Here is a 56,846-nt window from a genome sequence, read left to right as displayed (position 1 = left end):
CCTTGCGAAACTTTCACGTCACGCCGGCCGATCCTGGTGTGGACCGGCAGCTCAGACACGGCCCCGACTTTCGAAACGGCCGGTCCCGAACGACGCTCCCGCTTTCGACGACAGTTGCCCTGACTGCATCGAAGGGAGCAGCATGAACACCCACTTCAGACGCCTTCTGCTGGTCGGCGGGGCGTGCTCCGCCCTCGTCGCCGCCGGCGTGGTCGCGCTGACCACCGGCACCGCCAGCGCCGAGGCCGACCGGACCGTCACCGCGAACACCACCGGCACGCACAACGGCTACTTCTTCTCCTACTGGAAGGACACCGGCAACGTCACCATGACGCTGGGCGCCGGCGGCTCGTACAGCGTCCAGTGGAGCAACATGAACAACACCGTGGTCGGCAAGGGCTGGAAACCCGGCTCCAGCCACACGGTGAACTATTCCGGCACGTTCAACGTGAACGGCAACGGCTACCTCGCGCTGTACGGGTGGACCACCAACCCGCTCATCGAGTACTACGTGGTGGAGAACTTCGGCAGCTACAACCCGAGCACCGGCGCGCAGCGGCTCGGCTCGGTGACCACCGACGGCAGCACGTACGACATCTACCGCACGCAGCGCGTGAACCAGCCCTCCATCATCGGCACCGCGACGTTCTACCAGTACTGGAGCGTCCGGCAGCAGAAGCGGACCGGCGGCACCATCACCACCGCCAACCACTTCAACGCCTGGGCGGGCCTCGGGCTGAACCTCGGCACGCACGACTACCAGATCCTCGCCACCGAGGGCTACCAGAGCAGCGGCAGCTCCAGCATCACGGTCAGCGAGGGCCCCGGTCCCGGCCCGACCACCTCGTCGCCGCGGCCTTCGCAGGGCGCGTCGAGCCCGCCGCCGGGTGGCGGCACCGCTTCGTGCCAGGTGACGAACGCCGTCAACGCCTGGAACACCGGCCTGACGGACACCATCACCATCACCAACACCGGCACGACCCCCATCAACGGCTGGTCGCTGCGGTTCAACCTCGCGGCCGGGCAGACGATCACCTCCGGCTGGAGCGCCACGTTCTCGCCGAGCAGCGGCCAGGTCACCGCGACCAACGTCAGCTACAACGGCTCCCTCGCGCCGGGCGCCTCGACGACGATCGGCTTCCAGGCCAACCACACCGGCAACGCCGGCGCGCCGAGCGGGTTCACCCTCAACGGCGCCGCCTGCCGCTGACCGTCCGGGCCGCGCCGGGTTCCCGTCCCGGCGCGGCCCTCGTCAGCGCACCGCGGTCATCTTTTCGGACCCGGGATTGCCGCCGAGAGTCCCAGTCTCGGCGGCGGTCACGGCAGTAGGCTCATCCATCGAGCAGGTCGCGGCCTCCTTCGCCGGATGACCATTTCGACTCTGGAGAGATGAGCCTTGACTGACATCGAGACGGTCACCCTCGAGGCCGAGCCTCGACCAGGCCCAGGCCCGCGCGCTCGTCTACGGCCTTTCGAACGAACGCGTCGGGCAGGGCCAGATCGCGGCGATCGCCGCCGACCTCGCACGATCGTCGACCCCGGTGGATCTCGGCAAGAGCATCGCGACCGGCCAGCAGGACTGGTCGCACTGGGCCGAGACGCTGGCGCGCTCGCTGCCCGCCGGTGCCGCCCAGGAGCTCGTGCGTGGTGTGCAGACCGGCCGGCTCGAAAACGTGCGGGCGGGCCTGGGCGTGAAACAGCAGGCAGCCGTCGAGTACGGCGTCGGGGCGCTGGTCGGCGGGGTCACCCGCTTCGTGTTCGGGCGTGAGGTCGTCGACGCCGCGCACGAGGCGTTCCCCGCGGCGCCCGACCGGTTTCCGCCGCACCTCGCGGTCGAGATCAAGCAGAAGCCGGAGAAGGACGACGAGCCGAACCGGGCACTCGTCGCCCTGCAGGACGCGGCCCGCTCGACCGGGACCTGGGTGGGCAACTCCGCGCAGACGGTCAAGACCGGTGTCGGGGCCGCGGTCGGCACCGTCACCCGTCCGTTCCGGAGCGTGGACGTCGACGGCTCCCCGGTCGAGCCCCAGGCGCTGACCGCGGTGAAGGGTGTCGGCGGTGCGATCTCCGGCGCCGCGACCACCGTCGCCGGGAAGGTCGCGGCACCGTTCAAGCGGAAGAAGGACGAAGCGGACCCACCGGCGATCTCAGACGGGTCGCAGCTCGACGAGGAGCTCTGACAGCGCCGCGGCGTCGCACGCGCCCATCGGGATGTGCCGGGTGCGCTGCAGGTGGTCCGACCAGGCGTCGTCGACCCAGATCTCGGTGACGTGCACCTCGCCGGTCGCGGTGTACGTCAGCGCCGGCAGCCCCGGCTCCAGCTCGACGACGAGGGTCAGCCCGCCCGGCAGCGTGTGCGCCAGCTGGGTGTGCACCCGGCTCGACGGGTGGTAGCCGTTGCCCTGCCAGCCGCCGGACTGCTCCAGCGCCGCGAGCCGGTCCGCCGGCACGGGTCCGAAGCCCGGCAGGCCGGTCGCGGCGCGCTCCTGCGGGGTCAGCAGGACCACCGGGCGGTGCAGCTGCGCGAATGGTGGCAGGATCTCGTAGTCGGTGCCGATCTGCGCCCACCTCGCCAGGTCGTCGCCCAGGTCCGCGGGGTGCACGATGCCGAGCTGCGCGCCGTCGTCCACGAGGGCGGTGGCGTCGTCGATGTCGGCGAAGCTGCCGTCCTCCGCGATCCGCAACGCCCGCAGCAGGCGGCCCTGTCCGTCGTACTCGCCCCACAGCAGCCGCCGCGCCGGTGGTCCCAGGATCGGGTGCGGCAGCACCACCGTCGGCAGGTCCCGGGCCGGGCGCAGCCGCCGGGTGAGCATGTCCTTGTGCAGCCGCGCGATCTGCGCCGAAGCGGTCGCCCGCAGGTCCTTCTTCAGTTGCAGGAAGTGTTGGTACGCATCGGGATTCGTGTCCCTGGCACCCGGCTTCGGTGGCCGCGCCGACCGTCGCCCGCCGGCGTCGACGACGTGCGGGGTGAGGTGCGCGTCGACGGCGATCGTGAACGCGCGCGGCCCGTAGTCCAGGGTGCGGCCCGTGTCGAGGCCGTGCGTGACCGTCAGCCGGTCCGCCAGCTGCGTCACCGACAGCCCGCGCAGCGCGGCGGCCTGGGTGAGGTAGGCCAGGGCCCGCTCGTTCGTCGGACCGCCGGACATGCCCGCCTCGATCGCCAGCAGATGGCGCAGCGCAACGTCCGTGCCCACGGTCGCCAGCACCGCGAACCCGTCGACGGCGCGAGCGTAGCGGCTGCGGGCGGGCCATGACCGTACCAGCGGCGCCAGCATGTCCATGGTGGCGTCGTCGCCGACGTGGGCCTGCGCCGGCAGCACCCAGGCGCCGGCGACCGGCATCCCGTCGGCCAGCCACTGCCGCAGCAACGTCCGGCCGAGTTCCGCGGGGTTGTCACAGTCCGCGATGAGCTTCTCCATTTCCGGATCCGCCTCATGTACGAACGGCTGCGCGGCCGACGACGACGCCACGAAGAAGGGCACTTCGCTGCGGTGCGGAGCGGGATCGCCGGGCGGGGGCTCCGGTGGCGCCGCCAGCCGGGCCTCGGCCAGCGGCTGCGTCAGGCCTCTGCGTTTCCGCGGTGCCGGCCCTGCCGCGGTCTTGACGACGGGCACCTCGTGGCCGGTCGTCATCAGGAACCGCAGCGCGTCCTCCGCCTGCTGCCGCGCCCTGCCCGGGCGGCCTTCGGCGACCGGGACCAGCGCCCGCGCGGCGGCCTCGGCGTGCCGGTGCAGCCACAGCCGTGCCCACTGCCGCGCCGACCCGAGATGCCGCAGCCACCCCGCGACCAGCGCCGCCGGCTCCGGCCCCCGGAACGGCAGCATCAGCCAGCCCAGCCGGTCGGCGTGCTCACGAGCGTCGTGCAGCGCGAGCGGCAACGCGTCCAGCTCGAACCGCGCGACCGCGACCCGGTCCAGGTCCAGCTGCTGCCTGGCCCTGACGAGCAGCAGCGACGCGTTGAGCAGCGCCCGCGCCGACGCCTCGGGCCCCTTGACGAGCAGCCACGACAGCTGCGCCGGGGTGAGGTCGGCGAGCGTGTCCGCGCTGGTCGCCGCCGTGACCCAGGCGGGCTGCTCACGCCCGTGCTCCAGCGCCGCCGCCCGCGACCACCACAGCTCCCGCTCCCCGTCCTCCCAGGCCATGACGGTCGGGTCTGCTGTCACCTCAGCCTCCATGGTCGCGAACCGTAGCGGAGCGGCCGGGTGCGGGAAAATGTCGTACCCCGGCGGTAGGTTGCAACCAAGTGCCGGAGCGGGCTCGTCGCCGCCGCCGGTCGCCGAGTGCATCGCGGCGCGGCACCCATCGTCGTTTGCGAGCCTCGCGACGACCTACGAGGACATGGGGCGGTCCGGGGACGCGGCGGCGGTCCGTGCCGGCGGCACGGTCGCGTCCTGCAACGGTGGCTACTGGCGGCGGACTATCTCGGCGATCCAGGTGGGCGCGAACGGTGACGTGCAGTTCGGCGGGGTCGGGTAGTCCTTGAGGACCTCGAGGCGTTCGCCGATGTCGACGGCGCGGGCGCGCAGCGCTGGGTGTGAGATGCCGATCTGGGCGAGACAGTGGTTCATCGCCCACTGCAGGCGGTCCGGGGCGTCCTTCATCCGCTCCTCGATGCGGTCGAGGAGCGCGTCGAGGTCGAGGCCGTCGGGGTGCTTCGCGACGCGGTCGACGGTGAGGGCCCAGCCGGCGCTCGCGACGACGGGGTCGGTGTCGGCGAACCAGGCCACCCGCAGTGCCTCGCAGTGCGGGCTCTTCTTCACCACGTAGCTGACGAGCCAGTCGTGCACCTTGGGGACGCGTGCCTCGCGGAGCATGCCGTCCAGGGTGTCCCGCTCGTACATCTTGGGGCGGCAGATCAGCAGGGCCAGCAGCCGCGCGGCGGTGTCGCCGGTCGCCCACAGCCGCACCGCGAGGTCGTGCTGCGTCTTCAGCTGCTTCGCCAGGGCGCGGAGCTTGCCGAGGTTGACACCGTGGTCGTCGCCGTGGCGCTCATTCACGGCGCGGGCCTTCGGGTCCTCGAGTGCGGCCAGCGAGGCCAGCACCTCGGTCACCGTCGTCTCAGCCACCCGGGCAGTCTACCGGCCGGCCGCCGGCTTGACCCGGCTCAGCCACGCGGCGGCCTCGTCGGCCGGGAGCGGGGCGTCGACCCGTAGCAGCGGGGTCATCAGCGGGTACGCGCGGCCGGTGTCCCAGCTGCGGGAGTACGGCTCGGGCTCCAGCACGACCACCCGGACGCCGTCGAGGTGCGGGATGTCGGCGGGGGTGCCCTCGTTCCAGATCCATGCGCCGTCGGCGTCGACCAGGTTCCAGTTGCCGCGCAGGCCGCCGGCGGGCTGCAGGTCGTCGCCGGTGCCGGCGGCGGCCACCTCGGCCGCGGTCGGCGCCCGGCCCGGGAGCAGGCCGCGGGCCGGGTCGCCGATCAGGGCGGCGGCGAGCAGGGTGTGCAGCTGGAAGTTGTCGCCGATGCCGCCGATGGTGACGCGGTATCCACGGCCGGTGCCGGCGAAGCTACGGTCCAGGACCAGCAGCGGCTCGTCGTCGAGGACGCTCAGCAGCCCGGAGAGCCAGTGCGGCGTGTCGTGCGTCTCGCGGACCGGTTCGATCGCCGCGGCCAGCCGGTCCCGCTGCGGCAGCGCGGCCCGCACGTCGGCGCGCTGGCACAGGTACAGCACCGGCTGGACCCAGGCGTCGGCGCAGAACCATGCCTGCAGGAGCAGCTCGGCCGCCCGCCCGTCGAGGTCCTGGGCGGCGCCGGCGAAGCGTTCCGGGGCGGGCCGATCTGGTCGTGTGCGTCGGGTCGCGGTGGCTCGCCGAACGACGCCCGGTGCAGCTCGGCGAAGCGGGCGGCGGACTCCATCGCGTCCGCGGCCCGGTCGACGAGCGTCGGCACGACCACGGACGGGTCGGTGCCGTAGCCGGCCATGCCGCCGACCAGCTGCGCGAGATCGCCCGCGATGCCGAAGGACACCTGCAGGGCGGGCTCCAGGCGGACGAGCGCGGCCTGGACCTCGTCCGGTGCGGCTCCCGGCACCTCCTGCCCGATGGCCTGGACGCCGCCGGCGAACCCTTCCGCGTCGCGGGTCTGCATCGCCGTGAGCAGCGTGTCGACCTGGTGGGCGAGCGGCGACCGGGGTGCGTTCATGGCCGCGATCATAAACGGCACAGCGGCGGCCACCGGGGCGGGGACTTCAGGAGGTGCCGGGTGGCTCGGCGATCCGGGCCAGCCATTCGCCGAGGAGTGAGCGCTCGGCGGGGGTGAATCCCGGCAGGTCCGGCAGGGCGGCGCGCAGCGTGACGGCGGCGGCGGACGGCCCCGTCCCGATCGCGGGCCGGTCGGTGAGGATGACCGCGCAGACGGAGTCCCAGGCGGTGCCGGCGAGCGCTTCGTCGCGCTCGTGCTCCGGTTGCTCGATCAGGGTGTGTACGACGCCGTTGCCGGCCGACCGGATGAGTTCCGTGGCGCGGCGCTCGGTGACGCGGAGGCGCCCGGCGGCGGCGACCCGGCGCACACGCTCCCGCAGGACGCGCTCACCGGCCTCGACGGCGGCGCGGCCGCCCGCGGTGCGGCGGGCGGTGTGCATGAGGCGAAACAGTTCCGGGTTGGCCAGGCCGAAGCCGACGTGCAGCTCCCAGCCGGCGTGCAGGGCGTCGACCGGGTCGGCGGCGGGATCGAGCCGCTTCTGCCCGGTGTAGGTGGCGAGCCCGTGCGCGACGACGGCGTCGAGCAGCCCGTCCTTGTCGCCGAACAGCCGGTAGATCGCGGGTGCCTGCAGCCCGGCGGCGAGCGCCACGGACCTGGTGGTGACCGCGTCGGGCCCGCCGTCGGCGAGGAGCCGGGCGGCGACCTCCACGAGCTGCGTCCGGGTGCGGTCACGGGCGTCCTCCATGTTATCGACGATATCAGAAGGTGGATACCAGTGATGCTATCCTTGATATCGTCGTTTCAGTATCACCGATATCGGGAGCCCTCATGATCGTCATCACCGGCGCGACCGGCGCACTCAACGGCGCCACCGTCGAGCACCTGCTCAAGCTCGTCCCGGCGGACCAGATCGGCGTCAGCGTCCGCGACACCGGCAAGGCACAGCACTTCGCCGACCGCGGCGTGCGGGTGCGGCGCGGGGCGTACGACGACCCGGCCGCCCTGCTCGACTCCTTCGAAGGCGCCGACCAGGTCCTGCTCGTCTCCTCCAACGACCCGCACGGCGACTCGGTCGCCCTGCACCGCACCGCGGTCGAGGCCGCCGTCGCCGCGGGCGCCACGCGCATCCTGTACACCAGCCATCAGGGAGCGGGGCTCGACAACCCGTTCCAGCCGGCCCGGCATCACGCGGCCACCGAGGCGGTCCTCGCCGACCGCGGGGTCGCGTGGACGTCCCTGCGCAACGGCTTCTACGCGCACAGCCTCGGGTGGCTGCTCGGACCGTGGCGCGAGACCGGGGTCATCGCCGCCCCGGCCGACGGCCCCGTCTCATGGACCGAACGCGCCGACGCCGCCGAGGCGGCCGCGGTCATCCTCGCCGGGCGTTCCTTCGACGGCCCGGTCACGCTCACGGCCGGCGCCGCGGTCACGTTCGACGACATCGCCGCGGCCGCGTCGGAGCTGACCGGCCGCGATGTCTCGCGGGTCGTCGTGGACGACGAGGACTTCGTCGCCGCGCGCGTCGCCGACGGCGCCCCGGAGTTCATGGCCCGGTTCACGCTCTCGATCTTCCAGGCCGCCCGCGAAGGCCGCTTCACGGGCGTCGACCCGACCCTCGAAACCCTCCTCGGCCGGGCACCGCGGACCGTCGCGGACCTTCTGGCCCAAGAACCGCCGCGGGAAGCATGAATGCTGCGGGTGTCGGCGTGCCGCGGACCTCGCGGCACGCCGGATGGGCACCGACGCGACAACGGTCATCCGGCCCGACACCGAACGAACTCGGCAACGGCACGGCCTTCATTCCGCTCACCGCCCTGCGCGCCAGCCTCCGGGAGGGCCCTCCGTGACGAGAGCGCCTCGCACAGAATCTCGGGCGCCCCGTGCAACCGACCTGCACGGGGCGCCATTGTTGCCCTTCAATCAGCTCCCCAGCGGGGAGACGGGCGCTCTGCTGAATCGAACCGCCACTGGGCGAAGCGATTCACCGGACTCGTTGGGCGATCCGCAGCTCAGTCAGGTAGCGCTTGACAATTTGACCCCCGTAGTCCACGTCAATCAGCCGCGCGATGGAGTTCAGCAGTGCGCTCCGCTGCACGTCCGGCAAGGCACGGTGTCCGGAGTAGGTCAACAGCAGATCCAGGTAGTCAGCTGTCGAGTACGGCAGCTCCCACTCGTATCGGTAGAACTTCCCAGGCCCGAATCGCCCCGACGAGGTGAGCTCCCGATCGTCTTCGACGATGTCACGAGCAGTCTCAAGACGCAGACCCGGTGGGGTCGACGGATCGAAGCGCTCGTAGCACTTCTGGATCTCAACGAAAAATTCCTCGGTCCAGGTACCGCCAGCGATGTGGCGGGTTCCCACGGTGGCCAGCAGACCACCGAGACGCAAAGCGTCAGCAGACTTCGACACCCGCACCGCGGGGTCGATCCAGTGAAACGCGGTAGCGGAGAACACCACGTCGAACGGTTCATTGGGCAAGGGCCACTCCTCGAACGCCGCCGTAATGACCTCCACCGCGTCGAACGCGGCAAGATTTCGCCGAGCCACAGCTGCCATGTCCGTGCCCAACTCGACAGCCACAATGCGGTAGCCCCGCTGGGCCAACGGCACGGTCGCCTGCCCAGTGCCACAGCCAATCTCCAGCACTCTCGCCCCGGGCGCTACCCCGGCCGCAGCGAGATCATCAAACATCTGCACTGGGTATCGAGGGCGGGCACGGTCATAGCGTGCAGCGTCCTCGTTGAAGGTCTCTCGCAACCTCACGTAGTCATTGCTATCGCTCACCAACAGAGAGTAGGAGCGCAACTCCTACGGCAGGCACCCAATTCTCGATGCCAGGCACGGCAGGGTGCACCTGCCGATCGTTACCGGAAAAGGCATCAATGGACCTGATCGACCCGGATGACCCCCGTGCAGGGTCGGCCGAGAGGTGTTCGTGAACCCGACGAACACGGCGCCGGCGACCAGGTAAGGATGAACACTCCGGCGTGATGTCCGCCGGACCGTCGATAGTGAGGGCGGTCCATCGGACGGTACGGTGTGGCCATGAGCGACGCGGTGGTGGCCGACGGTGTTGTCGTGCAGGTGGTGGAGGTCGGCGGCGGGCGGGAGATCTCGTGGGGTGACGGGACCGTGGAGCGGCTGCGGGACCGGATCTCCGACGTGCAGTCGGCCGTCGTGGCCGGGGTGCGGGCCGTCGCCGCGAACGTCACGCCCGACCTGTCCGGGTGGGAGGTCGCGGAGCTGCAGGCGAAGTTCGGCGTCACGCTCAACGCCGAGGCCGGCGTGGTCGTCTCCCGCGCGACGACCGGCGCCACGTTCGAGGTGACCGTCACCCTGCGCCGCAAGCCCGCCGCCGACGGAGCCGCGGACCAGGCCGGTGAGACCGGCCAGAGCTGATGATCGACGGGCGCATCGTCGCCGGGAAGACCGATCTGGGCAGCGGGTTCGTCCTGACGGACCGGATCGTCGCCACGGCGGCGCACGTGGTGCGGAAGTGGCGGCCCGAGGACCTCGCGTTCGTCACGGCGGCGGGGGTACGACTCGCGGTCGAACACATCGAACGTGACATCACGATCGATGTGGCCACGCTGCGCGTCGCGGAGTCCCTGGCGGTCGTGCCTCCGTTGAGGCATGCGCTCCTGCACGACGAGTGGCGGGTGACGGCGCAGCCGAGGGATCACGACGCGCAGCTGACCGGCAAGGTCACCGCGGTCACCCACTCGATCGTCAACCAGGGCGGCATCGACATGATGGTGCTGCAGCTGCACGTGGCGGAGGTGCTGCGGGACTACCGGGGATACTCGGGCAGCGCGGTGACCGTCGAAGGGGCGGTCATCGGTGTGCTGGTCGAGCAGGTCCGCGAGCGGGTCGACGCGGGCGCCGGGGCCGCCAACGTGCTCTACGCGGTGCCGGTCGCCCGTGTCGTCGGCCGGTTCAAGCTCGGCGCCGCGGTCAAGCGCTCGGACCGGGCGCTGCCCGTGCGGCAGCTGCTCGACACCGCCTACTTCGACCTGGACCTGCTCAAGACGGCCATCCTCGACGCGATGACCGCGTGTGACCGGCAGCGGGTCATCGTCTTCGGCGTCGACGCCGACGAGCAGGCCGTGGTGGAGAACCTCTGCGCGTGGCTGCGGCAGTACGTCGGCGACATCGACCGGCAGTACTGGCTGGACATGAGCGCCGTGCTGAACTCCGTCGACACGGCGGCGCAGGCGGTGACCCGCTACACCGCCGTGCTGCGGTCGCGGAACGTCATCTGCCCGGTGTCGGTGCGGGGCACCTCCGCCGGCGCGGTCGCCGAGCTGGTCCAGCGGGTCCGGGAGGCGTACGGACGGCCGGACCACTGGTTCATGCTGTTCCTGCTCGGCGTGCCCGACGGCGGATACCCCGACGCGGTGACAGCCCTGCCCCGGCCGCAGTTCGCGCACCGCGACGTGCAGCAGTGGGCGACGCACGTCATCTCGTCCAAGCACTGGCCGCGGCACCTCGCGGAAGCGTGGACGTCGGACATCGTCGGACGCATCGGCGACGACCTCAACGTGCGGTTCACGTACGAGGAGCTCACCACCTGCATCACCCGCGTACGGCACGAGCCGGACGAGTTGCTCAGCGATCTCGAAGACCTGGGGGCCTGATGCGCACACGCCATCACGTCGACACATCCGTCCGGTTCGACCGGCTCGCGGAGCTGCCGGAGCGGCGCGAGATCGAAGCGGCCGGGCCGCCCGGGCCGCAGGCGCGGTCCGAGACGCGGGAGCGGGAGCCGTACCGCGCGTCCGCCGAGCTCGAGGAGGCGGTCAACGTCGCGATCGCGCTCGGCCGGCCGCTGCTGCTGCAGGGCGACCCCGGCGCGGGCAAGACGCGTCTGGCGTACGCCGTCTCGTACGCCCTCGGACTGCCGCTCGAAGAGGCGTACATCAAGTCGACCAGCCGCGGCCAGGATCTCCTCTACGTGTACGACGCCGTCCGCCGCCTCTACGACACGCAGGCCGGCCGCGGCGGGTCCCCGTTGGACGAGGCCGCCTATGTCCGGCTGGGGCCGCTCGGCCGGGCGATCGTCCGCGCCGGGCACGGCCGCCGGTCGATGGTGCTCATCGACGAGATCGACAAGGCCGACATCGACTTCCCCAACGACCTGCTGCGGGAGATCGACCAGCTCGCGTTCGACGTGCCCGAGGCGGGCGGCGGGCGGCACGCCGTGCCGGCGGACCGGCCCGACCTGCGGCCCGTCATCGTGGTCACGAACAACGAGGAGAAGGCGCTGCCGGCCGCGTTCCTGCGCCGGTGCGTGTTCCACCACGTCCGATTCCCCGACGCCGTCGACGAGCTCGACGCGATCCTCGCCCTGCACGGCATCGGCGACGTCGACCTCCGCGCCTCGGCGATCGGGACGCTGCTGCGGCTGCGGTCCATGGACCTGGCGAAGAAGCCGGGCCTCAGCGAGCTGCTGGACTGGGTCAGCTACCTGCAGGCCGTCGGCGTGATACCCGGCCGTGACGGGTCGGCCGGCCGGCTGCCCTACGCGGGGGTGCTCATCAAGCAGCACGCCGACGCGCTGCGGCTGGAGCGCTGAGCGTGCCGCCGTTCGTCCACGCCCTCATCGACCAGCTCCGGCGGCGGGGCCTGCCGCTCGGCGTCGACGACTGCGACGCGCTGCGCCGGGCCCTGGCGGCCGGGTTCGGCTGGACGTCGGCCGCGGCCCTCACCGAGCTGTGCGTGATGCTGTGGGCGAAGACGGCTTCGGAGGCTGCCATGGTACGAGCGGCGTTCGCCCGGGTGGAAGCTCCACAATGGACTCTTGCCGCACCGGTCGCCGATGCGCCGGCGGTCCCGGTGCCGGCTCCCCCTCCGTCCGTTGCGGACGGTCCAGCACCGGTCGCCGACCCTGTTCCCGCTGTCGTGGAGCCGGCCCCGCCGCCCGTCGCCGCCCCCGGTGACGACCTGCCGGCCGCGCCGCCCGGCACCGGACGCGTCGACACCAGGTTGGTGCTGACCCCGCAGTACCCGCTGACCGAACGCGAAATCGTCCAGGTGTGGCGCGGGTTGCGCCGCCCGACGCGGCACGGGCCACCCGTCGAGCTCGACGTCGACGAGACACTGCACCGCTCCGCGCGGCTCGGCGTGCCGGTGCCCCCGGTGCTGGTCCCGGCCCGCCGCAACACGACCCGGCTGCTGCTGCTCGTCGACCGGCAGGGTTCGATGACGCCGTTCCACCGGTACGTCTCGCATGTCGTGCAGGCGATCCAGCGCGCCGGCCGGCTCAGCGCGCTCACGGTCGTCTACTTCCACAACACCGCGGGCAGCGCTGATGCCGCGCTGCTCGACGCGATCCCCGACCCGTTCGACCCGTCCATCGACGCGGTCCTGCCCGCCCTGCCACCGTTGCGGGACGGCACCCTGTATCAGGACCCCGCGTTGACGGTGCCGGTGTCGCTGCGTTCGGTGCTCTCCCTGGTGACCGCGACGACGGGCGCGGCCGTCATCAGCGACGCCGGCGCGGCCCGTGGCACGCTCAGCCCGGCCCGGCTGCTGGACACCGTCGCCCTCGGCAAGGCCCTGCACGCCGCGGCGGGCGCCGTCTCCTGGCTCAACCCGCTGCCCGCGTCCCGCTGGCCGCGCAGCACCGCCGAGCAGGTCGCCCGGCACCTGCCGATGTTCCCGCTGACCCGCGCCGGCATGTACCAGGCCGTCGACGTCCTGCGCGGCCGCCCGTTCCCCGTGGCCAGGCCGCTGTGACCACGTCCGGCGCGTGGGTGCGCGCCTCCCCCGTCGCGGCCCGCCTGGCCGCCGCGCGGTCCCGGCTGCCCGCCGGTGCGCTGGAGCTGGCCTGCCACGCGGCCGTCCCCGTCGCGGTCGACGCGGGCCTGCTGCACCTGCTGCGCATCAACTTCTTCCTCGACCCGCCGACCGTCCTGCCGTTCGACGCCGAGGCGGCGCTGCTGCTGTCACCTCTGTTCCGCGAGGTCGGCGAGGACCTGTACGAGATCGACCCCACCCTGCGCGACGCGCTCCTCGCCTCCCTCGTCGCCCGGTTCGGCGCCGAACGACCGGCCCGCGTGGCGGTGCTGCTGGAGCAGTACACCGATCAGCACCCGACCTGGCACACCCAGCCCGAGCTCGAACACGCCCAGCGCCTCACCGCCCTCAACCTCGTCGACCCCGCCCGCGCCGCGGACTGGCTCGCCGCGAACCGCACCGCCGCCGGCGGCCCGGCGCTGACCCGCGAGTGGTTCGTCGCCATGTCAGGCCGCCTGCGCCCGCGCGCCTCCCTGCAGGAGCGGACCCGGCTCGCGATCGCCGACCAGGGGCCCGAGGCGCTGGCCGAACTCGCCGAGCTGGCCCTGCTCCCGGGCGCCGACGTGCGCGCCATCGCCCTGTACCTCGAGTCGGTCACGCACACCGACCCGTCCCGGCGCGACCTGGCGGCCGGCATCCTCGACACCATCACCCGGCTCGTCCCGCCGCCACCACGGCAGCGCGTCCGCGAACTGGCCCTGGACGGCTACCGGGCCACGCCGTTCCCGGCACTGCACGGCATCGACCCGGCCACGTTCACCCCCGCCTGGGACTCCGCGGAGCCGCTGCCCGTGCCGATCGGCTCCGACCCGGACGGCCGGCCGGTCACGCTCTCCCTGCTGGCGCCCGGCCAGCACGCGATGATCGTCGGCGCGACCGGCTCCGGCAAGTCCGAACTGCTGCGGACCCTGATCCTCGGGCTCGCGGTCACCAACAGCCCGCAGCACCTCAACATCCTGCCCGTCGACTTCCGCGGCGGCGCCACGTTCGCCGGCCTCGAGTCACTGCCGCATCTCGCCGGCCTGGTCGTCGACAACGGCGACGTGATGTCGCTGGTCGAGCGGCTCAAGCAGGTCCTGCTCGGCGAGGTCGACCGCCGGCAGCAGAAGACCACCGTCACCCGCCCGCGCCTGCTCATCGTCATCGACGAGTTCCACTCCTTCCTCACGATCGATCCGTCGTTCGTCGACGTCCTCGTCACCGTCGGCCGTCTCGGCCCCTCCCTCGGCATCCACCTGATCCTGTCCACCCAGCGGTTCGAACCCGGCCGCTCGCGCGGACTCGAGCCGCTGCTGTCACACCGGATCGTCCTGCGCACGCTCTCCCAGGCCGAGTCACACGACGCCATCGGCGGCCCGCAGGCGTTCCATCTGCCCGGGGGCCCGGGCCACGGCTATCTGCGGATCGAAACCGGTGCCCTGCTCCGGTTCCGCGCGGCGTACGTGTCCGGCCCCTACCCGCCACCGGCGCCGTCGTGGGCAGACATTCTCGACCCGTACGGCGCTCCACGATCCGCGACGCTGCTGGACCATCTCGTCGGCAGGATGGCCGGGCACGGCGGGCCGGTCCACCAGGTGTGGCTGCCGCCGCTGCCGGCGGAACTCGCGCTCGGTGACCTTCCCGCCGGTGATGTCACGATCGGCGAGGTCGACGCTCCCCGCGACCACCAGCGGCGGGTGCTCAACGTCGACCTGACCGGCAACTCCGGCCACGTCGTGATCGTCGGCGGACCCCGCACCGGCAAGACGACCGCGCTGCTGACCATCGTCACCTCCCTCGCCCGCACGGCGCGCCCGACCAGCGTGTACTGCCTCGGCGGCGACCTCGGCTCGCTCATCGACCTGCCGCCCGTCATCGACGTCTGGGACCCCGCGACCGACACCGACGCGATCACCGAACTCCTCTCCTTCCTCCAGCGCGCCCCCTCCGGCGACGCCGTGCTGGTCATCGACGGCTGGGCGGACGCACTGCGCAGGTACCCGGCGCTCGACGACCTCGTCTTCGCCGGCAAGGCGGTCATCGTCGCGACCGACGAACGGTGGAGCCGGTTCAGCGGTGAACACCTCGCGGCGTTCGGCACGACGATCGAGCTCTGCCTCGCCGACCGGGCCCCCTCCCGGATCTCGGTGCCCGCCGGCCGCCTGCTGCGTTTCGAAGGGCCCGGCCGTGCCCTGGTCACCGACGGCCTGCAGCTGCAGATCGCCCTGCCCATCCGCTCCACCGGCGACACCCACGACGCCTACATGCGGGACTTCGCCGTCATCCGGTCACCCGGCCGGGTCCGCCTCGGCACGTTCGAGCCCGACGGCGCCGAGTTCGCCATCGACTTCACCACCGAGCCGCACCTTCTCGTCAAAGGCGGGTCCCCCGCGGATCGGCAGACGGTCCGGCAGATGATCGAACGGTCGGTCACCGGCCGGATCGTCGGACCCGACCAGGTCGAGGAGATCGTCGAGGAGCTACGGCGGTCCCAGGGGGCCCGCGACGACGAACTGTGGATGATCGGCGACGGCGACCTCGAGCCGCTGACGCCGATGATCGAGTTCCTGCGGAACGCTCGCGAGCATCGCCTGCACGTCATCGCGCTTGCCCCTTCGCCGGAGGCCTACCCCCTGGTGTCGCACCTGTTGCTGCTGACCGCACCGTTCATCCGACTGTTCGATGAGCCCGGCGAGTCCGCGGACGGTGAGCTGATCGTGGAGGGACCGGTCGTACGGCGGTTCCACCTCGATCGGCCGCCGCCGTCCCCGCCGGCCGAGCCGGTCCGGGCGTGGGCCGCGCCGGGGCTGGTCGCGCCGATCGGCAGCGATCCGGACGGCCGGTCGGTGCTGCTCGACCTGCGCGATCCCAGCCAGGGCGGCACGGGTCCGCACGGGATCATCGTCGGCGCGGCCGGGTCCGGCAAGTCGGAGCTGATCCGCGCGGTGATCCTCGGGCTCGCCGCCGCCAACAGCCCCGCCGAGCTGAACGTCCTGCCGGTCTCCTACTTCGGCCGGGACACGTTCGCGGGGCTGGAGGACCTGCCGCACCTCGCCGGTCTGGCAGTGAAGCTCTCCGCGGAGCCGTCGCTGGTGGACCGCCTCGTCGACGTCCTGGCCGGCGAGATCAGCCGCAGGCAGAGCTCCACGGAACCCCTGCCGAAGCTCGTCATCGTCATCGACGAATTCACCGAACTGCTCGATGCGCAACCGTCGGTCATCGACACGATCCTGCAGGTGTGCCGGGTCGGCCGTACGCTCGGCATCCACCTGCTGCTGTCCACCCAGCGCTTGGAGGAGCGCCGGCTGGTGGGCCTGGACACGTACCTGACCTACCGGATCGCCCTGCGCACCTTCACGGCCGACGAGTCCCGCGTCGTGCTCGGCGGCCCGGAAGCGTTCGAGCTGCCCCACGCCCACGGCCACGGCTACCTGAGGAGCAAGGTCGACGAAAGCCTGCGCCGCTTCCGAAACTCCCAGGTGTTGGGCACCCTCGCCGTCCCGGCGGCCGGCCATGGCGGCCCTGTGCACCAGATCTGGTTGCCGCCGCTGCCGCCGGTGGTCGCGCTCGGCGACCTGCCGGCCGACGGGGTGACGATCGGGCTGGCCGACACCGCCCGCGAGCACCGGCAGGCGCCCTTCACGATCGACCTTTCGGGCGGGTCGGTGCACGTCGCGATCGTCGGCGAACGCGGCAGCGGCACGACGACCGTCCTCCAGACCGTTGTCGCCGCCATCGCCCGCCAGGACCTGCCGTGTCACGTGTACTGCCTCGGCGGCGGGCTCAACACCATCGCCGACCTGCCGTTCGTCGGTGGGGTCTTCCACCGCCACGACGGGGCCGCCATCGCCCGCCTGGTGTCGTTCCTGGACCGCCGCCCACGCGGTGCGGAGCCGCCGGTGGTGGTGATCGTCGACAACTGGCCGAGGGTCGTGCGCGACCACCCTGTCGTCCGGGATCTGATCACCGACGGCCTGGCCACCGTCGTGGCCACCGGCACGTCCTGGTCCGCGTTCGGTGCGGACCTCTCCGGCTTCCGGCCGCTCGTCGAACTGTCGCTCGAAGACCCGGCGACCTCCCGGTTCTCCGCCGTCGACGCGCGCCGGATCCGGGGCGGGCGCCCAGGTCGCGGCCATGTCGAGCACGGGGACCGGGTGCAGCTCGCGGCGCCGGTCCGGCACGTCGGCGGCAACCATCACGCCTACGTCGCCGAGCTTGCCGGCGCGTGGACCGGACAACCGGCACCGCGGGTCGAACCCGACCTGCGGCTGCGGATCGGCGTGCACGAGGACGACGGCTCCGACTGCGTCCTCGACTTCGCACGCCACCCACACCTGCTGATCCAGGGCACCGGCAACGTCGTCGACCGGCTGCTGTCGACCTTGGCCGACTGGGCGGACGGCCGCGTCTTCGACGCCCTCGACAGCCCCCAGGTCGCCGGTCTGATCGAGGGCAGGCTGCCCCGGCCGAACATCCCGGCGCGGCACCTCGTGACCCGGACCTCGTGGACCGGGCCGGAGCTGTGGAGCATCACCGGGGACCGGTCCGCCCTGGACAGCCTGGCGGAGTTCCTGCCGGACGGACGGGAGCTCGGCCTCCATCTTGTCGTGGCCAGCGACGAGACGGCCGGCGAACCGTCCGGCGCGGTGTGGCAGCTGATCGACCTCGATACCCCGACGATCGCCGTGCCGGACCCGGCCTCAGCGGACGAGCACGCCACAACGATCGAACGGGACGGGCGGATCCGGCCGGTCCTGCTCAGCCTTTAACGCTCGTGGACCAGCACGCCGTCGATGAAGACCAGGTCGGCGGTGGTCTCGTAGAGCCTGGTGTCCGGTTCGAAGGGGTCGCGGTCGAGGACGACCAGGTCGGCGGCCTTACCGACCGTGATCGAGCCCGTCTGGTCGTCGGTGCCGCTCACGTATGCGGAGCCGATCGTGTAGGCCGTCAGGGTCTGCTCCAGGGACAGCGCCTCGTGGGGGAGCATCGGGACCTGGGAGGTCGGCCAGTCGGCCTCGGCGGAGACCGGGGGCTCGGTGCGGTTGACAGCGACGTGGATCGCCCACCACGGGTCCGGGGTCGTGACGGGCCAGTCGCTGCCGGCGGCGAGGCGGCCGCCCGCGCGGGCGATCGAGCCGAACGGGTACTGCCGGGCCGCCCGCTCCGGGCCGAAGAACGGCACGCACAGGGTGTCGTTCTGCTCGTGATGGGTGGCCCACAGGGCCTGGATGTTGGCGGTCACGTTCAGCGCGGCGAACCGCGGTACGTCAGCCGGATCGACGACCTGGAGGTGCGCGAGGTGGTGGCGGGCCCCGGACGGCCTGGTGAGGCCGGCGACGGCGTCGAGGCACTCCCGGACGGCGCGGTCGCCGATGGCGTGGAAGTGGACGCCGAAGCCGGCGGCGTCCAGCAGGGCGACGTACCGTGCGAGGTGGGCGGGGTCGACGTTGGAGTGCCCGCAGTGCACCCCTTGGCCGATGTACGGGTCGATCATGGCGGCCGTGAAGTTCTCCGCCACGCCGTCCTGCATGATCTTCACGGCGGTGGCGCGGAAGCGGCCGTGCGAGGCGCGTGAGCGGCGGTCCTCGAAGAAGCCGATCTGTGACGCGTCGCCGGCGCGGTCCCACCACAGGGCGCCGGTGACGCGGGCGCGCAGGGTGCCGGCGGCGTCCGCGGACACGTAGGTGTCGAACTGGTCGCGGGCGCCGGCGTAGGCGCCGACGATCGCGTCCTGCCAGCCGGTGATCCCGAGGCTGAACAGGTAGCGCTGCGCCTCGGCGAGGGCACGGTCGTAGTCGGCGGCGGTGTCGGCCGGCAGCAGGCCGGTGATCAGGTCCATGGCACCCTCGTGCAGGACCCCGGTCGGCTCCCCCGCCGGGTCCCGCTCGATTCTCCCGTCGGCCGGGTCCGGCGTGTCACGGTCGATGCCCGCGATGAGCAGCGCGCGGCTGTTCACCCACGCCGAGTGATGGTCGCGGTTGGGCAGGAAGACCGGCCGGGAGGGGGCGACGGTGTCGAGGTCCTCGCGGTGCGGCAGGCCGCCGGGGAACGCCGCCATCGACCAGCCGCCGCCGGTGATCCAGCCGTCGCCGGGGTAGGCGGCGACGGCGGCGAGGTAGTCGGCCTTCGTGTGCCACGGGGTGAGGTCGCAGCGGAGGCGTTCGAGGGCGCCGGAGACGGGGTGGATGTGCGCGTCCTGCAGGCCGGGGACGAGCGCGCGGCCGTCGAGGTCGACGACGTCGAACGCACTGCCGGACAATTCGGACAGCACGGCCGGTCGGGAGCCGACGGCGACGATCTGCCCGTCGCGGACGGCCACGGCCTCGACGGGCTCGGGAGAACCGGGGGCGAAGACCCGCCCGTTGGCGAACAGCAGCGCACTCATGAACGGCAGCATGCAGGGCAACGGTGGGGGTACGCAAAGGGTCCACCCCGTTGACCGGCATGCCCGTCGATGTGATGGTGCCATCACCACATCGACGGTCGGCGAAGTGTTCGCGGTATCCCCGCGTGCGCCCGCTGCGTACCCCCCAACCGGAAGGGACCACCCACCCATGCGCACAAGACGGGTCATCGCGATCGGCGCGGCCATCCTCGCCGTCGCCGCGAGCGTCGTCGCCGGTCCGGCACCGGCCCAGGCGATCCAGGTCACCGGGCTGACGGCGACCATCGCCCTGAACAACTGCTCGGGCGCCCTGGTCCGGTACCCCTCGTCGGTCGACAGCGACCGGGCGATGCTGCTCACCAACGGCCACTGCTACGAGGGCGGCTTCATCAACAACGGCGTGGTCCTGCAGAACCGGGCCAGCACCCGGACCGGCACGCTGCTGAGCAACACCGGCACCTCGCTCGGCACCGTGCGCGCCGACCAGCTGATCTACGGCACCATGACGAACACGGACGTCGCCCTGTACCGGCTGACCCAGACGTTCGCGCAGATCAAGACGAGCTACAACACCACCGCCCTGACCATCGGCGCCACCCGGCCCGCCGACGGCACCGCGATGACGATCCCGTCCAGCTACTGGAAGCAGGTCTGGACCTGCACCATCAACGGCTTCGTGCCGACGCTGCGCGAGGACCAGTGGACGTGGCACGACTCGATCCGTTACAACACCGGCTGCCAGACCACCCACGGCACGTCCGGCTCGCCGATCGTCCGCTCGTCGGACAACACGATCATCGGCATCAACAACACCGGCAACGACGACGGTGCCAGCTGCACGCTCAACAACCCGTGCGAGGTCGACGCGAACGGCAACGTCAGCGTCCACCAGGGCCAGAGCTACGGTGAGCAGACCTACTGGTTCACCACCTGCCTCGACTCCTCGCGGGTCATCGACCTGTCGGTCGCCGGCTGCCTGCTCACCAAGCCGCCGGGCAGCGGCAACACGGTCACCGTCACCAACCCGGGCGCGCAGACCGCGACCGTCGGCACGGCCAAGTCGCTGCAGATCTCGGCGTCGTCGTCCGGCTCGGGCCAGACCCTGACCTACTCGGCGACGGGCCTGCCCGCCGGTCTCAGCATCAACGCCAGCACCGGCCTCATCTCCGGCACCCCGACCACCGCGCAGACCACCACCTCCACGGTGACGGTCAAGGACACCACCAACGCGACCGGGACGGCGACGTTCAGCTGGACCGTCAGCGGTGGCGGCGGCGGTACGTGCAGCGGCCAGAAGCTGCTCAACCCCGGCTTCGAGTCCGGGGCGACCTCGTGGACCGGCACGACCGGCGCCATCGGCCAGTGGTCCAGCCAGGGGCAGCCCGCCCGCACCGGCACGTACTCGGCCTGGCTGCTCGGCTACGGCTCCACCAAGACCGAGTCGCTCTCCCAGGCGGTCACCATCCCGGCCGGCTGCTCGGCGACCCTGACCTTCTACGTCCACATCGACACCGCCGAGACGACGACCACGACGGCATACGACAAGCTGACCGTCACCGCCGGCTCGACCACGCTGGGCACCCTGTCCAACCTGAACAAGGCGGCGGGCTACCAGGCGAAGACCTACAGCCTGAACGCCTTCGCCGGGCAGACCGTCACCCTGAAGTTCAACGGCACGGAGGACTCGTCGCTGCAGACGTCCTTCGTCCTGGACGACCTGGCCGTCACGGTCAGCTGATCCTGCGGTGCGAACCGGGTTCCCGACGAACCCGGTTCGCACCCCGGCCGCCCCTCATGCGCGGCGCTCACACGCCGATGGTGCGGCCATGACAGTCACGTCCACGGGCCGGCCCGGCGGCGAGGTAACGCCGCTGCGGGTGACCGCCCCCCTCGCGATCACCGCGGGGCTGGTCGTGCTGGCAGCCATCTGGTTCGGCATCGGCCTCGTCGTCAGGACACCCGGCCTGCTGGGCTGGACCACGCTGCTCATCAGCGTCCCGGTCGCCGCGGTCAGCTCGTGGCGGGCCGGCGCGCCGCACCCTGGATCCGCGCCGCGGACATTCTGGCGGTACGTCAGCGTCGGCCTGCTGCTCGTCGGCGCCGGCGCCATGAGCAACGCCCGCGACAACCTCGCCGGCGACGACCGCAACCAGCACGTCAGCGGCGTGACCTCGGCCATCTACCTCAGCGGCCTGCTGGTCATGATGATCGGCCTGCTGCGCATCCCCGGCATCCGCCGCACCGGCGGCGCCTGGACCCGCTTCGGCCTGGACATCGCCACCGTCATCGTCACCACCCTCACGTTCGCCTGGCACCTGGTGTACCCGCGCTGGGAGACCTGGTTCGCGGGCAGCGCCGGCGACACCTGGTCCGCGCTCACCGTCGTCGGCGGCGGCTTCATCTGCGTCTTCGCCTTCATCAAGGTCGCGTTCACCGGCACCGGCCCGATCGACCGGCGCGCCCTGCACCTGCTCGCCCTCACCGGCGCCGTCGGCGCGGGCGGCGGGTCCCTCGCGCCGCTGCTGGCGTCCAAGCCACACCTCAACACCGCCCACCTGATCCTGCCGGCGACCTGCCTGGTGCTGTGCCTCGCCGCCGACCGCCAGCTGCGCGCCGCCGGCGCCCCACCCGCCCCGGACCGCCCGCCGGGCCGCCGGCTGAGCGTCATGCCGTACGCGGCGGTCGTCGCCACCGGCGCGCTGCTGCTGCTGTCCACGATCCAGGGCTCCCCGGACGTCGTCATCGTCGCCATCGGCGCGATCATCGTCACCGTCCTCGTCGCCGCCCGGCAGATCATCGCCCTGCGCGACAACGCCGCCCTCCTGCAGCAGCTCGACGCGCGCCTGCAGGACAACGCCCGGCTCGTCGAGCAGCTCGACTCCCGGTTGCGGGACCTCCACACGTACCAGCGGAAACTCGCCCATCAGGCAGGCCATGACGCACTGACGGGCCTGGCCAACCGGACCGTCTTCGGCGAGGCCACCACCTCCGCGCTCGGCGGCGTCCCGGCCGGCCTCAGCGTCGCCGTCATCGACCTGGACAACTTCAAGGGCATCAACGACCAGCTCGGCCACGCCGTCGGCGACGCACTGCTGCAGGCCGTCGCCGAGATCCTCACCACGCACACCCCGGCCGGCAGCACCGTCGCCCGCCTCGGCGGCGACGAGTACGCGCTGCTGCTGCACGGCACCGACCAGGCCGCGGTCCTCAACACGATCACCGGTTCGCTGCGCCGCCCCCTGCACGCCGCCGGGCACGACCTCATCGTGGAGGCCAGCATCGGCCTCGCCGCCGCCCGCCCCGCCGACACCGCCGCCGACCTGCTGCGCCGCGCCGACGTCGCCATGTACGAGTCGAAGAACCAGGGCAAGGGCCGCTGGAGCGTCTACACGGACGAGATGGACCAGCGAGGCGCCGAGCAGGCCCGCATCGCCGCCGACCTGCGCACCGCGCTCGACACCGGCCAGCTGCACCTGGTGTACCAGCCGATCGTCGACATCACCGACGGCTCCCTCTACGGCGTGGAGGCCCTGGTCCGCTGGAACCACCCGGCACGCGGCCCGATCCCGCCCATCGACTTCATCCCCGCCGCCGAACGGACCGGCCTCATCGTGCCGCTCGGCGCGTGGATCCTCGCCGAGGCGTGCACACAGGCCGCCAGGTGGCAGTCCCGGCTCGGCGCGGCGGCCCCCGCCATCGTCAGCGTCAACGTCTCGGCGCGGCAGCTGCGCGAGGCGAGCTTCGCCGCGGACGTCGCCGCCGTCCTGCAGCGCACCGGCCTGCCGCCCCAGCACCTGACGATCGAGGTCACGGAGACCGCGGTGTTCGACGGCGGCACCGCCGTGGACGCGCTGCACGCGCTGAAGGACCTCGGGGTCACCGTCGCGCTGGACGACTTCGGGACCGGGCACTCGTCCCTCGGGCTGCTCCGCACCTGCCCCGTCGACCTGCTGAAGGTCGACAAGTCCTTCGTCGACACCGTCACGCACGGCGGCGAACACGCGGTCATCGCCGCCGCCCTCATCGACATCAGCAACGGCCTGCACCTCCGCGCCGTCGCCGAGGGCGTGGAGACCGCCGAGCAGGCCGCGGAGCTGCGCCGCCTCGGCTACCGGTACGCCCAGGGCTACCACTACGCCCGCCCGCTGCTCCCCGCCGACCTGGAACTGCACCACCTCCCCCACGCCGACGAACTCGTGGAGGCCTGATGCCGCGCCAATCCTCCACCACCGGCCTCGTCCGGCAGGGCCGCCCCGCGCGCCTGCAACAGCGCCGGGCCCGTTCGCTCCGCGCTGACACCGCGCTTCCGCGTAGCGGATGCCTTTTGTACTGGCGTGGCGGTAGCCACGTCGCCTAGGCCGTCCTAGGATGCTAGGATTCGAGTGTCGCTTTGATCCGCACGGTAAGTTCGTCGTGGATGTGCCGCGCGGAGGAGCCGAGGAGTAGCCCGTGTCGCAGGTGTTCACTCGGGGGCAGAAGAGCCCGCTCTCGGCGCTGACCACGGCGGACGACCTCTACGTCGGGGTCTTCCTGGACGGACCCGGGCTGACCTGGGACATCTCGTGTTTCGGGTTGGACGCGGCGAACAAGATGTCCGACGACGCGTATTTCGTCTTCTTCAACCAGCCGAGCTCGCCCGAGGGCTCGATCCAGAAGGCCGGGGCGCAGGGCGGCGACACCGAGGGGTTCCGGGCACAGCTCGGGCGGGTGCCGGAGAAGATCGCGAAGCTGTCGTTCTGCGCGTCGATCGACGGGGGCGGGACCGCGCGGCAGCTCAGGTCGGGGCACGTCCGGATCGTCGCGGCCGGCAAAGAGGTCATGCGCTACAGCTTCACCGGCGCGGACTTCGGCACGGAGCGGGCGATCATCATCGGCGACGTGTACCGCAAGGGCGTCTGGCGGGTCGGCGCTGTCGGGCAGGGGTTCGCCGGCGGGCTGGCCGACCTGATCCGCTCGTATGGCGGCACCGTCGACGAGGAGCCCGCGCCGGCTCCGGTGGTGGCCGCGCCGCCCGCATCGGCGCCGCAGCCGCAGCGACAGCCGGGCTTCGCGCCGCCGCCCGGGCCGCCCGCTCCCCCGCCGCCGCGGCCCGGGTTCACGCCGCCTCCGCCGCAGCAGCACCAGCCGCACGCCGTGCCACAGCAGCAGCACGCCGGGCATTTCCAGCCGCCGCCCGGGCCGCCGCCGGGGATGCCGCAGCCTGAGCGGGTCCGGCCCGGGGTGATGACCAGCCTGGACAAGTATCGGGAGGCGGCGACCACCGGCCGGTGGACCAAGCAGAACGGCAAGCTGGTGAAGGCGACCCTCGGCCCCGAGTTCCACGCGCGGCGCGGGTCGATGGTCGCCTACCAGGGCAACGTCGAGTTCATCTACAAGGGCTCCGGCGGCCTGCGCGCGATGTTCGAGGGCGCCGTCACCGGTCAGGGCCTGAAGCTGATGACCTGCAAGGGCCAGGGCGAGGTCTTCCTCGCTGAGAACGCCACCGACCTGCACATCGTCGAGCTGCAGGGTCAGTCGCTGTGCATCAACGCCGACAACGTCCTCGCGTTCGACGCCACCCTGCAGACCGAGATCCAGCGCATCGAGAGCGCCGGCATCCCCGGCGGCGGCTTCTTCCACCTCGTCGTGTCCGGCCAGGGCTCGATCGTCGTGATGACCCGCGGCACCCCGGTCACGCTGATGTGCCAAGGCCCGACGTTCGCCGACATGAAGGCCGTCGTCGCCTGGACGTCCGGCATGCGCGTCTCGGTGAACACGCAGGTCAGGATCTCGCGCCAGATGTACGCAGGCGACAGCGGCGAGGGTCTCGCCCTGCAGTTCATGGGCCTGCAGGGCCACTTCGTGGTGGTCCAGCCCTACGAGGTCTGAACCACCGCGAGGACCACCTCCGGCGACCCGCCACCCGGCCGGTCGGGTGTCAGGCCGCGGTAGCCGACCACTCGGGCGGCGGCAGTCCGACCAGTCGTCTGCCTTCGGCGTACATGCGCGGGTCCGGCTTGCGGCAGCCGAGGACCTCCGAGATCTCGAGCCCGGCGAACGTCGCGTCCAGCCCCGCCCAGTTTGTCCGACACCACCGACATCCGCACACCCCACGCCCGCAATTGCTCGAGGACCGCCCGGACGTCCGGGTAGACCTCGATGACGGGCCCTGCGGCGGACGCCTCCAGTTCGTCGAGGAGTTCCTGCGACGCCTCGACCCGCAGCACCGACAGCATCGCCCGGTGATAGTCGGCCCGGTTCGCGGTCACCGGCGAGTCGTCCAGGAACCGCTGCCCGGCAGCGATCGCGTCCGCGAAGCGCTCCTCCCGAAGCTGCGGATGGTGACGTACGACGATGCCCTCGAAAATCGGATCGCGGGTTCCACGACCACCGACCGGCCATGTCAGGACGGCCCCCGGCGTCGAACGGCGATCCCCGAATGCGCATCGCCCGGACCTATCGCGGCGCGACTCTGCGGCAGGACATGCTGGCCGATCGGACGTACTGCCAGGCAAACGCCGTCAATATGCTCGGCCGACCGGCCGGGGATGGGGACGACATGGCAGACGACGACCTTCGCTACGAACCGCCCGCCAGCGGCCTTGAGTGGCTGCACCGGCTGCGGCCCGCGACTTGCCTCGTCATGGGCGAGGTTCCGGAGGATGAACGTGACGCTGTCATGCGGATCGCATCCGACGTTCGGACAGCCGCCATGTCCGGTATGGTGCGCCGCTTCCTGCATCAGGGCACCTACGCGTTCGATGAGCGTGGGGTGTGGCATGTCGTGCTGGCTGCGGACGGCCAGGAGCCGCGACCGGCCGACCGCGGGCAGTCGTGGCGCCTCGAGGACGGCGACCATCTCGGCCTCGCGCAGGTCGTCCACGGTGACAGCTGGGGAGGCGCTACACCGTACGCGGGGAAGCCCGGATTCGCCCCCGGCGCGGTGGTTCGCCCGAAGGGCACCAACTCCTTCGGGCGGATCAGCAGGGTCATCGCGGTGGCCGGTGGTTATGAGTTCGAGGTCGACATTCAGGGCACCCCCAGCTCCTACAGCGAAGACGCGCTCGTGCCCGCGGCCGGCGACCCTCGCGATCCGGCGTTCTGGCTGCAGCAGGTCCCCGTCAACGCCGGGGACATCTCGCTTACGCTGACATGGACCAAGCTGCACCACCCGCTGACCGACGTCCTGTACTCGTTCGCGTCCAGCAAGACGGTATTCCGCCCGTACCAGTTCAAACCGGTGCTGAAGATGCTGACCGGGTCTTCGGGTCGGATTCTCATCGCGGACGAGGTCGGCCTTGGCAAGACCATCGAGGCTGGTCTGATCTGGAGCGAGCTGGAGCAGCGTTCGAAACTCGACCGGGTCCTGGTGGTCACGCCGGCGGCGCTCGTGCTCAAGTGGAAGACCGAGATGGAGCGGCGCTTCGACCGCACGCTGCCGATTCTGAAGCCGCGCGAACTGGCCGACCTGCTGGAGCCGATGCGAAACGGCACCGAGCCAGAGATCCGCGGCATCATGTCGATCGAGTCGCTACGGACCTCCAAGGTGCTCGAGGACATCCAGGAACTCCATCCTCGGTTCGACCTCGTCATCGTCGACGAGGCGCACTACCTGCGCAATCGGGAGAGCAAGACACACGCGCTCGGCGAGCTGCTCGCCGACAACGCCGACTACCTCGTGTTCCTGTCGGCCACACCGCTGAATCTCGGCAATGACGACCTGTTCAACCTGATGAGCCTCCTGGACGCCGACCACTTCGGTGACCGGGCCGTCTTCGACGCGCAACTCCGCCCCAACGAGGTGCTGAACCGGATCGCACGGTCCCTGCTGCAGGACGGCCGCAACACGCCGCGGAAGCTTGCCGCCGAGCTGGACCGGCTCGGTGGTCTGGAGTTCGGCGCCTCCATCACCGACCGGCCGGACTTCGCCATCCTTCGGAGACTGTTCGACGTCGAGCGTCCGTTGCGGCCCGACGAGATCGCCCGTGCACGGCGGCTCCTTTCTGACCTCAACGTCCTCGGCGGTGTGCTGACCAGGACGCGGAAGGCGGAGGTGCCGGATGCCAAGGCGGTCCGGGAGCCGCGCAACATCGACGTCGAGTGGACCCAGGCTGAGCACGACTACTACATGGCCGTCTACGCGTGGTGTATGGCGCGGGCGCTCAAGTCCGGCAGCCCTCCAGGGTTCGTGATGCAGATGCCGCTGCGGCAGGCGGCGAGCTGCATCCCCGCGTCGCGGCTGCTCATCCAGCAACGGGACCCGCTACTGTTCCAGCAGGAGTACGACGACTTCGGCGACTTCGGCGAGGACAGCACGAGCGAGCCGCCCGCCGAGATGCCGGGCGCGGCGATTCTGAGCCGGCCAATACCCGTCGATACGAAGTACGAGCGACTACAGGAGGAACTGCTGCGCATCCGGCAGACCGGACTGAGCCAGATGATGATCTTCTCATTCTTCCGCCGTACGCTCGCATATCTCGCCGAGCGGCTCAGCAGACACTTCACAGTCCGCGTGATGGATGGTGGCGTGCCGCTGCCTGAGCGGGAACAGATCATGCGGGATTTTCGTGACCATCGGTTTGAGATCCTGCTGGTGAGCGAGGTCGGCTCCGAAGGTCTGGACTTCGAGTTCTGCAACGTGCTGGTCAACTACGACCTGCCGTGGAACCCGATGCGGGTGGAGCAACGCATCGGCCGCCTCGACCGGTTCGGACAGCACCACGAGAAGATCTTCATCTATAACATGTGCGTGCCGGGCACCATCGAGACCGACATCTTCCAGCGGCTCTACGACCGCATCGGCGTCTTCGAAAACTCGATCGGGGAACTCGAACCGATCCTGCGTGACCAGATCGGCGACATCTCGAAACGGGTGCTCGACCCGAAGCTGGACGCGGCAGGGCGGCAGCACGAGATGGATCGGATCGTAGTGGCCGTCGAACAACGCCGGCACGATACGGACGACCTGAGGAACTCGCAGGCCTATCTCTCTGGCCTGGATGACCTGCTCGTCGAGGGTATGACCGCCGACGGCCCGGGCGGTGGCCGGTTCGTCGGACCGGCGGAGATCTGCCGGGTCATCGACGAGCTCCTCCAGCGTGTCGGGGGCCATCGGGGGCCTGTGGACGCCGACGGCATCTTCCGCATCGTCGGGTCGCCAAAGCTCGCGACACAGCTGCGCAAGACCAGGTCGACGGATGACGGCAGCCGGCACAGCCGATCCAAGCTCGCCGCGCTCATGCAGGACGGCACTCCGCTGGAATGCACGTTCAAGCCTGAGGTGGCAAGCAGGCGCAACCTCGAGCTGCTGTCGGCGCGGCATCCGCTGGTACGAGTCGCGGTCGAGGTCCTGAACGCGGAGACCCTTGCCCTGCCCCGGTTCGGTTCCGTGTGCCTGCAGGGCCTGCCGGTCGGTAGTCGGTACCTCATCAGCCTCGACCTGGCGGTGACAACGGGGCTGCGGCCGCTCTGCGAACTCTGGGCCACCGCAGTGGACGTCGGGACCGGGCTCGTATCCGCTGGTGTCGGCGACACGCTGCTCCAGGCACTGGCCGAGGGCGAACTCCGTGACGGGCCAACCGCAGCGCCCGGCGACATGCAGCACCTGCTCGGGCTGGCGAAAAGGGAACTTTCCGCGAGGCGAAGCACGACCGAACGGCTCCGCGCACAGGAGAACGCTGCCCTGGTGGAGGGCCGCATCAGGGCCCGTGAAGGCTCCCTAGACCTACAGATCCGCAAGACAGCCGAGTTGCTCGCCCGGCTGCGGCAGGACGGGCGCGGCAAGAGCGTCGTCCGCATGAGCGAGGGCAGATTGCGGCGACTCAGCGCCGACCGGAGGGCGGCGCGCGACGACCTGATCGGCAGGAAGGAGCTCAGCCTTTCACTGACCTCCGTCGCAGTGGTCATCGCGACAGCGGCGGAGCCCAGTCCTTGTTGAGGTACCACGCGGTCGGCGCGGCAGCCGTCGCACCCTCGACACCGCGCAGCACAAGCTGGGCGTGGTCGCGGCCGCGGATGACCGGCCATCGCTCGACCCGCATCTGCCGGTCCCAGCCGGTCGCGTCGCGGATGTGGACGCGACCGTCGCAGTACAGCTTGAAGGCCATCGAGCTGGAGCCGAACTTGAGCGCGAACCCGTCCATTTCCTGACGGCCGTTCGCTCCGCCGTCGATGTACATAAGGCTCAGGTACTCGCCGCTGGTGGACCGGATGCGTAGGACCCCGGTGCCCTGCGACGGTCCGGGGAACTGCCGGCCGTGCCGGGCATAGCCGAGGTCGAACATGCCGTTGAGTACCTGCTGAGGCGTGTACAGCGGTGTGTACGCCTCATACAGGACCTCCTGCCGGAGCCGACCGTGCTCCTCCCACTCGACAACGAAGTCGAACCCGGGACGATGCAGGTTGAGTCTGTCGTAACTGCCGGTGTCGGCGAGCCCGGCGACGATCGCCTCGTCGGCGGCGACGCCCGCGTTGTCGAACACCTGCGCGCGAGGGAACGCCTGGCCGATCTGCTGTTCCACATACGGGATGCGGCTCATCCCGCCGGCAAGGAGGACGTAGTCGATGTCCTGCGCCAGGTCGATCGGGTCCACCGCGCGCAGTTGTTCGGGTGACCGACCGCCGCGTTCGGTAAGCCGGGCGGCCCGGATCGCCGCCCACACCAGCGTCAGAGCACGGTTCAACTGCGGCCGGAACGCCTCCTCCAGCTGCTCCTTGCGGTACGTCAGGGACGGCAGGTCCCCCATCGTGCGGCGCGGCAGCAGGACCCGGTACTCCGGCACCTGCGACAGGTGCTCCTTGGCCGAGCGGGCGGCCCTCAGCAGTTCGGCGTCCACGTACTCCTCGGCTGCGCGGTCCCACACGTCGATGCCGCTGTCGGCGTACAACGCGATGAGGTCGTCGGCGATGGCGCGGTCCAGTGTGTCGCCGGCCTGGTCGACGCCGAGCGCCGAAAGGACCGAGATCTCGGGTGTATCACCGCCGATGACGTCCAGCACCGCGATGTCGAGGGTGCCGCCTCCCATGTCGAACACCAGCAGCCGCCCTTTCGGACGCTCGCTGTACCGCAGGTACCGGTGCGTCACCCACGCCACTCCGGCCGCGATCGGCTCGTCGATGAGCGTCGAGCTGTCCACCGGCAGACCAGCCTTCGTGGCGAGGGACAACATCCGGCTGCGCTGCTGGCCGTCCCACATCGCTGGGCAGCCCAGCCGCAGGTCGTGGCCTTCGGTGATCGGCCGTCCGGCGGCCTCGGCGCGGCGGACGATCTCGACGAGGACCGCGGTCATGACATCGTCCGCGGCGACCTGCTGCCGACCAGTGTCGCCGGCGACGACGACGGTGTCCTCGAAGCGGGTGATCGCCCGTTTCACCGAGCGAATGACGCGGTCGCTCGGCAGCTCGTCCGCGTCCTCACCGACGAGCAGCTCGCCGTCGTCGTACCCGGCGATCGACGGAAACCACTGCGTCCCGACACCGAGCGGGACGATGGTCGCAGGCAGCCTGCCTCTGCGCTCGGCGACGAGCGACGTCGACGTGCCGAAGTCAATGCCAACGGCATGACTGTGGCGACCGGCCATCTGCCCTCCTATTGCTTGACGACCAAAGCTTTGCCTATGACCAATACGTCATCGAGGGTTCGCCAGCGATAGCCCGGACGGAGGACCGTCACCTGGCTGCCCGGTGCGGGACGCCCGGCGATCGGCTTGTGGGCCGCCGGGTCGAACGCCGCATCGGCACCTGCCGCGCCGATCGGCTCGAGACCGTGCGCCGCCACCATCGCCCGAACCCGGTCGATCAGGACGTCCGGGCCGGTGCTGTCCGCCGCGAGTTCCTCGACCTCCGCAGCGAGCTCGGCGAGCGAACGCACGACGTCGATGCGGATCTGCCGTTCCTGCGCCGAGCGCAGCCCGACAGCCTCGTCATGGTCTCGCCGGAGCATCTCCTCGAGGCGCTCAGACCTGTCGAGCAGCCCAGCGGCTTCCTGCGATGCGGCTTCCGCGCGCGCCGTGGCGGCAGCCGACGCCTTCTGCGCTTCGGCAGCGTCCCGGCGCAGCGCGTCGGCGCGTTCGGTGTCGGACAGCTCGGCAACCCATCCGGCGACGGTTGGGTCTTCGCGGCCGATACGCCGGAACACCCCGGCGACCGCGCCGGCGGGCAGCTGCCGCGCGAACTCAGCCGGCAGCCCGAGCAAGTGGCTGAGCGCGCGGCGCGAGGCGGCCTTTACGAGCGCTGCGTTGACCAGCGGCCGGATCACCCGTTCCCCCACCGACTCCAGGCTGGTCACGCCACCCAGTCCGCCCTCGGCGCAATCGACGACATCTGTCAGCGACGCACCCCGCCACCAGGCAGTGTCAGCGACCTGGTCGGGCCACAGCCGGGCAACCGCCACGATCACTGCCGCTCGTCCGCTGCCCGGACGCAAAGGCATTGCAGATACCGCATCCACGACGACGTCCAATGGCACAGTCGCGGTTTCCGCAGGCCTCGTGAGAGCGAGCAGCTCGGCCAGTACACGGACCGCCGCGTCGATGTCGGCAGGCCCGGCGTCGGCCGCTCGGATGACCCGCGCGAGCGACGCGATGCTCGCCGGCGTCAGCACCGCGGCCTCGGCCAGACGACGCAGCAACCACCCGGCCGCAACTCGCTCCTCGGCATCCGCTGCGTGGAGCTCGTCGGCTGCCGCGTGCAGCATCGTTTCAGCGACCTCAGCGGATCCGAGCCGACCAGCGTCGGGGAGGTCCCGCGGGACGGGAAGGAGCAGAGCGGCTGCCCTGGCGTGCTGGCCGTCGGGCAGGTCAATGAGCAGGTTGCTGAGTTCGCTGTCGGAGCGTCGTCCGAGACCAACCGCTGTGCGAAGTGGAGCTTGCGCCGCCTGCCGGATCAGGTCGGCCAACTGCGGCATATCGTCGACGCCCGGCGACTTCGGATCGCCCTCTTCCGGTTCCGGTGCGTCGGCCTCGATCGGCGGCTGGTCGTTGGCTGGCGTCCCCGATTCCGGTTCGGGCTGCACGATCGGCGCCGGCTCTGGCTCCACCTCCGGCGTCGCTGACGTTCCTGGCGATAGCTGTCCGACGGGAGGAGCCGGCGGTTCCCAGATGTACTGCTTTTTGCGGTTTATCCTGATGTCAGAGCGTTTCGCAATTCTCTTAGTTGCTTCCTTCCATGCACTGGTCGCGTTCTCGAGATTGATGCCGTACACGTGGAGCAGGTCCTGATGGCCGCGTGAATCCAGCACCTGGCCGTCTTCGATGGATCGGATAATCGCTCCGGCGAGGTCGGCGCGAATCCGCTCACCAACGGCGACGGGGTCGAGCAGCCACTCGTACCGCAAGGAGTGACGAGCCGCCAGCTTGTACTGATTGTCCAGGACGACGTCCTGTTCGGAACCGTCGTCCTCCCACCGAACGCGTAGAGGGCTACGCCCGCCGACCAGCACGACACCGATCCGGGGCCGCTCTTGGCCCACCTGCGGCAGGCAGATCACCACGTCAGTCCGTCTCACGGGTGCGACTGTAGTTGTTCTCGGCCCACGCTTCCGAAACCGGCCGGCGGCGCGTGGATCGGGAACCTTCCGCCGCGCCACCCTTCGCGACTACGACCGGCCGCTGCCCATTCTCCTCCACTGCGTCCGCCAGGACCGCCTCGTCGACGACGAGCGGTCATCGTAAAGTGTCGATGTCGATGACGAAGCGGTAGCGGACGTCGGACCTGAGGACCCGCTCGTACGCCTCGTTGACGGCGTCCGCGGGGATGAGCTCGACCTCGGGGGCGATGCCGCGCCCGGCGCAGAAGTCGAGCATCTCCTGGGTTTCGGCGATGCCGCCGATGCCGGAGCCGGCGAACGAGCGCCGGTTGCCGAACAGGGCGAACACCGGCACCGGCAGCGGCTCCGGTGGGGCGCCGACGCTGACCAGCGTGCCGTCGAGGCGGAGCAGGCGCAGATACGCGCCCATGTCGATCGGCGCGCTGACGGTGTTGATGATCAGGTCGAACGTGTTCGCGAGCGCCTCGAACGTCGACGGGTCGCTGGTCGCGTGGTAGTCCTCGGCGCCGAACGCGTGGCCGTCGTCCTTCTTGTTCAGCGTCTGCGACAGTACGGTCACCGAAGCGCCGCACGCGGCGGCGATCTTGACCGCCATGTGGCCCAGGCCGCCGAGGCCGACGACAGCGACCCTCGTGCCGGGCCCGGCGTTCCAATGGGCGAGCGGCGAGTAGGTGGTGATGCCCGCGCACAGCAGGGGCGCGGCCGCCTCGTGCGGGATGCTCCCGGGCACCCGGAGCACGAAGTCCTCGTCGACGACGATGTGGGTGGAGTAGCCGCCCTGGGTGACGGTGCCGTCCCGGTCGACGCCCGCGTACGTCTGGGTGTTGCCGCGCAGGCAGTACTGCTCCTGCCCGGCGCGGCAGTTCTCGCACTCGCGGCACGAGTTGACCATGCAGCCGACGCCGACCCGGTCGCCGGTCGCGTGACGGGTGACCTCGCCCCCGACCTCGGCGACCGTGCCGACGATCTCGTGGCCGACCGTCAGCGGATACGGCATGTCGCGCCACTCCCCGCGGACGGTGTGGATGTCGGAGTGGCAGACACCCGCGTAGCGGATCTCGATGAGCACATCGCGCGGGCCGAGGTCCCGCCGCTCGATCGTGCCGCGGACGAGCGGGGCGGTCGGCGAGGTGGCGACGATGGCGTTGACGGTAAGAATGACGTCCTCCAGTGCGGTTCCTGCTGCTCTTGTACTGCCAGTGGACCGCGGCCGCGACCGGCCCACGGTTGGAAACGGTTCCAGCCAACCCCTGGATCGTCGCCGCTGGCAGTGGCTGGCGTTCCAGGTACTGCCAGAACCCCTCAGACCGGGTAGGACGGACGTAGCAGCGCACCGGTACACCTTGGAGAATGAGACCATGACGGACCAGACGATCTCCCGCCCTGCCTCGCGTGTGGCCGTCGACGTGCGGGACGAGGGCTGATGCTGTCCACGCGGCTGGGCCGGACCGGCCTGAAGGTCAGCCGGATCGCGCTCGGCTGCATGAGCTACGGCACCGCCGCCGCGGGCATGCACCAGTGGACCCTCGACGAGGACGCCGCGGCGCCGTTGTTCCGGCAGGCGGTCGAGCTCGGCGTCACGTTCTGGGACACCGCGAACGTCTACCAGGGTGGCACGTCTGAGGAGTTCGTCGGCCGGGCGATCACCCGCTTCGCCCGGCGGTCGGAGATCGTGCTCGCCACGAAGGTCAGCGGGCCGACGGCCGACGGTCCCGCCGGACTGTCCCGCAAGGCGATCCTCGCGCAGGTGGACGCGTCGCTGCGCCGCCTCGGCACCGACCACATCGACGTCTACTACGTGCACCGCTTCGACCCCGGGACTCCCGTCGAGGAGACCATGCAGACCTTGGACGGCCTCGTCCGCGCCGGGAAGGTGCTGTACCTGGGTGCGTCCTCGATGTGGGCGTGGCAGTTCGCGAAGCTGCAGCACGCCGCCGCCCTGAACGGCTGGACGACGTTCTCGGCGATGCAGGACCAGTACAACGTGCTCAAACGCGAAGAAGAGCGCGACATGATCCCCATGTGCCTGGACCAGGGGGTGGGTCTCACGCCCTACTCGCCCCTGGCGAAGGGCCGCGCCGCCCGGCCGTGGGGTGAGCGCACCGCGCGGTCGTCGTCGGACCAGGTCGCCGTGGCGTTCGACCGGGACGTCGACCGGCCGGTCGTGGCCGCCGTCGAGCGGGTCGCCGCGGCGCGCGGGGTGCCGATGGCGCAGGTCGCGCTGGCGTGGGTGCTGTCGAAGCCGGTGGTCGCGTGCCCGATCGTCGGCGCCACGAAGCCGCACCACCTCGCGGACGCCGTCGCCGCCCTGGACCTGGAGCTCACCGCCGAGGAGCTGACCGCCCTCGAGGAGCACTACCAGCCCCAGGACAACTACTGGTGGTGACGTCCGTCCTGGGCCCGGGCGGGACTCACTCCTCGTCCGGGCCGTCGATGTGCCAGCCCGGAGCGTCGCAGACCCGGGTGCCGGCGGTGTAGACGCCCGCCACGACGTCCGTGACGAACCGGGCGCCACCGGCCTGCGTGCCCGTGACCTGCACGGTGACGTAGGTGCCGTCCATGCTCGTGTCGTAGAAGATGTCGTCGACGTCGTCGACGGATTCGACCGACACACCCCGGAGGTGCTCGCGATGGTCGTCGACCGTGTAGGTGCCGGCGGCCAGGATCTCCGGGCAGAGCAGCTTGTACGCGGCGTCGATGTCGCCGTCGCGGAGGTGCTCGTAGTAGCGGCGCACCACAGCGGTCGCCCCGCGGCGCTCGCCGAGGAGATAACCGTCCACGTAGGCGAAGCAGAGACCGGCACACGCGACCGGACCGAGCGCGACGGCCCACAGCATGACGGCTCGCCACTTCATGATCGTCGATCGTACGGGCCACGCCGCGAGACCGCGGTCCCCTCGCGGGACCGGTAGGCTGCGGCGATGGGGCGCCGGGAGGATCCGTTCGAGCTGCGTGTGGTGACCGCCACGGACGTGATCGACGCGACGCTGGACTTCGACGAATATCCGCACCGGTATCTGTTCGTGCAGGCCGACACCGGCCTCGGCGTGCTCCCACGGGCGATGGCGCGGCTGCTCGTCGCGGTCGAGATACTCGAGGGCGAGTCGTGGGAGCTGGTCAACGTCCTGAACCGGAGCGGCTTCTACGCCGTCATGCGCAGTCCCCGGCGCGCGAATGGCTGACGGGCCCGGCGACGAGGGCTTCGTCCTGCGGGGGCGTTGCGTCCAGCGCGTCTAGCTCGGCGCGGAGCTGTCGACCGTCCGGACCTGGAGCCAGATTCCCGAGGCGCGCAGGCGTTGGACGAGGTCCAGGCCGACGCGCTGGTCGCGGGCGGCGAGCACGAGGACGAACTCCACGCCGTCGCCACGGCCGCCGGGCCACACGACCGTCAGCGGGGTGCGGGTGAAGGTCACGCCGGCGGCCTGGAGCGACTGCTCGACCGTGTCCACGCCGGGGGCGAGGGTCGTCAGGTGATACGCCACCACTCCCTGGAATACCTGCACGGCCTCATTCTGACCGGGCGGCGGGCCGTCGCACAGTGGCGGCGGAGATGGTGGCGTCCACGACGGACCAGGCCTGGCCGGGGGTGATCGCGCCGAGCATGAGGGGGCCCTGGAGGCCGCTGATCACGGCGTACAGGCCGATCGCCGACTCCTCGGTGAAGGCTCGCCTGAAGAAGGTGTGCGCGCCGGTGTACGCGGAGCGCATGACCTCGGCGGCCTGGGGTTCGGTGGCGCTGTAGGCGAGCAGCGCGAGGGTCGCCGCGGACGTGAGGCGGCGCTCGTCGTCCAGGGGCAGCATCTCGTCGATGACGACGCGCAGGCCGACGGACTCGTCGGTGGGGTCGGGCTGCTGGGCCATCCGGGCGGCGACCCGTCCGGTGAAGCGGATGTTGATGTACTGCAGCACGAACCGCAGCAGTTCCGCGCGGGTCGCGAAGCAGCGCTGGACGGCGCCCGCGGAGACGCCGGCCTCGGCGGCGACGACGCGCACGGTGGCGGCCTCGATCCCGCGGGTGCCGATGATCCGCACCACCGTGTCGGCGATGTGCCGCCGGCGGGCGTCCTGGTCGACTATCTTCGGCATGCTTTTATGATACAGTCGTATCGGAAACGGGGAGGTGCCACATGACGGTCAAGATAGCCCGCAACGGCGACGTGGAGCTCGCCTACGAGACGTTCGGCGAGGAGGGCGGCGAGCCGCTGCTGCTGATCATGGGACTCGGGCACCAGATGCTGCTCTGGCCCGACGGGCTCTGCGAGGCCCTCGCCGCCGCCGGCTTCCACGTCGCGCGCTTCGACAACCGCGACTCCGGCCTGTCGACGCACTTCGGCGGGCCCGACGACACCGCCGGCCGGCAGAAGTGGTGGCAGGCACTGCTCGGCGGTGGCAGACCGCCGTACTCCGCGGTGGCGTTCACCGACGACGCCCTGGCGGTCATGGACGCGCTCGGCTGGAGCTCGGCACACGTCGCCGGCGCCTCCATGGGCAGCGCGATCTGCCAGATGCTGGCCGTGTGGCATCCGCGGCGGGTCCGCAGCGTCACCGCCATGATGACGATGCCGGCCTCGGCCAGTCTCACCGCACTGCGCCACATCAGGCTCGGCCCGGCGTTCAAGATGGGCGGCCGGCGGTACACCGACGACCGCGAAGGACAGGTCCAGCGTCTGGTCGACGTGTTCCGCCTCGTGGCCTCACCCGAGGGCAGCTTCGACGAGCCGTGGGCCCGGGAGGTCGCCGAACGCTGCTACGACCGGCGGCCGTTCGACCCGGCGGCGGAGCGGCGCCAGCTCGCGGCGGGCCGGGCGACCAGGCAGACGCTCGACGTCAGCCGGATCGCCGTGCCCACCCTGATCGTGTACGGCGAATGCGACCCGATGGTGCGGCCGAGCGGACCCAGGGCACTGCATCGCAAGGTCCGTGGGTCGCGCCTGGTCACCTACCCGCGCATGGGGCACAACCTGCCGCCGCACATGTGGGGGTCACTGGTCGAGCAGATGTCCGCGCAGGTGCGGCTGAGCACCTGACCGACCGGCTCGATCGTGCTCGTCGCCGCCCATGATTAGGCTGTGGCGATGCGAGCGACCACGGTGCTGGACGCGCCGTCGAATCTCGGGCTGCGGCCGTCGCTCGCGGCGTCCGGGTGCGTCGACCCGGACCTCGACCCCGACGGCCGCATCGGCACTCCGGCCGGCTACGCCGACCTGCTCGCGGCGCTGCACGCGCCGGGGCAGCGGTGACACACCGGGACCAACCCGCGGATCCCGCACTGAGGAAGGTTTCCCGCATGACGGAGCACCTGGCCACGATCCGCCGCCTGGCGGCCGACGTCGACACGACCGCGCTGTGCGACGCCACCCCCGGCATCCGCGTCATGTCCGCCGCGCTGCGGTGCCGGTCGGCGAACCCGGTCGTGTGCGGGCCCGCGCGCACCGTCCGCTGCCGCGACGACTTCCTCGCCGTCATCCAGGCCCTCGAGCAGGCGGCGGCGGGTGACGTACTGGTCGTCGACGGCGCCGGCCGCGAGACCGCCCTCGCCGGCGAGCTGTTCGCCCGTGTCGCGCTGAACAAGGGCCTGGCCGGCATCATCGTCGACGGCGGCTACCGCGACATGCGCTTCGTGTCCACGTGCGAGCTGCCGGTCTACAGCCGTCACGTCACGCCGAGAGCCGGGACCACGATCCGTCCGGGCGTGCCCGGCGAAACGGTCAGCTGCGGCGGTGTCGTGGTCCACCAGGGCGACATCGTCATCGCCGACCACGACGGGATCGTGGTCCTCGACCCGGCCGACGCCGTCGCCCGCCTCACCGCCGCCGCCGAGGTGATGGCGACCGAGGCCCGTGTCGCGGAGCGCCTCGCCACCGGCGCGACCCTCGCGGACGTGCTCAACCTGGACGAGCACCCGGCGCCGCTGCGATTCACCGTCTGACGGGCACCGCAGGTCTCGCGGCGCGACAGCCCGGCCCGCGACCGCCCGGCCCGCGACCGCCCGGGCTGCGGTCAGACCGGACTGCGGTCAGACCGGACTGCGGTCAGACCGGACTGCGGTCAGACCGGACTGCGGTCAGGCCGGGCAAGACAGATAATGCACACATGACGGGCAGCGTGGACGGCATCATCGGCTGGCGATGGCTCGACGTGCGGCTGCGCCGGCGGGCCCACCGTCAGGTCCGTGCGGAAGCCGCGCCGAGCCGCCCGCGCCGGGCCGCCACCGTGGCCGTCGCCGTCGCCGTGCAGGTCGCGGCCGTCGCGACCCTGGTGTGCGGCGCCTGGCTGTGCACGGTGCGGTTCCCCAGCGTGGCGCTGCTGCCGGGCGCCGTGCTGCTCCTCTTCGGCGTGCTGGCCCTGCCCCGGCCGTCCGCCCTGCCCCGCGACGCCGTCACCGTGCGGCGCGCCGACGCACCCGCGCTGTACGCGCTCGCCGACCGGGTCGCCGCCGCGCTGGGCGTGCCGCCGCCGCACGTCGTGGTGGTGGACGACCAGTTCGCCGCCGAGTCGGGCCTCGCCGGGTTCCTGCGCCGCCGGTATCTGCGCATCGGCGCCCCGCTGTGGGCGGTGCTCGACCCCGCGCAGCGCACCGCGCTGGTGGCCGTGGAGCTGGCCCGGTTCGGTGGCGGCGACCCGAGCCGCGCCGCGCTCACCGGCACCGTCGAGCGCACCCTCGCGACCGTGGTCGCCATGCTCGAACCCGGCGCGGACAAACACCTGCGCACCGGGCGCAACGACGACGTCGTCAAGATGATCCAGGCGAACCCCGGCCAGCAGGTCGGCAAGGCCCAGTCGTCCATGAACCTCGTCGAGGGCCTCGTCCGCCCGTTCATCGCACTCCTGCAGGGCGTCTTCGGGCTGGTGCACCTCGGCTACCTGACGCTGCTGCAGCCCGACGCGTTCCGGGCGGTCCTCGCGGCGGACGACCGGGCCGCCGCCGTGGCCGGCACGCCGCAGGTCCGGGCGGTCCTCGCCACGCGGCTGCTCGCCGAGTCGATGGTGACGGTCCTGCGCCGCGACGCCCGCGCCGGTGACCGCTCGGGTGCCGTCCGGCGCGACGAACCCGAGGCGGTCGTCGCCGCCTGGCCCGCCCTCGCCGCCGCTGTACTGGCGAAGAACGCACCCTCGCTGCCCGAGCGGTGCGACGCCGACGTGGCCCGCACCGCGTCACCGTTCGCGGTCACGCCACCACTCGGCCGGCGCATCGAGACGCTCACCGAGGCGCCCGTGGTCCTGCCGTCCGACCCCGCCGAGTCCGCGGCGACCGATGTCGAGCTGCGGCCGATGTACCGCCGGCTGGTGCGCGACCTCAGAAACGGTTGAGCCCACCCGGCGGTCGTGCACCGTACCGGACCAGTGCGTCGATGCCCCACCCGCCGAGGAACGACAGCCACGCGAGCGGGATGCCGAGCAGCGCGTCGTACCACAGCATCCAGCCACCGGCGCCCGCACCCGTCACGAACGCCTCCCGGTAGCCGGGGATCGGCAGGACGACGTCGATCAGCACGTACGCGATCCCGACGACGATCGACATGGCCGGGGTCCGGATCAGCCACGCGTACAGCCACGCCGGCCCGGCGGACAGCCCCACCATCAGCACGAAGAACAGGTACGCGTCCCCGCGCAGGACGCTCACCCCGGCCGCCGGCACCGCGATCCCCAGCGTCGCGGCCAGCGCCACCGCACATCGCACCCAGGCCCAGCGACTCATCGCCGAACCGTACCCGGCACCCGCAACCACCCCGATCCACCCGCGACAACCCGGTGCATCGCTGGGGTCAGGGGAACAGGGATCCACCGGGTAGTCGGGATTCCCACCCGGCATACCGGGCGGTCACGGCCCACGCGAAGCGGTCCCGGTCCGCCTCGAACTCGGCGTACCGCTGCTCGATGCACGCCTCGCGCACGCCGGCGTCCTCGAAGTCCTCGCTCCTGCGCAGATCGACGTGATGCACATCAGCATGGACGGGCAACGGCGTCCCGAGCAGTTCGTCCAGCACCGCGAGCCATCCGTCCACGGCGGCGACCTTACGGGACGAACCGCAGCGCCGAGGTTGCGCCGGTGGTGTCGAGCGTGAGGCCGGCCGTGTCGGTGCGGCGCCGCATGACGCGCTGCTCATGGAGCTGCTGGCGGCGACACCCGGGTGACCGGCCGGCCGACGCGATCCCGGGCGCGCCGGACGCGGTCGATGCGGGCCTCGGCGGTGGCCTGGTCGATGATGCCGAGCCGCATGCGGCGGCGCAGCTTGTCCGTCACGATGTCGGCGAGCGGGGCGTCGCGCCACTTGCGCCAGCGGGACGTCACCCACAGCGACTTCTTCGTCAGGAGCTTCACCTCGACCCGGTCCGCGGCGTCGGACACGTCGCGGCCGGTGGCGGCGGCGAGCACCTGGCGCTCGCGGTGCCGGTCGGCGCGGTTCGGGGCGCGCTTGTTGCGGCGGATGCTCTTGCGGGAGCTCTTGTCGTGCTCGCCGTAGTCGTTGCGGCGGTCCTTGGCGTAGCTCAGCGCCTTCTTCTCCTGCGGGCTCCTGCGCGCCACCCGGACCACCTCCTCAGCGCTCCGGTCAGGGTAGGCCTGCACCCGTCCGGCCGGCCACGGCATTTCCCCGACGGTGCGCCGGCGGGCGGTGCTCATCCCCCGAGCGGGCGCGCCGGGCCGACCTCCGCCTCGCGGACCTGACGGCCGGTCGGGGCGCCCCGCTGCCGGGGGCCGTCGACCGGGCCGGCACCACCCTGCGCCGCACAGCCTGGCGCGATCGTTCAATACAGCGGCCCCGCGGCCGCCTACCGTTCCTGGCATGGATGAGTTCGCGAGCGGGGTGCTGGTCGCCGCGGTGCTGCGGGCGCTCGCCGACGACGGCATCACCGTCGACGCGCCGGCGCCGGGCGGCGCGCTGGTCCCGCTTGCCGTGAAACGCCGGCTGCTCGGCGACGTCGCCGCCGCGCACGGGCTGCTGCCGCTGCTGCGGGTCGGCCTGATCCTGCCGCGGCTGCCGCCGGACCCGGCGATCTCGGCGCTCGCCGCCGCCGACGGCCCGCCTGACCTGTTCGCCCGCTGGGCGCGCCTCGAGCGGTTCGTGCACTCCCGGCACCGGGTCGTCGTCGACGCGGCCGGCGCCGGCACCCTCGCCGCGTCGCACGTCGGGCCGCCTTCCGAGCCGCCGACGCCCGCCGAGGACGCGTTGGTGGTGGGTGTACTGACGGCGCTGCTGACAGCGATCGGGGTCCGCGGCCTGTCCGTGACACTCGGCGGGCGGGTCGTGTTCGCCGACGGGACGTTCGTCGCGCCGCCGGCGGCCACCGACCGGTGGCACTTCACCTGGACCTCCGTCGCCTCCGGGGTCACGGAGGCGACGGAGGCGACGGAGGCCTCGGGGGGCTCGGAGGCGACGGAGGCCGCTGCCGACCCGGCAGGGCAGGCGCGGAGCGTGCTGGCCGGGGACCTCGCCCGCCGGTGGACGCTGCGGGACCTCGCCGCCGAACTCGCCCTGTCGCCGCGCGGCGCGCAACGGCGGCTGCGGCCCGAGGGCGGCTTCACCGCGCTGCTCGCGGCCGCCCGCGCCGACGCCGCCGCGGGCCTGCTCATCGACAGCCGGCACGCGCTCGGCGTCGTCGGCTTCGCCAGCGGCTACGCCGACCAGCCGCACTTCACCCGCGAGTTCCGCCGGCGCACCGCGATGACCCCCGCCGCCTACCGGTCGGCGTTCGCCCGTTCAGTACAGGAGACGCAGCGATGAACGTGTCAGACCGGACGATCCTGATCACCGGAGCGACCCGCGGCATCGGCCGGGAGCTGACCCGGCAGGCGGTCGCGCTCGGCGCCCGGGTGGTGGCCGTCGGCCGCGACCGGGACGCCCTCGCCGCCATGCGGAGCGACCGGGTCGCCGTGTGGCCGGCCGACCTCGCCGACCCCGATGCCGTCGCCGCGCTCGCCGACCAGGTCACCGAGCAGCACCCCGACCTGTCGGTGCTCGTCAACAACGCGGCGGTGCAGACGCTGACCGACTTCCTCGCCGAGGACCCGCGGGACCTACGGCCCGTCCTGCGCCGGGAGGTCGCCGTCAACCTCGACGCGGTCGTCGCCCTCTCCACCGGGCTGCTGCCGCACCTGCGCCGCCGGCCGTCCGCCGCGATCGTCAACATCACCACCGGCCTCGCCCTGGCGCCGAAGCGCTCCGCCCCGGTGTACTGCGCCACCAAGGCCGCGGTCCGTGCCTTCACCCGCGCGCTGCGGTACCAGTGCCAGGACGACGCCCCGCACGTCCACGTCGTCGACGCCGTCATGGCCCTCGTCGACACCGACATGACCCGGGGCCGCGGCGACCGGAAGATGACCGCCGCCGAGGCCGCCACCGCGATCGTCGACGGCCTGCGCCGCGGCTCCGACGACATCCTCATCGGCCGGTCCAGGCTCCTCCCGCCGATCATGCGCCTGTCACCGGCCCTCGGCTACCGCATCCTGCGCAACACCTGACCTGGCGGGACCGGGCGTTACCCGCTCGCGACCCGGTCATGCGTGGCGGCATCGGTGCAAAATGCTGAACTCGCAGCTCAGCGGGGGTTCCTCGGCAATACGATCGACGAAGCCTCCAGCAGCGTGTCGATGTGATGCGCGTGGCCGAATCCGCAGGTCCAGTCCGACTCCGGCGCCACGCACGGTGCCGGGGCCTCGTCGTGCGCAGCGCACTCGCAGAGCGGAGCGGACAGATGCCATTCTTCACCACGAACCGGTCCTCGGAGACCAACCAGAACGTGCAGCGGACGTTCGTCGACGTCCTGTACGACCACACCGGCTACCTCGAGGCGAACGGCGGGCGGCTCGGCCCGGCCGGGTCGCTGTCCGGCAGGTCCGTCGCGGTCGTCGGCGCCGGGATGGCCGGCCTCGCGGCGGCGTACCTGCTGGACCAGCAGGGTGCGAAGGTCACGATCTACGAGGCGTCCGAGCGGGCCGGTGGGCGGGTGCGGTCGCTCCACCCGGTGCCCGGGGACCCGGCGATCTTCGAGATGGGCGCGATGCGTGTCCCGCCGTCGGAGCAGCTGTTCAACCACTACGCCGCGCAGTTCGGGATCAAACCGTACGGGCAGTTCCCCGACCCCGGGAAAGTGAACACCGGCATCATCTTCCAGAACAAGACCTACGACTGGGCGGCCGGGCTCAAGGCGCCGGCCATCTTCGACAACGTCAGCGCCGGCTGGGACGCGCTCGCCGGGTACTGGATGCAGCACGTCGGGAACAATCTGGCCGACCCGGCCCGTTTCCCGGTCGCGCAGGACAACTGGCAGAGCCTGATCTACCCGTCGACCCCGGCCGGGCCGGAGCAGGGCTACAGCCAGATCTCGTTCTACCAAGGGCTCGTGCAGGCGTTCGTCGAGAACCCCGGCCGGTGGAACACGAAACAGTGGACCGCGCAGGACTTCGCGTTGTTCGGCGCGCTCGGCCTCGGCTCCGGCGGTTTCGGCCCGCTGTACCAGGTGAACTTCGCGGAGATCGCGCGGCTCGTCGTGAACGGGCTCGAGACGGATCAGCAGTTCTATCCGTCGGGTCTCGGCGGTATCGCCGACGGTTTCGTGCAGCGGCTGCGGAATTCGCAGATCCAGTTCCGCACCAAGGTGACCGGCGTCGCGCAGACCGGTGACCGGCCGACGGTCACGTTCCAGCCACCGTCGACGACCGGGCCGGAGCAGGCGCGGTTCGACGCGGTCGTCGTGGCGACCACCACCCGCGCGATGGAGGTGGACATGGGGATCAGCAGCTCCCCCGAGTGGCTGCTGCCCAGCGCCACCGGCACCGCGCTGCGCGAGATCCACCTGATGAACTCCTCGAAGCTGTTCGTGCTCACGAAGAAGAAGTTCTGGAAGGGCACCGACCTGCCGCAGAACATCCAGACGGACGGCCTTTGCCGCGGCCTGTACTGCCTGGACTACCCCGACAGCGACTACGGGGTCGTGCTGATCAGCTACTCCTGGGGCGACGACTCCACGAAGTACATCGCGCTGCGGAACGCGCGGCAGCGGCTCGACACCCTGCTCGACTCGCTCACCCCTGGGTCGCCGCAGTTCGTGCGGGCCCTGCGGGAGCAGATCGTCCCGGAGAAGACCACGATGATCGACTGGCAGATGGAACAGCAGTACTACGGCGCGTTCAAGCTCAACTATCCGGGCCAGGACACGGAGAACGCGAACCTCTACCACCAGTTCCTGGACCGGTCCCCGGCCGGTATCTACCTCGCCGGCGACAGCGTCGGCTGGTGCGGCGGCTGGATCGAGGGCGCCCTGCAGACCGGGGTCAACGCGGCGGCCGCCGTCGCGCAGCGGGTCGCCGGGCAGGGCGGCCTGTTCCCGAACAATCCGATGACGCAGGCGAGCGACCGGTACAGCTACGGCCCCTGACGTGAAGGACCACACCATGAGCGCCGACGACAGCCTCTTCGTCACGTCGCTGGGCGACCTGACCCAGGTCACGGTCGTCGACGCGGGCCACATGGTGCCGATGAAACCGGCCGACGGTCAGCCGGGACATGATCGAGACGTGGGTGTTCGGGGAGCGGTTCGCCACGGTCGACCCGGTTGTGTCCGTCACGTAGGGTTTCACACTCACGAGGAGCGTTCATGGACACCATCAGCATCGTGGGAGCCGGGCTCGGCGGACTGACCCTGGCCCGGGTCCTGCACGTCCACGGTATCCCCGCCACCATCTACGAGCTGGACGAATCGCCGTCCGCCCGCACCCAGGGCGGCATGCTCGACATCCACGAATCCAACGGTCAGGTCGCGCTGCGCGAAGCCGGCCTCTTCGAGCGGTTCCAGGCGATCATCCACGCCGGCGGCGAGGCCACCCGCATCCTCGACCGGCACAACACCGTCCGCCGGGAGGACGCCGACGACGGCGACGGCGGCCGTCCGGAGGTCGACCGGGGCCGGTTGCGGCAGCTCCTGCTCGACTCGCTGCCCGACGGCGCCATCCGCTGGGGAAGCAAGGTCACCGGGGTCCGCGCGCTCGGCGACGGGCGGCACGAGCTGACCTTCGCCGACGGTCAGGCCGAGGTCGCTGATGTACTGGTCGGCGCCGACGGTGCCTGGTCACGGATCCGCCCGCTGCTGTCCGACGCCACACCCGCGTATTCCGGGGTGTCGTTCGTCGAGGTCGACCTGCACGACGCCGACACCCGCCACCCGGGGCCCGCCGCGGTCGTCGGCGCCGGGATGCTCTTCGCGCTCGGCCCCGGCAAGGGGTTCCTCGCCCACCGCGAGCCCGACGGCAGCCTGCACATCTACTGCGCGCTCAGAGTCCCTTCCGACTGGGTATCCACTGTGGACCTCGCCGACCCGGGCAAGGCGAAGGCCGTCCTGCTCGAGCGGTTCGCCGACTGGGCGCCCGAGCTGCGGGCCCTCATCACCGAGGCGGACGGGCCGCTGGTCCCCCGCGCCATCAACGCCCTGCCGGTCGAGCACCGCTGGGACCGCGTCCCCGGCGTGACCCTGCTCGGCGACGCCGCGCACCTCATGTCCCCGTTCGCCGGCGAGGGCGCCAACCTGGCCATGCTCGACGGCGCCTCGCTGGGCCGGGCGATCGCCACGCACCCCGGCGACGTGGAGGCCGCCCTGACGGCGTACGAGCGGGAACTCTTCCCGCGCAGCGCCGAGGGCGCCCGGGACGCCGCCGACAACCTGGCGCTCTGCTTCGACGACACCGCGCCGCAGAGCCTGCTCGACCGGTTCGCGGCGTACGCCGGCTGACCCTCCCGGCCCCACCGCCGGGCGTGCCCGGACAGGCACCGATTACAGAATTTCCGTCACGCGTCCTCTCCGTCCCGGTGTGCCGATGCAACGTGCGGTGGCACCGCATCCGGCCGGTCGTCGACCCGGTCGTGATCCGTGCGGTCCTCCGCTCGTCATGATGGGCAGAAGGGGGTGCCCGAGCGCTGGAACTGGTATTCCGCGCCGTTGTCCGGGTCGCCGACGGTGTAGAGGAGCACCAGGCGGTCGTGGCGCAGGACCGAGATCAGGTTGTTGGTGTACGCGGCGGGTCTGCCGTTGAGCGTGCGGAAGCCGAGGTGCACCTCGGTCGGCGGGCCGTGCCGGTCGGACAACGCGACGGCGAGCCGCCAGGTGCCCGCGCCGCTGCTGCGGGTGTCGGTGTCGACCGCCGGGCGCATGACCGCGCCGAGCAGGTTGCCGGCGGTGAAGGTGCGGTCGGCGCCGAAGGCGAACTCGCCGCCCTCGGCGCTGCACCAGGTGCCGACGATCTGCGCCTCGGTGAGCTGCCGCCGGTTGCCTTGCAGGTGCCCGTATCCGGCGCACAGACCGACGGACACCACCACCGTGGCGACCAGCCACCACCAACGGTGCGGCGACGGGGCATCCCCGGTCACGGCATCACCCGAGTGTCCACCGGTCCACTGTAGACCCGCGGGCGACGGGTCAGGGGCACGCCGGCTACGGGCTCGGCCGCAGGTGGAGTTCGTGGGCGATGGCGGTCAACGCGGGGACGACGTCGCTGTCGGCGGGCTGGACCTGGACGCACACGTGGTCGGCGCCGGCGTCGAGGTGCGCGCGGACGGCCGCGGCCAGGACCGCGGCGTCGCCGTGCGCGACGATCCGGTCGACGAGGTGGTCGCTGCCCTCGCCGGCGGTGTCCTCGGCGGTGAAGCCGGCGCGGTGCATGGTGCTGGTGTAGTTCACCAGGCTCAGGTAGCGGGTGAGGAAGGCCCGGGCGCTGCGTCGCGCCGCTTCCGGGTCGGCGTCCAGCACGACGGTCTGCTCGGGTGCGACCAGCGCGTCCGGGCCGAGCGCGGTCCTCGCCTCCCGGGTCTGCGCCGCGACGGTGAGGTACGGGTGGGTGCCGGCACTGCGCCCGGCGGCCAGGGCGAGCATGCGGGGCCCGAGCGCCGACAGCACCCGGTGCTCGGCGGGCACGCCCCGCCCGTCGAGGACGTCGAGGTAGCGTGCCATCGCCTCGACCGGGCGCGTGCGGCCCGCGTTGGCCTCGCGGTGCCCGGACCCGATGCCGAGCAGCAGCCGCCCGGGGTGTCCGGCCTGGATGCGGTGATACGACTCGGCGAGCTCGGCCGGGTCGGACGACCAGATGTTCACGATGCCGGTGGCCACGGTGATCCGGTTGGTGCCGTCGAGCAGGGCCTCGGCGGGCCGCAGGTCGGAGCCCGGGGAGCCGCCGAGCCAGACGGCGCCGTATCCGAGATCCTCGATCGTCCTGGCCATCGCAGGATCGACGGCGGTGACACCACGCCACACGCCGACGGTGCCGAGTCGTTGGCTCCAGCTCATGTTCTTCCTCCTACGGTGTGGACAGGCACGTTCACGGACGGGCGGAGAGGACCAGCGGCACCTGGTCGGTGACGGCGGTCAGGAAGGCGGTCAGGGCGGGCGACGGCGGGGTGTCGCGGGTGACGGCGACGAGACGACGTTGCAATGTCGCCTCGGCGAGGTCGCGGACCGCGATCGCCGGGTCGGCGGACGGCAGTGTGAGCGACGGCAGCAGGGCGACGGCGCCGGCGGCGCGGACGAGTTCGAGCTGCACGTCGGCGTCGCTGGAGCGGTGGCGCAGGTCCGGCTCGTATCCGCCGAGGACACGGCACGTGCCGACGACCATCGCATGGTGGCCGGTGCCCTCCGCGGAGGCGGCCCACACGTCGGACCGCAGCATCGCGATCGCGACGGGGCCGCCCGGGCGCGCGAGGGGGTGCGCGGCCGGGAGCACCACCTGCAGCGGCTCCTCCAGCAGGACGGTGAAGCGCATCCCGGCCGGGCGGGGGCGCGGGTGGCCGTCGTACTCGTCGCCGATGACCAGGTCCACCGTGCCGAGCCGCAGGAAGGGCAGGGCCTGCTCGAGCTCGAGCTCGGAGATCTCCGGGCGGACCCGCGGATGCTCGGCCTGCATGCGGGCCACGGCGGGCACCAGCAGGCGCCGGGCCGCGGACTGCAGGGCGCCTGCGCGGACGGTGCCACGGATGTCGCCGCCGAGCGCGGCCAGGTCGGCCTCCGCCGCTTCGGCGGCCGTCAGCAGGACCCGCGCGTGCTGGGCCAGGAGCCGTCCGGCGTCGTTGAGCCGTACGCCGCGGCCGGCCTTCTCCAGCAGCGGCGTGCCGGCGTCCCTCTCGAGGAGGGCCAGCTGCTGGGAGACCGTCGACGGACTGTAGCCGAGCGCCGTGGCGACCGCGGCGAGGGTGCCGCGCTCCTCGAACTCGCGCAGGAACCGCAGGCGGCGCAGGTCCAGGTCGACCATGCGGGAATCCTAACGAATCCGCTCCATGATTCGTCGCTGGACCCGGAGCTTCCCGTATCCGAAGCTGCATCGCATGGGTCCGCTGCTGTGTCTGGTCTCCGCGGCGTGCTTCGGCGCGCTCGGCATCTTCGGGAAGTTCGCCTACGACGCGGGCGTCTCGCTGGAGGCGCTGCTGCTCGCGCGGTTCGGGCTGGCCGCCGCGCTGCTGTGGCTGGTCCTGCTCGTCCGGCCGGAGCTGCGGCGAAGGACGGGCGACAGTCGTACAACTGCCGAAACCGCTGCTGGAGCGGGCCGGGGCAGGGTGCTCGCCACCGCGGTCGGGCTCGGCGCCGTCGGCTATGCCCTGCAGTCGGGCTTCTACTTCGCCGCGCTGGAGCGGATGGACGCGTCGCTGCTGGCGCTGATCCTCTACACCTACCCGGTCCTGGTCACCGTCGCGGCGGTCCTGATCGGCCGGGAGCGGCTCACCACGGGCCGCGGCGTGGCGCTGCTGGCCGCGTCGGGCGGGACGCTGCTGGTCCTGGTCGGCGCCGGCGGCGCGAGCTTCGACGCCCTCGGCGCGCTGCTGGGGTTCGGCACGGCGGTCGTCTACACCGTCTACATCCTGGTCGCCGACACGGTGGTGCACCGGCTGCCGCCGATCCTGCTCTGCGCGCTGGTGATGACCGGCGCCGCCGGCAGCTTCGGCGTCCGGTCCGTCCTGTCCGGCGGCGTCGACCTGAGCTTCGGCCCTGCCGCGTGGTTCTGGCTGGGCTGCATCGCGGTCGTGTCGACGGCGGCGGCGATGCTGACGTTCTTCGCCGGCCTGCGGCGCACCGGCCCGTCGACCGCCGCGATCCTGTCGACGTTCGAGCCGGTCGTCACCGCGGGACTCGCCGCGCTGACCCTCGGCGAGTCCCTCACCCCGCTCCAGCTGGCCGGCGGTGCCCTGGTCCTGGCCTGCGTCGCCGCCCTGCAGCTGCGCCGCTCGCCGGCCTCCGCACCGACGACGGCGGCGGGCGGCCGCCGGGACCCGCTCGACGGCCGGGACGCCGAGGTTGTCGGCGTGGCGTGACGCCGGTGTGGTCGGTGCGCGGTGAGCCGCGCTCCCGCGGCGGCGGCGCTCCCACGCACCGGTGGCCACGGCGAGGGGCACCGCACACGCCGGCGATGCTCCACAGTGGACCACCTTCGGTGACGGGCGGTCCGCTTTTCCCGGCACTGCGCCAGCCTTTTCCCTTGCAATCCTATGGGTAAACTATGATTATGACGCTTGATCTCGTGATCCGGGTCGACGGTGTCGACTGGGACGATCCCGCGGCGGTCGCGCTCCGCTCGGCGATGACCGCCGAGATGCGGCTGCGCTACGCTGACCGATTCGCCACCCGTCCGCAGGTCGAGGCCGACACCGTCGTCTACACGGCGGTGGCGTTCGCCGAGGGGCGTCTGCCGGTCGGGCACGCGGCGCTGCGCAGGCTCGGCCCCGACCTGGAGCTCAAGCGCATGTACGTCGCCCCGTCCCACCGTGGCACCGGCGTCGCCGCCGCCCTCCTCACCGCCGTCGAGGCCGCCGCGGTCCGGCTCGGCGCCCCGCGGATCATCCTGCAGACCGGCGACCGCCAGCCCGACGCGGTCCGGCTCTACGTGAAGACCGGCTACACCCGGATTCCGATCTTCCCGCCGTACGAGGCGATGACCTTCTCCAACTGCTTCCAGAAGGTCCTACCGAGCTCCTACCGAGCCCTGGCATGACGACGTCATCCTCGGCGCCCCGCGGCGGTGGCGAGCTGCCTCGCCGCCCGTTCCCACAGCGGCGGCGCGGAGACAGCGGCGCCTGGGTCGTATTTGAGCAGCTGCCAGCCGGCGCGGCGGGGCGGGCCGTCGCGGGGTTCCGTCGGGTACTGCCAGCCCTGGTTGGTGCCGAAGAACAGGTGCTCGTCACCGACGGGCAGCACGCCGCGGACGCCCCAGTTGCAGGCGTTGTTGAACCCGGTGGTCGTCAGCGGCCGGGCCGGGCTGTCGGCGTCGTCGAACACCCACACCTGCCCGGCGGTGCGGTTGTCGCGGAACACCAGGCGTGACGCGATCTGCCGCCACAGGGTGACCTCCACGTCCCGGACGGGCCGGGCGAGCACCTCGTTCAGCAGGCCGGTCGCGGGGTTGAGCGTGATGTCGCGCAGCACCTTCTCGGTGTTGAACGTCCCGAGGTACAGCTTCCCGCGGAACACGGCGGCGCCCCAGCCGACGTAGTCGTTGAACCGGCTGCCGAACCCGCCGCTGCCGAACCGCGGTTCCTGGTGCAGCAGGTTGTCGCGCATCGCCCACTCGCCGGTGTCCTGGTCGTACACCCAGTAACGGTGCTCGCCGTAGAGCAGCTCGACCTGCTGGTTGACCTCGCCCGGGTCCTTGATGCGGTAGACGACCCCGCCCGGTGAGCTGCGCATGTACGCGAGTGCCAGCTCGGCGACGGAGCCGCGCGGGATCTGCGGGTACGCGGCGAGGTGGTGGGTCAGCGACGGCGCGACGGACGGGATGCCGAACGTGGCGTAGATCCAGCCCTCGTAGGAAACGACCGCGAACGACACCATCGAGTGCGCGGTCAGCGGGTCGGGGAACAGGTTGGCGGCGGTGAACACCAGCCGCCAGTCGGTGCGGGTCTGCGGGCCGAGCTCGTGCAGCGGCGGGCTGATGTAGACGCCCGCCGGTTCGCTGCTGCCGGTGCCGACCCAGGTGCCGGTGACGATGCGGTCGCGGTGGACGGTGAAGTAGCTCGGCTGGTTGCCCAGCAGCCCGACCTCCTCGAACCGGAACGGGTCGGCGGCGGTGCCGCGCCACCGTTGCACGCTGCCCGTCGGCCGGCCCGGCCCACCTTTCGGCGCCCGCCCGCCTTTCGGCGCCAGTCCGACGCCGAAGTACAGGCGCCCCCCGGCGACGATGAAGTTCTTGATGTTGTCCCATTCCGGGAACCGGCGCGCGCCGAGGAACGTGCCGTCCACGTTGTACGCCAGCAGCACCACGGTGCCGCCCGCCTGCGCGCCGGCGGTCGTGGTGGTCTCGATGCCACCGAGGAGCACGACGTCGCCGATCGAGCCGGCCGCGCGGATGCCCGCGAGCCGCTGGAAGTCCGGGCACTGCGCGGCGGAAGGCGTGCGGTCGGTCGCGGCGCCGGTCTCGATGTCGTACTGCCAGATCTGCGCCGGGAGGGCGTCACCGGCGACGCTTTCGGTCGGCGGCACGTCATGGGTCGCGTTGTAGGAGGTGTCGAACTCGCAGGTGACGTTCTCCGGGTCGTCCCACGGCCGCACCGGCGCGCCGAGCCCGGCGCCGGTGAACTCCGCGGCCAGGGTCGCCATGCCACCGCCGGTGGCGTTGGAGGCGGTCCCCCACCACAGGTGACGCTGGGCCTCGTCGGCGGTGAACGCCCACACGTAGCCCTGCGTCGTCTGTGCGCGCCCGCCGTCCGGTTCGTCGCCGGGTCTGATCGGTACTGTCGGCTGTCCGGGCCCGAACCACCAGCGGTCGGGTTGCGCCTGCGCCGCCACAGTCACGCCGTGCGCTCGGTCCTCTCCTGGCACCACCATCGAAGGCATGCGCGGGCACTACCCACTCCGGCCATGCCAAACCGGTTGCGGCCGGGCAGTGGCGTTGCGGGCTCAGCGCCGCAGACCGTTGAGCGCCGTGGTGACGACCCGGTCGGCGTAGTCGGTGGTGAGCGGGCCGCTGCGGTAGAGCCACCGGTTGAGCACCGGCCCCCAGATCATGTCCATCGCCACGTCGAGGTCGAGGTCCCCGGCGAGCTGGCCCGCTTCCTGGGCGCTGCGCAGGCGCCGGCGCTTGGCCTCCCGGAGCGGGCCGTCGAGGCGTTCGGCGTAGGCGGCGGCCAGGTCGGCGTCGTGGGTGATCTCGATGGCGAGGGCGCGCATCGGCGACTCGAGGCGGGGGTCGTTGAGCTCCTCGACCGTGGCGCGCAGGACCGCGATCAGGTCCGCTTCCAGGTCGCCGGTGTCCGGGAGCGTCGGCGGCGCACCCTCGGCGCCCTCGCTCAGGATGAGGAAGGCCTCGAGCAGGATCGCGCCCTTCGACGGCCACCAGCGGTAGATGGTCTGCTTGCCGACGCCGGCGCGGGCGGCGATGCCCTCGATGCTGAGCTTCGCATAGCCGACCTCCTGCACCAGCTCGAACGCGGCGGTGAGGATGGCGCGCCGCGAGGTCTCTTTCCGGCGGGCCGTGCTGGGCGTCATGGACACCATCATACCCCGTGACGAGACGAACCGTCTCGTCTTGACGCCGTTCCCGGCGTGGCCTATGGTGCTGAGTGACACGAGACGGACCGTCTCGTCTCGTGCCAGACACGAACGGAGACGCTCATGCGCACCTGGTTCATCACCGGCGCCAGCCGCGGCCTGGGCCGCGCCTTCACCCGGGCCGCGCTGTCCCGCGGTGACCGGGTCGCCGCCGCGGCCCGGACCATCGACCGTGCGGGTTTCGACGCCGGGCACGGTGACCGGCTGCTGACCCTGCCGCTCGACGTCACCGACCGCACCGCCGTCATCGCCGCCGTGGACACCGCGGCCTCGCACTTCGACGGCCTCGACATCGTCGTCAACAACGCCGGCACCATGTCCATGGGCATGCTGGAGGAGTTCACCGAGGCGCAGGCCCGGGCCCAGTTCGAGGTCAACTGCTTCGGCGCGCTGTGGGTCAGCCAGGCGGCCCTGCCGCACCTGCGCGCCCGGCGCTCCGGCCACATCGTGCAGATCTCCAGCATCGCCGCGCTCGGCGGCTTCCCCAGCACCGGCATGTACAGCGCCAGCAAGTTCGCCCTCGAAGGCATGAGCGAGGCCCTGGCCCTGGAGGCCGCGGCGTTCGACGTCAAGGTGAGCATCGTGCAGCCGGGCGGCTACTGGACCGACCTGTACACCAGCATCGCCACGACCACGCCCATGGAGGACTACGCGCCGCTGCGCGCCGAACTGGAACGGCAGTGGGCGGAGGGCTCGGTCGACAGCGACCCCGGCCTGGCCGCGGAGGCACTGCTGCGCCTCGTCGACAGCGACGACCCTCCGCTGCGCCTGCTCCTCGGCAGCATGGTCTACGACCTGGCCTTCGACATCTCCCGCCGCCGCATGGACACCTGGTCGTCCTGGGAACAGGTCAGCCGCGCCGCCGAACACGCCACCCCGGCCCCGGGCACCCGCTGAGGGATGCCGGACGGCAGGGCCGGTGATCCGACGCCGTGCTGTTGCGCTTCATGGACTTCGGCGGGGCGACCCGGTCATGACACGGCGGAAGGAGACCTCCCCGCCCCGTGCGATCGCGCCGGGTGACGTGGTCGCGGCCTTCTCCGAAACGCTGGGTTCGTGGACGGCGGCTCAGGTGACCGACCTGGACCCGGAGTGGCGCACGGCCGGCGTGCTCGAAGAGGCGCGCGAACGCATCCGATACCGGCAACCCACCGCCGGGGTACGACGGGACCGCCGCGTGCAGGGTTGGTGAAGATTCCGTGCAGACGGCGGCGCCGGACGCGGCGAGGCGTTTTTATCCGGTCATGCTGGCTTCCGTCAAGGGTGCGGTGTACGCCCTCTACGCCCGTCGTCTGCGCCGCCGGTTGGCCGGCGCGAACCTTCCGCGGCATCTCGCCATGGTCATGGACGGCAACCGGCGGTGGGCGCGGCAGATGGGCTTCGACGACGCGAGGGTCGGGCACCGGTTCGGCGCGGAGCATCTCGACGAGGTCCTGCGCTGGTGCGCGGGGCTCGGCATCGAGCACATCACCGTGTTCGTCGCGTCGGTGGACAACGTCCGCAAGCGCGACGCCGGGGAGGTCGGCAACCTGATGCGGATGATCGAGGAGGTGGTGGCCGAGCGGCTGCGGCAGCCGGGCAGCCCGTGGCGGGTGCACCTGGCCGGTCGCCTCGACGTGCTGCCGGACTCCACCAGGCACGCGTTGAAGCTCGCCGAGGAGCAGACCCGGGACTCCGGCACGCCGTTCGTCCTCACGATCGCCATCGGCTACGACGGGCGGGAGGAGATCGTCGCCGCCATCCGCTCGGTCCTCGAAGAAGGTGCGCTCGCTGGTCGTACCATCGACGACATCGCCCAGCAGTTGACCGCTGAGCAGATCGGCCAGCACCTCTACACCGGCGGCCGACCGGACCCGGATCTCGTCATCCGGACCAGTGGCGAGCATCGGACGTCGGGCTTCCTGCTGTGGCAGGCCGCCTACTCCGAACTCTACTTCTGCGACGTGTACTGGCCGGGCTTCCGCGAGGTCGACTTCCTGCGCGCCCTGCGCTCATACACCGCCCGGCACCGCAGGTACGGAGGCTGAACGGGGGCGCCGCCGAAAGGCCGGCGCCCCCGAACACTCACACCAGTGTGGCCGAGACAGCCCGTGCGGCAGCAGGGGCAGCCGCGCGCGGCGGGATCGAGGACGTGTCGAACGCGTAGGTGATCACGGCGGTCGCGATCGCGTCGGCGTTCGTGTCCAGAGCGAACGTGTTGATGTTGCCGATCAGCGTGTACTGCTGCCGCAGCTGGGCGTAGAGCGCGGCGTCGCCGCCCTTCTGCGTGACGCGGAACAGGTCGTCGCAGGCCTTGTGGTAGCAGGGGTCGTAGGGGACGCCCGCGACGCCGCCGAACTTCGCGACGTCCTCGGCGGTCTTGATGACCTCCGCGCCGGTGAAGAGGCCGCCGGCCGGGATGTTGACGCCCGCGGCGATGAACGGGCCGTAGTCGGAGCGGCCGGTGAAGTCCGCGGCGTTCGTCTGCTGGCCGCGGGAGGCGAAGAACTGCTCGAAGAGCTTCTCGATCTGCGCGGAGCCGGCCGGGCCGGGTCCCGCACCCGAGGCGGCGGAGTCGTCGCCGTCGTAGACGCCGAACTGGTAGTTGGGCGAGGCGACCATGTCGAAGTTGAGGTACAGCCGGATCTGCGCCTGCTGCGCCGGGGTGAGGCTGTTGACGTAGAAGGTCGAGCCGACGAGGCTCGCCTCCTCGGCGCCCCACCAGGCGAAGCGGACCTTGTTCACCGGCTTGGTGCGGGCCATCTGCAGGGCGACCTCGAGCAGGGCGGCGCTGCCGCTGCCGTTGTCGTTGATGCCGTTGCCCTCGGGCACGGAGTCCAGGTGCGCGCCGGCCATGACGACGTTGCCCGCGTTGCCGGTCTTCGACTCGGCGATCACGTTCTCCGTGTCGCGGATCTCGGCCGTCGTCGACGTGGTGAGGTGGACGGTGAGCCCGGGCGTGGTGGAGAACGCCTCGCCGGTCGCGTAGGACACTCCGATCGCGGGGATGCCGACGGGCGCGCCGAGGGTGCCGAGCAGCAGCGAATACCGGTCGGGTGCGGTGACCGGGTCGCCGTTGCCCTGGTTCATGACGATCGCGCCGACAGCGCCAGCCGCTTCGGCGTTGGCGGCTTTGGCACCGAACGGGCACCCGCCGCGTTGCATGAGCGCGATCTTCCCCACGACGGCGGCGGTGAAGTCGGCCGCCTCGCAGCCGGAGGTGACGGCGACGCGCGGCGCGACCAGGTTCAGGTCGACGGGCACGACCGCCGCGGTGACGTCGCCGGAGCCTGAGCAGGTCATGACGTCGTAGTCGGTGCCTTCGACGTACGTCGAAGGCGTCGGCGCGGTCTGCGCGAACGCCGAGCTGTCCTCCTCGCAGAAGTTGAACTGGAACGGCTGCCGGGTGACCTGGTAGCCGGCGTGCTGCAGGGCGGCGGCGACGTAGTCGACGCTGCGCTTGTGGCCCGGGGTGCCGGAGGCGCGGTTGCCGCCGCTGAGGTCGCCGATCAGTTGCAGTGCG

The 56,846-nt window shown here is 71.7% G+C and carries 49 protein-coding genes (1 of these 49 only partly in view); 27 read left to right on the top strand and 22 right to left on the bottom strand.

Annotation, left to right across the window (positions count from 1 at the left end; all coding sequences use genetic code 11):
• Positions 1–142: 142 nt before the first annotated feature.
• Positions 143–1,210, top strand: a complete 1,068-nt coding sequence (locus ABZS58_RS12080) for a glycoside hydrolase family 11 protein (RefSeq protein WP_354780423.1) — start codon at positions 143–145, stop codon at positions 1,208–1,210.
• A 331-nt stretch (positions 1,211–1,541) separates the two neighbouring features.
• A complete protein-coding gene (locus ABZS58_RS12075) occupies positions 1,542–2,180 on the top strand; it encodes a hypothetical protein (protein WP_354780421.1) in 639 nt (212 codons plus the stop codon).
• On the opposite strand, the gene ABZS58_RS12070 is transcribed toward ABZS58_RS12075, so the two are convergent.
• From ABZS58_RS12070 to ABZS58_RS12055, 4 genes are all read right to left on the bottom strand, one after another.
• The gene (locus ABZS58_RS12070; protein ID WP_354780419.1) at positions 2,148–4,175 is read right to left on the bottom strand and encodes a DUF4132 domain-containing protein; all 2,028 of its coding nucleotides are present in this window, start codon (positions 4,173–4,175) and stop codon (positions 2,148–2,150) included. The genes ABZS58_RS12075 and ABZS58_RS12070 overlap by 33 nt on opposite strands.
• A 228-nt stretch (positions 4,176–4,403) precedes the next feature.
• Entirely contained in the window at positions 4,404–5,066 is a 663-nt protein-coding gene (locus ABZS58_RS12065; protein ID WP_354780417.1) for a DNA alkylation repair protein, read from the bottom strand.
• A 9-nt stretch (positions 5,067–5,075) separates the two neighbouring features.
• Positions 5,076–5,672: a hypothetical protein gene (locus ABZS58_RS12060; RefSeq protein WP_354780415.1), complete on the bottom strand. Its 597-nt coding sequence runs from the start codon at positions 5,670–5,672 to the stop codon at positions 5,076–5,078.
• Positions 5,673–6,188: 516 nt separating this feature from the next.
• On the bottom strand, positions 6,189–6,887 hold the full coding sequence (locus tag ABZS58_RS12055) for a TetR/AcrR family transcriptional regulator (protein ID WP_354780413.1): 699 nt from the start codon (positions 6,885–6,887) through the stop codon (positions 6,189–6,191).
• An 83-nt stretch (positions 6,888–6,970) separates the two neighbouring features.
• Between ABZS58_RS12055 and ABZS58_RS12050 the strand changes: the two genes are divergently transcribed.
• The gene (locus tag ABZS58_RS12050) at positions 6,971–7,831 is read left to right on the top strand and encodes an NAD(P)H-binding protein (RefSeq protein ID WP_354780411.1); all 861 of its coding nucleotides are present in this window, start codon (positions 6,971–6,973) and stop codon (positions 7,829–7,831) included.
• A gap of 292 nt (positions 7,832–8,123) precedes the next feature.
• Here ABZS58_RS12050 and ABZS58_RS12045 read toward each other — a convergent pair whose 3' ends face one another.
• Entirely contained in the window at positions 8,124–8,927 is an 804-nt protein-coding gene (locus ABZS58_RS12045) for a class I SAM-dependent methyltransferase (RefSeq protein WP_354780409.1), read from the bottom strand.
• A 261-nt stretch (positions 8,928–9,188) separates the two neighbouring features.
• Here ABZS58_RS12045 and ABZS58_RS12040 point away from each other — a divergent pair, with 261 nt between their 5' ends.
• The 5 genes from ABZS58_RS12040 to ABZS58_RS12020 are packed head-to-tail and all read left to right on the top strand — an operon-like array spanning position 9,189 to position 17,689.
• Complete coding sequence (locus ABZS58_RS12040) at positions 9,189–9,542, top strand: CU044_2847 family protein (RefSeq protein ID WP_354780407.1); 354 nt, start codon at positions 9,189–9,191, stop codon at positions 9,540–9,542.
• Positions 9,542–10,780, top strand: coding sequence for a serine protease (locus ABZS58_RS12035; RefSeq protein WP_354780405.1), 1,239 nt, complete (start codon positions 9,542–9,544; stop codon positions 10,778–10,780). Before ABZS58_RS12040 ends, ABZS58_RS12035 begins: the two co-directional genes overlap by 1 nt.
• Positions 10,780–11,718, top strand: a complete 939-nt coding sequence (locus tag ABZS58_RS12030) for a MoxR family ATPase (RefSeq protein ID WP_354780403.1) — start codon at positions 10,780–10,782, stop codon at positions 11,716–11,718. The genes ABZS58_RS12035 and ABZS58_RS12030 overlap by 1 nt, the downstream gene beginning before the upstream one ends.
• Before the next feature lie 2 nt (positions 11,719–11,720).
• Positions 11,721–12,881, top strand: a complete 1,161-nt coding sequence (locus ABZS58_RS12025) for a VWA domain-containing protein (RefSeq protein ID WP_354780400.1) — start codon at positions 11,721–11,723, stop codon at positions 12,879–12,881.
• Positions 12,878–17,689 (top strand): FtsK/SpoIIIE domain-containing protein, encoded by a 4,812-nt coding sequence (locus tag ABZS58_RS12020; RefSeq protein ID WP_354780399.1) that lies wholly within the window; start codon positions 12,878–12,880, stop codon positions 17,687–17,689. The genes ABZS58_RS12025 and ABZS58_RS12020 overlap by 4 nt, the downstream gene beginning before the upstream one ends.
• On the opposite strand, the gene ABZS58_RS12015 is transcribed toward ABZS58_RS12020, so the two are convergent.
• Positions 17,686–19,305 (bottom strand): amidohydrolase, encoded by a 1,620-nt coding sequence (locus ABZS58_RS12015; protein ID WP_354780397.1) that lies wholly within the window; start codon positions 19,303–19,305, stop codon positions 17,686–17,688. The genes ABZS58_RS12020 and ABZS58_RS12015 overlap by 4 nt on opposite strands.
• Before the next feature lie 169 nt (positions 19,306–19,474).
• On the opposite strand from ABZS58_RS12015, the gene ABZS58_RS12010 reads away from it, so the two are divergent.
• The 3 genes from ABZS58_RS12010 to ABZS58_RS12000 all read left to right on the top strand — a co-directional run bounded on the left by ABZS58_RS12010 (position 19,475) and on the right by ABZS58_RS12000 (position 25,173).
• Positions 19,475–21,043: a putative Ig domain-containing protein gene (locus tag ABZS58_RS12010; protein WP_354780395.1), complete on the top strand. Its 1,569-nt coding sequence runs from the start codon at positions 19,475–19,477 to the stop codon at positions 21,041–21,043.
• An 88-nt stretch (positions 21,044–21,131) separates the two neighbouring features.
• Positions 21,132–23,513: an EAL domain-containing protein gene (locus tag ABZS58_RS12005; protein ID WP_354780391.1), complete on the top strand. Its 2,382-nt coding sequence runs from the start codon at positions 21,132–21,134 to the stop codon at positions 23,511–23,513.
• 241 nt (positions 23,514–23,754) lie between these two features.
• A complete protein-coding gene (locus ABZS58_RS12000; protein WP_354780389.1) occupies positions 23,755–25,173 on the top strand; it encodes a TerD family protein in 1,419 nt (472 codons plus the stop codon).
• On the opposite strand, the gene ABZS58_RS11995 is transcribed toward ABZS58_RS12000, so the two are convergent.
• Entirely contained in the window at positions 25,161–25,553 is a 393-nt protein-coding gene (locus tag ABZS58_RS11995) for a hypothetical protein (RefSeq protein WP_354780387.1), read from the bottom strand. The two genes, ABZS58_RS12000 and ABZS58_RS11995, sit on opposite strands and share 13 nt — an antisense overlap.
• 170 nt (positions 25,554–25,723) lie before the next feature.
• Between ABZS58_RS11995 and ABZS58_RS11990 the strand changes: the two genes are divergently transcribed.
• Entirely contained in the window at positions 25,724–29,221 is a 3,498-nt protein-coding gene (locus ABZS58_RS11990) for a helicase-related protein (RefSeq protein ID WP_354780385.1), read from the top strand.
• Here the strand turns inward: ABZS58_RS11990 and ABZS58_RS11985 are convergent.
• From ABZS58_RS11985 to ABZS58_RS11975, 3 genes are all read right to left on the bottom strand, one after another.
• Positions 29,187–30,863, bottom strand: coding sequence for an Hsp70 family protein (locus ABZS58_RS11985; protein ID WP_354780383.1), 1,677 nt, complete (start codon positions 30,861–30,863; stop codon positions 29,187–29,189). The two genes, ABZS58_RS11990 and ABZS58_RS11985, sit on opposite strands and share 35 nt — an antisense overlap.
• A gap of 8 nt (positions 30,864–30,871) precedes the next feature.
• A complete protein-coding gene (locus tag ABZS58_RS11980) occupies positions 30,872–32,788 on the bottom strand; it encodes a hypothetical protein (protein WP_354780381.1) in 1,917 nt (638 codons plus the stop codon).
• Positions 32,789–32,945: 157 nt separating this feature from the next.
• Positions 32,946–33,989: an NAD(P)-dependent alcohol dehydrogenase gene (locus tag ABZS58_RS11975; protein ID WP_354780579.1), complete on the bottom strand. Its 1,044-nt coding sequence runs from the start codon at positions 33,987–33,989 to the stop codon at positions 32,946–32,948.
• A gap of 264 nt (positions 33,990–34,253) precedes the next feature.
• Between ABZS58_RS11975 and ABZS58_RS11970 the strand changes: the two genes are divergently transcribed.
• Positions 34,254–35,216: an aldo/keto reductase gene (locus ABZS58_RS11970; protein WP_354780379.1), complete on the top strand. Its 963-nt coding sequence runs from the start codon at positions 34,254–34,256 to the stop codon at positions 35,214–35,216.
• A 25-nt stretch (positions 35,217–35,241) separates the two neighbouring features.
• On the opposite strand, the gene ABZS58_RS11965 is transcribed toward ABZS58_RS11970, so the two are convergent.
• Entirely contained in the window at positions 35,242–35,685 is a 444-nt protein-coding gene (locus tag ABZS58_RS11965; RefSeq protein ID WP_354780377.1) for a hypothetical protein, read from the bottom strand.
• Between the two features lie 66 nt (positions 35,686–35,751).
• Between ABZS58_RS11965 and ABZS58_RS11960 the strand changes: the two genes are divergently transcribed.
• Entirely contained in the window at positions 35,752–36,012 is a 261-nt protein-coding gene (locus tag ABZS58_RS11960; protein WP_354780376.1) for a hypothetical protein, read from the top strand.
• A gap of 51 nt (positions 36,013–36,063) precedes the next feature.
• Here ABZS58_RS11960 and ABZS58_RS11955 read toward each other — a convergent pair whose 3' ends face one another.
• Both ABZS58_RS11955 and ABZS58_RS11950 read right to left on the bottom strand, forming a co-directional pair.
• Positions 36,064–36,333 (bottom strand): hypothetical protein, encoded by a 270-nt coding sequence (locus ABZS58_RS11955; protein WP_354780374.1) that lies wholly within the window; start codon positions 36,331–36,333, stop codon positions 36,064–36,066.
• Between the two features lie 4 nt (positions 36,334–36,337).
• Positions 36,338–36,916, bottom strand: a complete 579-nt coding sequence (locus ABZS58_RS11950; protein WP_354780372.1) for a TetR/AcrR family transcriptional regulator — start codon at positions 36,914–36,916, stop codon at positions 36,338–36,340.
• A 41-nt stretch (positions 36,917–36,957) separates the two neighbouring features.
• Between ABZS58_RS11950 and ABZS58_RS11945 the strand changes: the two genes are divergently transcribed.
• The 4 genes from ABZS58_RS11945 to ABZS58_RS11930 all read left to right on the top strand — a co-directional run bounded on the left by ABZS58_RS11945 (position 36,958) and on the right by ABZS58_RS11930 (position 40,141).
• Complete coding sequence (locus tag ABZS58_RS11945) at positions 36,958–37,857, top strand: alpha/beta hydrolase (RefSeq protein ID WP_354780370.1); 900 nt, start codon at positions 36,958–36,960, stop codon at positions 37,855–37,857.
• 48 nt (positions 37,858–37,905) lie between these two features.
• On the top strand, positions 37,906–38,070 hold the full coding sequence (locus ABZS58_RS11940) for a hypothetical protein (RefSeq protein WP_354780368.1): 165 nt from the start codon (positions 37,906–37,908) through the stop codon (positions 38,068–38,070).
• A 47-nt stretch (positions 38,071–38,117) separates the two neighbouring features.
• Positions 38,118–38,759, top strand: a complete 642-nt coding sequence (locus ABZS58_RS11935) for an RraA family protein (protein WP_354780366.1) — start codon at positions 38,118–38,120, stop codon at positions 38,757–38,759.
• A 164-nt stretch (positions 38,760–38,923) separates the two neighbouring features.
• Positions 38,924–40,141, top strand: coding sequence for a M48 family metallopeptidase (locus ABZS58_RS11930; protein WP_354780364.1), 1,218 nt, complete (start codon positions 38,924–38,926; stop codon positions 40,139–40,141).
• On the opposite strand, the gene ABZS58_RS11925 is transcribed toward ABZS58_RS11930, so the two are convergent.
• The 3 genes from ABZS58_RS11925 to ABZS58_RS11915 all read right to left on the bottom strand — a co-directional run bounded on the left by ABZS58_RS11925 (position 40,128) and on the right by ABZS58_RS11915 (position 41,357).
• Positions 40,128–40,529 carry a hypothetical protein gene (locus ABZS58_RS11925; RefSeq protein WP_354780362.1) on the bottom strand — a complete coding sequence of 134 codons (402 nt, stop codon included), beginning with the start codon at positions 40,527–40,529 and terminating at the stop codon, positions 40,128–40,130. The two genes, ABZS58_RS11930 and ABZS58_RS11925, sit on opposite strands and share 14 nt — an antisense overlap.
• A gap of 67 nt (positions 40,530–40,596) precedes the next feature.
• Entirely contained in the window at positions 40,597–40,836 is a 240-nt protein-coding gene (locus ABZS58_RS11920; RefSeq protein ID WP_354780360.1) for a hypothetical protein, read from the bottom strand.
• Between the two features lie 98 nt (positions 40,837–40,934).
• The gene (locus ABZS58_RS11915; protein ID WP_354780358.1) at positions 40,935–41,357 is read right to left on the bottom strand and encodes a hypothetical protein; all 423 of its coding nucleotides are present in this window, start codon (positions 41,355–41,357) and stop codon (positions 40,935–40,937) included.
• 259 nt (positions 41,358–41,616) lie between these two features.
• Between ABZS58_RS11915 and ABZS58_RS11910 the strand changes: the two genes are divergently transcribed.
• The 4 genes from ABZS58_RS11910 (at position 41,617) to ABZS58_RS11895 (ending at position 46,555) form a co-directional block, all read left to right on the top strand.
• Positions 41,617–42,555 (top strand): AraC family transcriptional regulator, encoded by a 939-nt coding sequence (locus tag ABZS58_RS11910; RefSeq protein ID WP_354780356.1) that lies wholly within the window; start codon positions 41,617–41,619, stop codon positions 42,553–42,555.
• Complete coding sequence (locus ABZS58_RS11905) at positions 42,552–43,292, top strand: SDR family NAD(P)-dependent oxidoreductase (RefSeq protein ID WP_354780354.1); 741 nt, start codon at positions 42,552–42,554, stop codon at positions 43,290–43,292. The genes ABZS58_RS11910 and ABZS58_RS11905 overlap by 4 nt, the downstream gene beginning before the upstream one ends.
• Positions 43,293–43,525: 233 nt before the next feature.
• Positions 43,526–45,208 carry an FAD-dependent oxidoreductase gene (locus tag ABZS58_RS11900; protein WP_354780352.1) on the top strand — a complete coding sequence of 561 codons (1,683 nt, stop codon included), beginning with the start codon at positions 43,526–43,528 and terminating at the stop codon, positions 45,206–45,208.
• A 219-nt stretch (positions 45,209–45,427) separates the two neighbouring features.
• Positions 45,428–46,555 carry an NAD(P)/FAD-dependent oxidoreductase gene (locus tag ABZS58_RS11895; RefSeq protein WP_354780351.1) on the top strand — a complete coding sequence of 376 codons (1,128 nt, stop codon included), beginning with the start codon at positions 45,428–45,430 and terminating at the stop codon, positions 46,553–46,555.
• 155 nt (positions 46,556–46,710) lie between these two features.
• Here ABZS58_RS11895 and ABZS58_RS11890 read toward each other — a convergent pair whose 3' ends face one another.
• The 3 genes from ABZS58_RS11890 to ABZS58_RS11880 form a co-directional block, all read right to left on the bottom strand.
• Positions 46,711–47,190 (bottom strand): hypothetical protein, encoded by a 480-nt coding sequence (locus ABZS58_RS11890; RefSeq protein WP_354780349.1) that lies wholly within the window; start codon positions 47,188–47,190, stop codon positions 46,711–46,713.
• Between the two features lie 64 nt (positions 47,191–47,254).
• Positions 47,255–48,103 carry a TIGR03620 family F420-dependent LLM class oxidoreductase gene (locus tag ABZS58_RS11885; RefSeq protein WP_354780347.1) on the bottom strand — a complete coding sequence of 283 codons (849 nt, stop codon included), beginning with the start codon at positions 48,101–48,103 and terminating at the stop codon, positions 47,255–47,257.
• 31 nt (positions 48,104–48,134) lie between these two features.
• Positions 48,135–49,061 (bottom strand): LysR family transcriptional regulator, encoded by a 927-nt coding sequence (locus ABZS58_RS11880; RefSeq protein ID WP_354780345.1) that lies wholly within the window; start codon positions 49,059–49,061, stop codon positions 48,135–48,137.
• A gap of 73 nt (positions 49,062–49,134) precedes the next feature.
• Between ABZS58_RS11880 and ABZS58_RS11875 the strand changes: the two genes are divergently transcribed.
• Together ABZS58_RS11875 and ABZS58_RS11870 are read left to right on the top strand one after the other, a co-directional pair.
• Entirely contained in the window at positions 49,135–50,115 is a 981-nt protein-coding gene (locus ABZS58_RS11875) for a DMT family transporter (RefSeq protein ID WP_354780343.1), read from the top strand.
• A 191-nt stretch (positions 50,116–50,306) separates the two neighbouring features.
• A complete protein-coding gene (locus ABZS58_RS11870) occupies positions 50,307–50,792 on the top strand; it encodes a GNAT family N-acetyltransferase (protein WP_354780341.1) in 486 nt (161 codons plus the stop codon).
• A gap of 5 nt (positions 50,793–50,797) precedes the next feature.
• Here ABZS58_RS11870 and ABZS58_RS11865 read toward each other — a convergent pair whose 3' ends face one another.
• Together ABZS58_RS11865 and ABZS58_RS11860 are read right to left on the bottom strand one after the other, a co-directional pair.
• Entirely contained in the window at positions 50,798–52,588 is a 1,791-nt protein-coding gene (locus tag ABZS58_RS11865) for a hypothetical protein (protein ID WP_354780339.1), read from the bottom strand.
• Between the two features lie 105 nt (positions 52,589–52,693).
• A complete protein-coding gene (locus ABZS58_RS11860) occupies positions 52,694–53,281 on the bottom strand; it encodes a TetR/AcrR family transcriptional regulator (RefSeq protein WP_354780337.1) in 588 nt (195 codons plus the stop codon).
• 126 nt (positions 53,282–53,407) lie between these two features.
• Here ABZS58_RS11860 and ABZS58_RS11855 point away from each other — a divergent pair, with 126 nt between their 5' ends.
• The 3 genes from ABZS58_RS11855 to uppS all read left to right on the top strand — a co-directional run bounded on the left by ABZS58_RS11855 (position 53,408) and on the right by uppS (position 55,371).
• The gene (locus ABZS58_RS11855; RefSeq protein ID WP_354780335.1) at positions 53,408–54,241 is read left to right on the top strand and encodes an SDR family NAD(P)-dependent oxidoreductase; all 834 of its coding nucleotides are present in this window, start codon (positions 53,408–53,410) and stop codon (positions 54,239–54,241) included.
• A 76-nt stretch (positions 54,242–54,317) separates the two neighbouring features.
• Positions 54,318–54,536, top strand: a complete 219-nt coding sequence (locus tag ABZS58_RS11850) for a hypothetical protein (RefSeq protein WP_354780333.1) — start codon at positions 54,318–54,320, stop codon at positions 54,534–54,536.
• Positions 54,537–54,588: 52 nt separating this feature from the next.
• A complete protein-coding gene (gene uppS, locus ABZS58_RS11845; protein ID WP_354780331.1) occupies positions 54,589–55,371 on the top strand; it encodes a polyprenyl diphosphate synthase in 783 nt (260 codons plus the stop codon).
• Between the two features lie 37 nt (positions 55,372–55,408).
• Here the strand turns inward: uppS and ABZS58_RS11840 are convergent, their stop codons facing one another.
• Positions 55,409–56,846 carry the 3' portion of a M28 family metallopeptidase gene (locus tag ABZS58_RS11840; RefSeq protein WP_354780329.1) on the bottom strand. The gene runs 161 nt beyond the window's last position, so the window shows 1,438 of its 1,599 coding nt (coding positions 162–1,599); its start codon lies beyond the right edge, outside the window; its stop codon occupies positions 55,409–55,411.

The organism is Dactylosporangium sp. NPDC005555, assembly GCF_040605635.1.
Lineage (GTDB): Bacteria > Actinomycetota > Actinomycetes > Mycobacteriales > Micromonosporaceae > Dactylosporangium.
Note: the sequence above shows the minus strand (reverse complement) of the source record. Positions and strands in the feature narration are given on the sequence as shown.

What these genes read in the sequence shown, in the direction of transcription:
- ABZS58_RS12080 (WP_354780423.1), top strand. Translation starts at nt 143, where the DNA reads ATGAACACCCACTTCAGACGCCTTCTGCTGGTCGGCGGGGCGTGCTCC.
- ABZS58_RS12070 (WP_354780419.1), bottom strand. Translation starts at nt 4,175, where the DNA reads ATGGAGGCTGAGGTGACAGCAGACCCGACCGTCATGGCCTGGGAGGAC.
- ABZS58_RS12055 (WP_354780413.1), bottom strand. Translation starts at nt 6,887, where the DNA reads ATGGAGGACGCCCGTGACCGCACCCGGACGCAGCTCGTGGAGGTCGCC.
- ABZS58_RS12050 (WP_354780411.1), top strand. Translation starts at nt 6,971, where the DNA reads ATGATCGTCATCACCGGCGCGACCGGCGCACTCAACGGCGCCACCGTC.
- ABZS58_RS12040 (WP_354780407.1), top strand. Translation starts at nt 9,189, where the DNA reads ATGAGCGACGCGGTGGTGGCCGACGGTGTTGTCGTGCAGGTGGTGGAG.
- ABZS58_RS12035 (WP_354780405.1), top strand. Translation starts at nt 9,542, where the DNA reads ATGATCGACGGGCGCATCGTCGCCGGGAAGACCGATCTGGGCAGCGGG.
- ABZS58_RS12030 (WP_354780403.1), top strand. Translation starts at nt 10,780, where the DNA reads ATGCGCACACGCCATCACGTCGACACATCCGTCCGGTTCGACCGGCTC.
- ABZS58_RS12015 (WP_354780397.1), bottom strand. Translation starts at nt 19,305, where the DNA reads ATGAGTGCGCTGCTGTTCGCCAACGGGCGGGTCTTCGCCCCCGGTTCT.
- ABZS58_RS12010 (WP_354780395.1), top strand. Translation starts at nt 19,475, where the DNA reads ATGCGCACAAGACGGGTCATCGCGATCGGCGCGGCCATCCTCGCCGTC.
- ABZS58_RS12005 (WP_354780391.1), top strand. Translation starts at nt 21,132, where the DNA reads ATGACAGTCACGTCCACGGGCCGGCCCGGCGGCGAGGTAACGCCGCTG.
- ABZS58_RS11990 (WP_354780385.1), top strand. Translation starts at nt 25,724, where the DNA reads ATGCGCATCGCCCGGACCTATCGCGGCGCGACTCTGCGGCAGGACATG.
- ABZS58_RS11985 (WP_354780383.1), bottom strand. Translation starts at nt 30,863, where the DNA reads ATGGCCGGTCGCCACAGTCATGCCGTTGGCATTGACTTCGGCACGTCG.
- ABZS58_RS11970 (WP_354780379.1), top strand. Translation starts at nt 34,254, where the DNA reads ATGCTGTCCACGCGGCTGGGCCGGACCGGCCTGAAGGTCAGCCGGATC.
- ABZS58_RS11965 (WP_354780377.1), bottom strand. Translation starts at nt 35,685, where the DNA reads ATGAAGTGGCGAGCCGTCATGCTGTGGGCCGTCGCGCTCGGTCCGGTC.
- ABZS58_RS11960 (WP_354780376.1), top strand. Translation starts at nt 35,752, where the DNA reads ATGGGGCGCCGGGAGGATCCGTTCGAGCTGCGTGTGGTGACCGCCACG.
- ABZS58_RS11950 (WP_354780372.1), bottom strand. Translation starts at nt 36,916, where the DNA reads ATGCCGAAGATAGTCGACCAGGACGCCCGCCGGCGGCACATCGCCGAC.
- ABZS58_RS11945 (WP_354780370.1), top strand. Translation starts at nt 36,958, where the DNA reads ATGACGGTCAAGATAGCCCGCAACGGCGACGTGGAGCTCGCCTACGAG.
- ABZS58_RS11940 (WP_354780368.1), top strand. Translation starts at nt 37,906, where the DNA reads ATGCGAGCGACCACGGTGCTGGACGCGCCGTCGAATCTCGGGCTGCGG.
- ABZS58_RS11935 (WP_354780366.1), top strand. Translation starts at nt 38,118, where the DNA reads ATGACGGAGCACCTGGCCACGATCCGCCGCCTGGCGGCCGACGTCGAC.
- ABZS58_RS11930 (WP_354780364.1), top strand. Translation starts at nt 38,924, where the DNA reads ATGACGGGCAGCGTGGACGGCATCATCGGCTGGCGATGGCTCGACGTG.
- ABZS58_RS11925 (WP_354780362.1), bottom strand. Translation starts at nt 40,529, where the DNA reads ATGAGTCGCTGGGCCTGGGTGCGATGTGCGGTGGCGCTGGCCGCGACG.
- ABZS58_RS11910 (WP_354780356.1), top strand. Translation starts at nt 41,617, where the DNA reads ATGGATGAGTTCGCGAGCGGGGTGCTGGTCGCCGCGGTGCTGCGGGCG.
- ABZS58_RS11905 (WP_354780354.1), top strand. Translation starts at nt 42,552, where the DNA reads ATGAACGTGTCAGACCGGACGATCCTGATCACCGGAGCGACCCGCGGC.
- ABZS58_RS11900 (WP_354780352.1), top strand. Translation starts at nt 43,526, where the DNA reads ATGCCATTCTTCACCACGAACCGGTCCTCGGAGACCAACCAGAACGTG.
- ABZS58_RS11895 (WP_354780351.1), top strand. Translation starts at nt 45,428, where the DNA reads ATGGACACCATCAGCATCGTGGGAGCCGGGCTCGGCGGACTGACCCTG.
- ABZS58_RS11885 (WP_354780347.1), bottom strand. Translation starts at nt 48,103, where the DNA reads ATGAGCTGGAGCCAACGACTCGGCACCGTCGGCGTGTGGCGTGGTGTC.
- ABZS58_RS11880 (WP_354780345.1), bottom strand. Translation starts at nt 49,061, where the DNA reads ATGGTCGACCTGGACCTGCGCCGCCTGCGGTTCCTGCGCGAGTTCGAG.
- ABZS58_RS11875 (WP_354780343.1), top strand. Translation starts at nt 49,135, where the DNA reads ATGGGTCCGCTGCTGTGTCTGGTCTCCGCGGCGTGCTTCGGCGCGCTC.
- ABZS58_RS11870 (WP_354780341.1), top strand. Translation starts at nt 50,307, where the DNA reads ATGACGCTTGATCTCGTGATCCGGGTCGACGGTGTCGACTGGGACGAT.
- ABZS58_RS11860 (WP_354780337.1), bottom strand. Translation starts at nt 53,281, where the DNA reads ATGACGCCCAGCACGGCCCGCCGGAAAGAGACCTCGCGGCGCGCCATC.
- ABZS58_RS11855 (WP_354780335.1), top strand. Translation starts at nt 53,408, where the DNA reads ATGCGCACCTGGTTCATCACCGGCGCCAGCCGCGGCCTGGGCCGCGCC.
- ABZS58_RS11850 (WP_354780333.1), top strand. Translation starts at nt 54,318, where the DNA reads ATGACACGGCGGAAGGAGACCTCCCCGCCCCGTGCGATCGCGCCGGGT.
- uppS (WP_354780331.1), top strand. Translation starts at nt 54,589, where the DNA reads ATGCTGGCTTCCGTCAAGGGTGCGGTGTACGCCCTCTACGCCCGTCGT.